This is a genomic window from Cellulosimicrobium cellulans, from assembly GCF_016907755.1.
Classification (GTDB): domain Bacteria; phylum Actinomycetota; class Actinomycetes; order Actinomycetales; family Cellulomonadaceae; genus Cellulosimicrobium; species Cellulosimicrobium cellulans_D.
Genome location: NZ_JAFBCN010000001.1, coordinates 2,179,328 through 2,236,998, shown reverse-complemented (window position 1 = coordinate 2,236,998; position 57,671 = coordinate 2,179,328). Strand labels below are relative to the sequence as shown.

Sequence of the window (57,671 nt, the reverse complement as noted above, 5' to 3'; positions counted from 1 at the left end):
TCGCCGGTGCCACGCAGTACGTCAACGAGTTCTGGTCCGCCAACGTCGCCGCCGCCGCCGACCGAGCCGGCGGCGATCTCGGGTCCCGCATGCGAGCCATCGCCGACGAGCCCACCGCGGTCTGGATGGACCGCATCAGCGCGATCGAGGGCAACGCCGACGGCCCGGGCCTGCGGCACCACCTCGACGCCGCGATCGCGCAGAAGCAGCCCGGCGTGCCGATGGTCTTCAACCTCGTGATCTACGACCTGCCCGGCCGCGACTGCTACGCGCTCGCGTCCAACGGCGAGCTCAAGCCGAACGCGACGGACATGGCGCGGTACGAGACCGAGTACATCGACGTCATCGCCGACATCCTCGACGACCCCGCCTACGAGGACCTGCGCGTCGTCGCGACCATCGAGCCGGACTCGCTGCCGAACCTCATCACGAACATCAGCACGCCCGACTGCCAGGCGTCGGCGCCGTACTACCGCGAGGGCGTGAAGTACGCGCTGGACGCGCTCCACGACGTCGGCAACGTGTACTCCTACATCGACGCGGCGCACGCCGGCTGGCTCGGCTGGCCGAGCAACGGCGGCCCGGCGGCGAAGCTCTTCAAGGAGGTCGTGCTGTCGACGGACGCGGGCTACGCGTCGGTCGCGGGGTTCGTCACGAACACGGCCAACTCCACGCCGCTGCACGAGCCGTTCCTCGAGGACGTCCAGCTCGGCAGCACGCCCGTGCGCTCGGCGAGCTTCTACGAGTGGAACGCCGACTTCGACGAGACCGACTGGACGGCGCACCTCTACGACCTGCTCGTGGCGGAGGGCTTCCCGACGTCGATCGGCATGCTCGTCGACACCTCGCGCAACGGCTGGGGCGGCGACGACCGCCCGACGGCGGTGAGCACGTCGACGACCCTCAACACCTACGTGGACGAGTCGCGCGTCGACCGGCGGATCCACCGCGGCGCGTGGTGCAACCCGGCCGGCGCCGGGATCGGCGAGCGCCCGCAGGCCTCGCCCGCGGGCTTCCCTGAGTCGCACCTGCACGCCTACGTGTGGGTCAAGCCTCCGGGCGAGTCCGACGGCGCGTCGTCCGACATCCCGAACGACCAGGGCAAGCGGTTCGACCGCATGTGCGACCCGACGTTCGTCTCGCCCAAGCTCGCCAACCAGCTGACCGGCGCCCTGCCTGACGCCCCGCTCGCGGGCCAGTGGTTCGAGTCCCAGTTCCGGATGCTCGTCGAGAACGCCTACCCGGCGATCGAGGGCGACGGGAGCGGCGGGCCGGCGGACACGACCCCGCCGTCGGTCCCGACGGGCCTCACGGCCGTCGCGACCACGACGACGTCGGCGAGCGTGAGCTGGACCGCGTCCACCGACGACCGCGGCGTCACGGGCTACACCGTGCTCGTCGACGGCGCGGCCGTGGGTACGACGGCCACGACCTCGTTCACGGTCACCGGCCTCGACGCGGGCACGTCCTACGCCGTGACCGTCCGCGCGCGCGACGCCGCGGGCAACGTCTCCGCCGCGTCCGCGCCGCTCACCGTGACCACGGACGAGGACGGCGGCCCCGGCGGCGACGACCAGGCGCCGTCCGCCCCGACCGGGCTGCGCGTCTCCGGCGTGACGACCTCCACGGTCGCGCTCGCGTGGAACGCGTCCACCGACGACACCGGCGTCACCGGCTACCGGGTCTTCCGGGACGGGACGCAGGTCGCGCAGGTGACCGCGACGTCGTACACGGACACCGGCCTCGCGGCGGGCACCGCGCACGTCTACGCGGTGCGGGCGTTCGACGCCGCGGGCAACGTGTCCGCCACGTCGGGCACCGTGACCGGCACGACGGCGCAGGACGGGGGCGGCACCCCCGGTGCGTGCACCGTCGCGTACACCGCGAGCTCGTGGAACACCGGCTTCACGGGGTCGCTGCGGATCACCAACGACTCCGCCGCCGCCCTGCAGAGCTGGACCCTGACGTTCTCCTTCGCGGACGGCCAGACGATCACCCAGGGCTGGTCCGCCCAGTACGCGCAGTCCGGCTCGACCGTCACCGTGACCCCCGCCGCGTGGAACACCACCCTCGGCGCGGGCGCGAGCGTCGAGGTCGGCTTCAACGGGTCCCACGCCGGGACCAACACCGAGCCCACGTCCTTCACCCTGAACGGCGCCGCCTGCACCGTCAGCTGACCTGAGACGACCGGCGGCCGGGGCTCTCACGCCCCGGCCGCCGGTCTTGCGACGTTCGATATCGATATCGACCCGGAGAGTGCACCCATGAGCAGCACCAGCTTCAGACGATCTCTCGCGACGACGCTCGCGACCACGGCGCTCGTCGCCGCGACCGTCCTCCCGGTCGCCACGACCGCGACCGCCGCCACCGAGCCGCTCGGCGACGCCGCGGCCAGGCACGGCAGGACCATCGGCTTCGCGCTCGACCCCGGCCGGCTCTCCGAGAGCAGCTACCAGGCGGTCGCCGACCGCGAGTTCTCGCTCGTCGTCGCGGAGAACGCGATGAAGTGGGACGCGACCGAACCCTCCCGGGGCTCGTTCTCCTGGGGGGCCGCGGACCAGGTCGCGAGCTACGCGGCCGCGCAGGGCGCGGACCTCTACGGGCACACGCTCGTGTGGCACCAACAGCTCCCCGGGTGGGTCCAGGGCCTGACGGGCGCGGACCTGCGTACCGCCATGACGGACCACGTCCGCGCCGTCGCCGGGCACTTCGCCGGCGACGTCGAGGCGTGGGACGTCGTCAACGAGGCCTTCGAGGACGACGGCTCCCGACGGCAGAGCGTCTTCCAGCAGCGGCTCGGAGACGGCTACATCGAGGACGCGTTCCGCGCCGCGCGGGCTGCCGACCCGGACGCCGACCTGTGCCTCAACGACTACAGCACCGACGGGATCAACGCGAAGAGCACGGCGATCTACGACCTCGTCGCCGACTTCACGTCTCGCGGTGTGCCGATCGACTGCGTCGGGTTCCAGGCGCACCTGATCGTCGGCCAGGTCCCGTCGACGCTGACCCAGAACCTCCAGCGGTTCGCCGACCTCGGCGTGGACGTGCGCATCACCGAGCTCGACATCCGCATGAACACCCCCGCCGACGCGTCGAGGCTCGCGCAGCAGGCGTCCGACTACGCGAAGGTCTTCCAGGCCTGCCTCGACGTCGACCGCTGCACGGGCGTGACGCTGTGGGGCATCACCGACAGGTACTCGTGGATCCCGGGCGTCTTCCCGGGTCAGGGCGCCGCGCTCGTCTGGGACGACGCGTACGCGCCCAAGCCCGCGTACGCGGCGATCGCCGAGGTCCTCGGCGCCCAGGACGACGGACCGGGCGGCGACGACCAGGCGCCGTCGGCCCCGACCGGCCTGCGAGTCTCCGGCACCACGACCTCCTCGATCTCGCTCGGGTGGAACGCCTCGAGCGACGACGTCGGCGTCGCGGGCTACCGCGTGTACCGCGACGGGACCCAGGTCGCCGAGGTCTCCGGGACGTCGTTCACCGACACCGGCCTCGCGGCGGGCGCCTCGCACGTCTACGCGGTGCGGGCGGTCGACGCGGCGGGCAACGCTTCCGCGACGTCCGGCACCGTGACCGGCGAGACCGCGGAGGTTGGCGGCGGACCCACCGGGGCCTGCACCGTCGCCTACGCGGCGAGCTCCTGGAACACCGGATTCACCGGGTCCCTCAGGATCACCAACGACTCGGCCGTCGCGCTGCACGGCTGGACCCTGACGTTCGCCTTCCCGGACGGGCAGACCGTCACCCAGGGCTGGTCCGCGCAGTACGCCCAGCAGGGCTCGAGCGTCACCGTCACGCCGGCGCCGTGGAACACCACGCTCGGCGCGGGTGCGAGCGTGGACGTCGGCTTCAACGGCTCCCACTCCGGGATCAACACCGAGCCGAGCTCCTTCACGCTCGACGGCGCCGCCTGCGACGTCGTCTGACCGACGAGCGACGTCCGGGGCGCGCAGGGGCCGCCCCGGGCGGCGTCCGCCCCTCGCCGCGGCGGAGGCTCCCACACCGTGGTGACCCGGCCGCGCCCCCGGCTCAGTCCGCGAGGACGGGGACGGGGGTGCCGTCGGCGGTGCGACCCACCACCACCACCGGCGGCAGGTCCGTCGAGCCGACCTGTGCGACGTCGGCCGCGTCGCGGGCCCAGGTCGACGGGTCCGGGCGCGGCCACGTGACCGTGGACCCCTCGACGCTCGTGCCGTCCACGGACGCGAGGACGTCGACCCGCACGACCTCGTTCCCGCCCGCCACCACGAGCTCGGGCCGCCGCTCGGCGTCGCCGCCGGGACCGCCGTCGAGCCACTGCGCGACGAGCGGCGGGACGCGTGTCGCCAGCGGCCACCCCGGCGCGACCTCGCCGCCCCCGAGCCGGTCCGTCCGCGGGTCGCCCGGCTCCTCGCCGTCGACGGCCTCCGGGGCCGGCCTCGAGGCGTAGACCTCCCACCACGCCCGGGGGTCCCCTGCGCTCGTCGTGACCGCGACGACCGCCAGGGGCGTGCCGTCGGAGAGCGCCGACCCGTCCCAGAGCGCCGCGACCGGCGGGTCGGCCCGGCGCCGCTCCTCCGTGCCGTGGTAGGCGCCCAGGAGCGCGCTCCAGGTCGGAGCCCCCGCGGCAGGATCGAGGAGCCGGCCCCACAGCGCGTCGAGGTCGGCCGTGGTCACCACGCCTCCGTCGGTGAACAGCAGACCCGGGCCGTCGCCGTCGGGGACGGCGCTCACCGAGGCCGCCCGGATCGCGCCACCGCGCTGGCCGACGAGGAGTCCGTCGTCGACGGGAACGGTCACGACGACCGGCACGTCGTCGTCCTCCCCCTCGGGATGCACGACCTCGAGGCCGTCCGGCTCCGCGCTGCGGGCGAGCGACTCGGCGAGCAGCAGCAGGCCGTCGTCGAGCTCGACGGTCGCGCGCGAGGGCCACCGCCGCTCGTCGCCGTCCGCGAGGATGCGGTAGGCGTCGGTGCGGTCTCCCTCGACGTCGACCGGCGCGAGGAAGCTCGCGACGTGGTCGCCCGAGCGGAGCGCGACGAGGCGGCCGGTGGGCGCGTCGCCGAGGCGGATCTCGTAGCGGCTCTCGAACGCGAGGTCGGCCGCGGGGACGTCCCCGGCCCACAGCACCTCGAGAGGCTCGTCGGCCGCGGGCGGCTCCTCCTGCCCGCCGACGTCCTCGCGCCGCCAGGCGTCGGCGGCCGCCTCGAGGTCCTCGGACGGCGCGCCGTCCTCGGTGAGACCGCCCCGGGTCGGGTAGCCCTCGAGCGTCGACGAGCTCACCGGCGCGTCGACGGGATCGGTGCCACCCCGCGCGACCAGCCAGAGGGTCAGCGCGCCGGCGAGCACGAGCACGACCGCTCCGCCGACCAGCACGCGTCCCCTGCGGCGCCGCCACCACGGGCTCTCCGACGTCGTCATGTCCCCTCCCTCGTCCGCGCCCGCCCACGCTAGCCGCGACAGGGCCCGGCCGGAGGCCCGGGCGATGGGGACCGCTCCCCATCCGCCGTGCGGCCTCGGCACCCCTGCCGCGCGAGCGGACGACGCGTCCCGCACCATGACCGGGTGCGACTGCGTCGGGTGTCCGTGTCCTCCCCCGGGTACTCGCGGCGCCCGAAGGGCGACTCCTGGGTGTTCCTCGACGTCGAGGGGCTCCCGCTCTCCGAGGAGGACGAGGTCGAGCGGTGCACGCGTCTCGCGGTCCCGCCGGCCTGGGCCGACGTCTGGATCTGCCGCTACCCCGACGGGCACATCCAGGCGTTCGGGCGCGACGTCGCCGGTCGGGGCCAGTACCTGTACCACGAGCAGTGGCAGGTGCGCCGTGCGCGGCGCAAGCACGACCACGTGCTCGACGTCGGCCGGCGCCTGCCCGCCGCCCGGCGCCGCGTCGCGCGCGAGCTCGCGCAGCCCGGCATGGGCCGCGAGAAGGTGCTCGCCCTCGCGTTCCGGCTGCTCGACCTCGCGTACTTCCGTGCCGGCGGCGAGATCTACGCCCAGCAGAACAAGAGCTACGGCCTGGCGACGATCCGCAAGGAGCACGCACGGGTCCGGCGCGACGGGAGCGTGCACTTCCACTACCCCGCGAAGTCGGGCCAGGTGCGCGACGTCGTCGTGGACGACCCGGTGGTCGCCGAGCTCGTCACGACGCTCAAGCGGCGCCGCGGCGGCGTCGAGCTGCTCGCGTGGCGCGAGGACGGCCCCGACGGGCGCGCCGCGTGGCACGACGTCACGAGCGCCGACGTCCAGGCGGGCATCAAGGAACGGCTCGGCGACGACGCGACGCCCAAGGACTTCCGCACCTGGCACGCGACGGTGCTCGCGGCGCGCGCGCTCGCGGACGCCGGGGCCGCGCCCGCCTCCGATCGGGCGCGGCGCAAGGTCGTCACGGGGATCGTCAAGGACGTCGCCGAGGAGCTGGGGAACACCCCCGCCGTCGCGCGGTCCTCGTACATCGACCCGCGACTGTTCGACCTGTGGGAGCGCGGCGAGACCATCGGCTCGACCCGCTCCCAGACGCGCGCCGAGCGCGAGCTCCTGGAGCTCCTCTCGTGAGGGCCGCGGTCACCGGCGTCACCGGCTACGTGGGCGGGCGGCTCGTGCCCGAGCTGCTGCGCGCGGGGTTCGAGGTGCGCGCGCTGGCACGGCACCCCGAGCGGCTCGCGGGGCGCGAGTGGGTGCACGACGTCGAGACGGTGGCCGCGGACGCCGCCGACCTCGAGCAGACCCGCGCGGCGCTCCAGGGCGCCGACGTCGCGTACTACCTCGTGCACTCGCTCGGCACCGGGAGCACGTTCGAGGCGCGCGACCGCCGCACCGCGCTCACGTTCGCGCGCGCGGCGCGCGAGGCGGGCGTCGGGCGGATCGTGTACCTCGGCGGGATGTTCCCGGACGTCCCGGAGGGCGGGCTCTCGCGCCACCTCGCCTCGCGCAAGGAGGTCGGCGAGATCCTGCTCGCCTCGGGCGTCCCGACGACGGTCCTCCAGGCGGCGGTGATCCTCGGTTCCGGGTCCGCGTCGTTCGAGATGATGCGCTACCTCACCGAGCGGCTCCCGGCCATGACGACGCCGAAGTGGGTCGACAACCGCATCCAGCCCATCGCGGTGCGGGACGTGCTGCGCTACCTCGTCGGGTCCGCGACGATGCCGCCCGACGTCTCGCGCGCGTTCGACGTCGGCGGGCCCGACGTCCTCACGTACCGCGACATGATGCAGCGCTACGCGCGGGTGGCCGGGCTCCCCCGGCGCGCGATCGTCAGCGTCCCGGTGCTCACGCCGAAGCTCTCGAGCCACTGGGTCGGGCTCGTCACGCCCGTGCCGTCAGGCATCGCGCGGCCGCTCGTCGAGTCGCTCCAGCACGAGGTCGTGTGCCGGGAGCACGACATCCGGCGGTACGTGCCCGACCCGCCCGAGGGCCTCCTCGGGTTCGACCGCGCCGTCGAGCTGGCCCTGGAACGCATCCACGACGGCGAGGTGGTGACGCGCTGGTCGTCCGCCTCGGTGCCGGGAGCGCCGTCGGACCCCCTGCCGAGCGACCCCGACTGGGCCGGCGGCTCGCTGTACGTCGACGAGCGGCGGACGGTCGTCGACGCGCCGCGCGACGTGCTCTGGCGCGTCGTCGAGGAGATCGGCGGGCAGGGCGGCTGGTACTCGTGGTCGCTCGCGTGGCGCGTGCGCGGGCTCCTGGACCGCGCCGTCGGCGGGCCCGGGCTGCGCCGCGGTCGACGCGACGAGCGGCACCTGCGCGTGGACGACGAGCTCGACTGGTGGCGGGTCGAGGCGATCGAGCCGGGCCGTCGTCTGCTGCTCCGGGCCGAGATGCGCCTGCCGGGGCTCGCCTGGCTCGAGCTGCGCGTCGACGAGGCGGCCGCGGAGCTCCCGGACGCCACCGACCCCGACGCACCCGGGCCGTCGCCCGACGACGCGAGCGGATCCGGCCGGACGTACTTCGCGCAGCGCGCGCTGTTCTACCCGCACGGCCTCGCGGGCCAGCTCTACTGGTGGGCGGTCAAGCCCTTCCACGGCGTCGTGTTCGGCGGGATGCAGCGCAACGTCGCCGCGGCGGCAGAGCGCGCCGCGCGCGACGGCGAAACGTTTCAGGGCCGCGCACGTCCTTGACCCCGGCTCCGCCGCCTCCGGACAGTGTCGACGACCTGCGTCGACGCGGACGCAGCCGGACCGAGAGGCAGCCATGCACCCACGACCCACCGCGGTCCTCGCCGCGGGCGCCCTGCTCGTCGCGAGCCTCGCGGCCACGACCCCGGCCTCGGCCGCGCCCGACCCGACGCCGGTCCCGGCAGCGGCCGCCGCTGCCGCCGCCGAGCCGAACTACGCCGAGGCACTCCAGAAGTCCCTCTTCTTCTACGACGCCCAGCGCTCGGGCGACCTCCCCGACGACTTCCGCGTGAGCTGGCGCGGCGACTCCGCGCTCGACGACGGCGCCGACGTCGGGCTCGACCTCACGGGCGGCTGGTACGACGCGGGCGACCACGTGAAGTTCGGGCTGCCCATGGCGTTCACCACGACGATGCTCGCGTGGGGCGCGATCGCGAGCCCCGACGGGTACGCGGCGTCGGGCCAGCGGGACGAGCTGCTCGACTCGCTGCGCTGGGTCAACGACTACTTCATCAAGGCCCACCCCGAGCCGGACGTGCTGTACGCGCAGGTCGGCGACGGCGACGCGGACCACAAGTGGTGGGGCCCCGCCGAGGCGATGCAGATGGCTCGGCCGGCGTACAAGGTCGACCGGTCCTGCCCCGGGAGCGACGTCGCGGGCGAGACCGCGGCGGCCATGGCCGCGTCGTCGATCGTCTTCGCGGACGACGACCCGGCGTACGCGGCCGAGCTCGTGGAGCACGCCGAGCAGCTCTACGCCTTCGCCGACACGTACCGCGGCAAGTACTCCGACTGCGTGCCCGTGGGCGCGTTCTACAACTCGTGGTCCGGCTACCAGGACGAGCTCGTCTGGGGCGCGGCCTGGCTCTACGAGGCGACGGGCGACCCGGCGTACCTCGCCAAGGCCGAGCAGGAGTACGCCGGTCTCTCCCGCGAGAACCAGACGAGCACGCCGTCGTACCGCTGGACGATCGCGTGGGACGACAAGACGTACGGCGCGTACGCGCTGCTGGCCCAGGCCACCGGCAAGCAGCAGTACGTCGACGACGCGAACCGGTGGCTCGACTACTGGACCACCGGGTACCAGGGGTCGCGCGTGCGGTACTCCCCCGGCGGGCAGGCGTTCCTCGACTCGTGGGGCTCGCTGCGCTACGCCGCGAACACGGCGTTCGTCGCGCTGACCTACGGCGAGTGGCTGCTGGGTCGCGGCGACACGACCCGCGCGCAGACGTACCAGGACTTCGGGGAGCGCCAGATCGGCTACGCGCTCGGCGACAACCCGCGGGGTGCGTCGTACGTCGTCGGGTACGGCGAGGACTCCCCGCAGAACCCGCACCACCGCACCGCGCACGGCTCGTGGCTCGACTCGCTCGCCGAGCCGGTCGCGACGCGGCACGTCCTGTACGGCGCGCTCGTCGGGGGCCCCGGCGCACCGGACGACGCCTACACGGACAGCCGCTCGGACTACGTCGCGAACGAGGTCGCCACGGACTACAACGCCGGCTTCACGTCGGCGCTCGCATTCCTCGTCGGCGAGCACGGGGGCGCCCCGCTCGCCGACTTCCCGCAGCCCGAGGCCCCGGACCAGGACGAGTTCTTCGTCGAGTCGCGCCTCAACCAGCCCGGCACCGCGTTCACGGAGATCAAGGCCGTCCTGCGCAACCGGTCGGCGTTCCCGGCGCGCGTGCTCGACGACGTCCGCCTGCGGTACTGGTTCACGCTCGACGACGGCGCCGACCCGGCGACCCTGCGCGCCACGACGAACTACTCCGAGTGCCCCGGCGCGACGGCGGACGTCGGCCACGCAGGCGGCGACCAGTACTTCGTCGAGATCGACTGCTCGGGCTCGGTCGTGTACCCCGGGGGCCAGTCCCAGCACCGCCGCGAGGTGCAGTTCCGCGTCACGGCGGACGTCTGGGACGCCTCCGACGACTGGTCCTTCGCGCAGGTCGCGACCGGCGACGCCCTGACGAAGAACGCGCGCATCACGCTGTACGAGGGCGACGAGCTGCTGTGGGGCGACGAGCCGTCGGCGGGGCCGGTCGAGCCGGACACCACGCCGCCGTCGAGTCCGGGGGTTCCGACGGTCTCCGGCGTCACCGCGACCGGAGCGTCCGTCGCGTGGGCGCCGTCCTCGGACGCGGGCAGCGGCGTCGCCGGGTACGACGTGCTGCTCGACGGCGTGCGGGTCGCGACCGCGTCGGGCACCACCCACACGCTGACGGGACTCGCGCCCGAGACGACCTACCGCGTCGCCCTCGTCGCGACCGACCGGGCCGGGAACGCCTCCGCGCCCGGGCCGGCGGCGGCGTTCACGACCCCGGCGACGCCGACGGGTCCCGCGACCGGCGCCTGCGCCGTCCGCTGGTCGTCGAGCGACTGGGGCTCCGGCGGGACGGTGACCCTCCGGCTCACGAACACGGGCACGACGGCGCTCGACGGGTGGGCGCTCGCGTTCACCTTCCCGTCCGGGCAGACCGTGACGAACGGCTGGAGCGCCACCTGGACGCAGTCCGGCCCCGACGTCACCGTGCGGTCCGCCGCCTGGAACGGGACGCTCGCCCCCGGTGCGTCCGTGGAGGTCGGCGCGAACGTCGCGCACGGCGGCGTGAGCACGCCGCCCTCGCGGTTCACGCTGGTCGACGGGTCGGGCGGGACGGAGTGCACCGTCGGGTGAGCCCTCGCCCACGAGCGTCGCTCGCGCCGGGACGCTGCTCCCCGGCGCGAGCGACGGTCACCTGCGGCGGCGGAAGGTCAGCGGCTCCTCGACGAACGGCTCCCACGCCGCACGCTCGGCCTCGGTGATGCGGCGGGGCGCCCCGGTCGCCGCGTCGACCACGACGATCGTCGTCACCGCCTTCGCGTAGGGGGCGCCGCCCGAGGTGGGGCCGGTGCGCTCGAAGCGCGCGGCGCCGTCGTGTACCTCGTAGCAGACCTGGAGGCTCGCGCCGCCGAGGTGCCCGATCCACAGCTCGACCCGCACGGGCGTGCGGGTGAAGCCGAGGGGGCGCAGGTACTCGATCTCCTGCCGCGCGACGAGCGTGTGGCTCGTCGCGGCCGGCCCGGTCTCCAGGACCGCCGTGGGCCAGGCGTCCTCGCCGGCGTCCGGGTGGGTCCAGAACGCCGTGATGCGCGCGTCCTCCAGCAGCCGGAACATCTCGACGTTGTTCACGTGCGCGTACGCGTCGAGGTCCGACCACCGCAAGGAGACGGGGACGTGCAGGCGGGTCATGGAGGGTCCTCTCGCTCGACGGCTGGCGCGACCATTCTCCTCCGACCGCCGACCACGACCTTCCGCGCCGTCGAGCACGACGTTGCTGTCGTTCTCGGCCCGATTTCGAGAGCAACCTCGTGTTCGGCGGGGAGGCGGGGCGTCAGGACGCGGCGACGAGGGCCGCGGCGCGGCAGCTCGCGAGCGCCGACAGCTCCTCGCCCACCGGGAGCCGCACGAGGCGGTCGGCGACCTGGCCGACGGCGTCGCGCAGCCGGCGTCGGGCCCGCGCGGCGCGGCGTCGCCCACCCACCGCCGCGGCCGCGCGCGAGAGGAGCGCGACGACGACGCCGACGACGACCCCTCCGAGCACGAGCAGCGTCGGCCACGGCATCTCGAGCGCACCGGGGCCCCCGAGCGTCAGGACCGGCGTCGGCGGCTCGGGCAGGCGCAGGTAGGTGAACCCCCACAGCGCGGCGAGCCACAGCAGCCCGACGACGAGCGCCGCGAGCACGAGCCACTGGAAGGCGCCGACGACGCGCCACCACACCGGTCGGCGCGACGCCTCGAGCTCCGTCCCGGCGACCGCCTGGTCGAGCGCGTCCGCGAGGTCCGCCGCCCCCTCGGAGGCCCGACGCCGCACGGCCAGCGCCCAGTCGTCCGGCACCCCCGCGGTCGCGTCGCTCGCGTAGTCGCGCACGGCCGTCTGCGCTCCCGCGCGGAGCGCGGCGGGGACCGCGGGCAGCGAGGTGCGCGCGAGCTCGGGACGGGCCTCGCCGTCCCCGGCGCCGAGGTCCTTCGTAGCACGGGCCCGGGCCGACCCGGGCGCGGGGCCGGTACGGAGCCCGATGCGGCGCAGCGGGTCGGGCCGGAACCGCCCGACCCAGCGCGTGACAGGCCAGCCCGTCGCGGCGCGCGCGTCCCGGACGGCCGAGCCCCGCACGGCCGCGACGACCGTCGGCACGCCCGCGGCGGCCTCGAGCGCGTCCACGAGACCGTCGCGCGCCCGGCGTGCGGCGCGCTCCGGGACGGGCTCGCCGCACGCGGCGGCGACGCGCCGGGCCACGGCACGCACGTCGGCCGCGAGCCGGTCGTTCGCGGCCCGCCGCCGGGCCGCGGCGTCCGCGAGCAGGCCGCGCAGCTCGTCGAGCCCCTGCCCCGTGCGCGCGGAGACCCCGAGGACGCGCGCGTCGCCGAGCCCGTCCTCCGCCGCGAGCCGGCGCAGGTCCGCGAGGCACGCGTCCGCGTCGGCGGGCGAGAGCCGGTCGACCTGGTTGAGCACGAGCACGACGACCGAGCCGTGTCCCGCGAGCGGGCGCAGGTAGCGCTCGTGCAGCGCGGCGTCCGCGTACTTCTGCGGGTCGACGACCCACACGAGCAGGTCCGCGCGCTCCACGAGGCGCTCCGCGCGCACGCGGTGCTCGACGACCACCGAGTCGTGGTCGGGCAGGTCGAGCAGCACGAGGCCGTTCGTGACCTCTCCCGCGCGCCGGCCCCGCAGCAGGCCGCGCAGCCCGCCGCCCGCCCGCGCGTCGTCCGGGTCCCCCGACGTGAGCGGCGTGCCCATCTCGTGCCGGCGCCGCACCTCGAGCCAGTCGAGGAGGGCCCCGGCGCCCGCCGCGCCGGGGGTGCCACCGGGTGCCGCGCCGCCCGCCGGGTGCGCCCCGCCCGTCCCCCACACGGCCGCCAGGGGGTGCGACGTGGTCGGGCGCTGGACCCCGACCGCCGCGAGCTCGTCCCCGGCGAGCGCGTTGAAGACCGACGACTTGCCCGAGCCCGTCGCACCGGCGAGCGCGACGACGGTGTGGTCGGCCGAGAGGCCCGCGCGCTCGCGGGCCCGGGCGACGACGGTGCGTGCGTCGGCGAGCAGGTCGGCGTCGAGGCGGCCCTCGCCGGCACGGACGGCGGTCTCGAGCGCGGTCGTGCGCGCCGCGAGGTCGATCGTCATGCGCGCTCACCGCCCAGCAGCCGTCGCCAGAACCCGGGCCGACGTCGCGGTTCGTCGTCGCCGTCGGGGACGCTCGCCGGAGCGTCGTCCGGCGACGTGCTCCAGCCCGCGCCCCGCAGGAGCCGCGCCGCGTGCCGCCCCGCGGCCGGTCGGCCCGCGTCCTGGTCGCGCCCGCGCGCGGTGCGCTCGACCCGCGCCGCCGCCTCGACCGCCCGGGCGGCCTCGCGCACGGTGCGCGCCGTCTCGTCCGCCTCCGCGGTGCCGAGCGCGTCGAGCTGGGCCGTGTAGCGCCGCGCCTCGTCGTCGAGCACGGCACGCACCCGCTCGGCGAGGCGGTCCCGCGCCGTCCGCGTGAGCCGCCGGACGGCGTCGTCGCCGAACACGGCCTCGAGGAGCTTCTGCGCGAGGATCGCCGTCCCGCCCGCGATGCCGACCTCCGCGCCGGTGAGGCCGCCCGTCGACGCGAACACCACGACCATGAGGCTCAGCCCGAGCCCGTTGATCCCGAACGACAGCGCCCGCGCCGCCCCGCGCTTGCCCGCGCCCTGCTCGCGCACCAGGTCGAGGACGTCGGACTGCCACCCCCGGATCTCCTCCGCGACCCGTGTCCGCACGCCCGCGGACGACCGCGAGAGGTCGAGCCCGTCCAGCAGCGCCGTGCCCGCCGGGTCGGCGCGCCACCCGCCGTACGCGCGCTCGGCGGCCGCGTCCGTCGCGTCGAGCACGACGGCCTCCAGCCCGTGCGCGATCGCCTGCTCGACCTGAGGCGCCTGCGCCGGGCGCCCGCGGAAGAACGCCGCGACGGCGTCGCGCACGCGCCCGACCCCCTGCTCCACGGACCGGAACAGCTCGCTCGTCCCGACGAAGTCCTGCCAGCGCGCGAGCACCTCGCCGCGCAGCAGCGCCCCGTCGCTCGTCGCGGCGTCCACGGTCGCCGCCGCCTCGTCGTACGCGCGCCCGACGACGGCCCGCAGGCGCGCGTCGGACGTCGCCTGGGCGTCGGCGGCCCCGGCCACGAGCACGGCCCGGCGCACGAGGTCGTCCACGACGCCGTCCCGCGTCGCGGTCGCGACCCGGTCGCGCGCGTCCCCGTCGGCGCCCAGCGCGGACAACCACGACGCGACCTCCGCGACCGAGGGCTCCGGGAGGAAGCCGTCGACCAGCTCGGACTCCCCCACCGCGAACAGCGGAGCGGCGTCCAGCCCGTTCTCGTCCATCATGCGGCGCAGGTCGTCGGCCACGGCCTCGGCGCCCGGGTCGACCCGGTCGAGCACGATCGCGACCTGCGCGCGCCGCTCGGCCGCACGGTGCAGCAGGTCCCACGGGACCGCGTCGGCGTAGCGCGCGGCCGTCGTGACGAAGAGCCACAGGTCCGCCGCGGCGAGGAGCTGGGCCGCGAGCTCGCGGTTCGCCGTCTCCACGGAGTCGACGTCGGGCGCGTCCACGAGCGCGAGGCCCTGCGGCAGCGCGTCGCTCGCGACGAGCCGCAGCGTGCGTGTCGGGTCGGGCTGCACCGCCACGGTCCCGCCCGGGGCCGCGTCGCCGCCAGGACGCGACCCGTGCTCGCTCACGCGCGCGAGACCCGGCAGGACGCGGTCGGTCGAGAACCAGCGCTCGTCGAGCGGGTGGTGGACGAGGACGGGCGCGCGCGTCGTCGGACGCAGCACGCCGGGCGCCGACACGTGCTCGCCGAGCAGGGAGTTCACGAGCGTGGACTTCCCCGCGCCGGTCGACCCGCCCACCACGACGAGCAGCGGCGCGGCGTGCGAGCGCAGGCGCGGCAGCAGGTAGTCGTCGAGCTGGTGCACCGCGAGGTCGAGGTCCTCGCGCGCGGTCGCCGCGCCCGGGAGATCCAGCGGCAGCCGCGCGGCGGCGAGCCGGCCGCGCAGGATCTCCAGGGACTCGACGAGCCCGGCCGTCGCCGCGGCGCCCGCGGCGACCGAGCCACCCGGGGCGGTGCCGTCCCGTGCCACGGCGTCCCCGGCGGACACGCCCGCGCGGACCGCGTCGTCTCCGGGGTCACCGCTGGCCGTCATCCCGCCAGTCTGCCGGAACGCCGCTGGTCAGGCCCGGTGTGACACGGTCGGACCCCTGCCACACCGCGCGAGGTTGACCCGCCCGGCAGCGGATCGGCCCTCCGAGGGTCGATCTGGAACGCACGGGCCGATCTCGCGGTCGTGGCTCACTCCCCGAGGCGGCGCCGGAGCCACGCGACCCCGACCTCGGCCTGCGCCCGCTGGAACGCCCGCACGTGCGGGATGCCCGGTGGCGCCGGGTCGAGCGAGGACGCGAGGAAGTACCCGGTGAGCGCCGCGAGGTAGCAGGTCACGGCGTCGGGGTCGACGTCGCGCGGCAGCGGGTGGCGGCGCAGCACCTCCTCCGGTGGCGGCCCGCCCTCGACCTGCACGGCCGGGAGCATGCCGACGACGTCGCAGAACGCGGCGCCGCGCGCGACGTACGGCCAGTCGACGGCGACGGCGACGGGCCCGTCCCCGGCGCGCTCGCCGCGGACCGAGATCCCGAGAGCCGCGCGGTCCACGAGCAGGGCGTTGTCGCCCCGGAGGTCGCCGTGGACGAGGTGGTCGCCCACGGTGGCCTCGGGCCACGGCTCGGCGAGCGCGGCGAGCCGGTCGAGCCGGGCCGCGACCCACGGGTCGTACGTGCCCAGGCCCAGCGGACGGCGGTCCGCCAGGTCCTCCCACTCGCGCCACTCGACGGTCTCGGCGAACCGCGGGATCGGCGCGTCCCCGGAGACCTCGACCTGCGCGACGCGGCGCGCGAGGTCCGCCACCGCGGCGAGCTCGTCGTCCCGCCACGGCGTGGCGACGGACCGGCCGGGCACGGCGTCGAACGCGAGCGCGACCCACTCGCCGGCCCCGTCGAGGTCGTCGTCGAGGACCCACCGGAGCTTGGGCGCCGGGGCTTGCGCGGGCAGCGCCGCGGCGACGCGCGCCTCGAGCCGGTACAGGTCGCGGGTGAACGCGTGCTCGGGTCCGACCGCCTTGACGAACACGTCCCCGCCGCTCGTCCGCAGCGTCGACGCGAGCCCCTGCGAGTAACCGCCGTCGTGGCTCGTCCACCCCGAGACGACGGCGCCCAGCCGTGCCTCGACGGCGGCGCGCACGGGCTGCGGGAGGTCGGGCCAGGTGGGGCGTACGCGTGCGGGCGCCAGGTCGAGGGTCATGCCGCGCGATCCTGCCGAGGGGCCGAGGGCGGCGTCAACGGGATTCCGCGCCCTGGAGCCGCACGGACGCGGAACCCGCGGACTTCCGGACCCCACGAGCACCCGGGTACGCCGACGCCGGGCGGGAACGAGTCCCGCCCGGCGTCGTGGACGACCGAGGTCGCGACGTCAGTCGCGCGTGAGCTTGCGGTACGTCACGCGGTGCGGACGGGCCGCGTCGGCGCCGAGACGCTCGACCTTGTTCTCCTCGTAGGACGCGAAGTTGCCCTCGAACCAGTACCAGTTCGCCGGGTCCTCCTCCGTGCCCTCGTACGCGAGGATGTGCGTCGCGACCCGGTCGAGGAACCACCGGTCGTGGGACACCACGACGGCGCAGCCGGGGAACTCGAGCAGCGCGTTCTCGAGCGAGCCCAGGGTCTCGACGTCGAGGTCGTTCGTCGGCTCGTCGAGCAGCAGGAGGTTGCCGCCCTGCTTGAGCGTGAGCGCGAGGTTCAGACGGTTGCGCTCACCGCCGGACAGCACGCCCGCGGGCTTCTGCTGGTCCGGGCCCTTGAACCCGAACGACGCGACGTACGCGCGCGACGGGATCTCGACGTTGCCGACCTTGATGAAGTCGAGCCCGTCGGACACGACCTCCCACAGCGTCTTCTTCGGGTCGATGCCGCCGCGGGACTGGTCGACGTACGAGATCGAGACGGTCTCGCCGACCTTGAGGTCCCCGCCGTCCAGCGGCTCGAGCCCGACGATCGTCTTGAAGAGCGTCGTCTTGCCGACGCCGTTGGGGCCGATGACGCCGACGATGCCGTTGCGCGGCAGCGTGAAGCTCAGGCCGTCGATGAGCTGGCGACCGTCGAAGCCCTTCTGCAGGCCCTTCGCCTCGAGGACCAGGTTGCCCAGGCGCGGGCCCGGCGGGATCTGGATCTCCTCGAAGTCGAGCTTCCTCGTGCGCTCCGCCTCGGCCGCCATCTCCTCGTACCGGGCGAGGCGAGCCTTCGACTTGGTCTGGCGGCCCTTCGCGTTGGACCGGACCCACTCGAGCTCCTCCTTGAGGCGCTTGGCGAGCTTCGCGTCCTTCTTGCCCTGGACCTGGAGGCGCTCGCCCTTCTTCTCGAGATAGGTCGAGTAGTTGCCCTCGTAGGGGTACAGGCGGCCGCGGTCGACCTCGCAGATCCACTCCGCGACGTGGTCGAGGAAGTACCGGTCGTGGGTGACGGCGAGGATCGCGCCCGGGTACGTCGCGAGGTGCTGCTCGAGCCACAGCACGGACTCGGCGTCCAGGTGGTTCGTGGGCTCGTCGAGCAGCAGGAGGTCCGGCTTCTCGAGCAGGAGCTTGCACAGCGCGACGCGGCGACGCTCACCACCGGAGAGCACCGACACGTCGGCGTCCGGCGGCGGGCAGCGCAGCGCGTCCATCGCCTGCTCGAGCTGGGAGTCGAGGTCCCACGCGTCCGCGGCGTCGATGGCCTCCTGCAGCGTGCCCATCTCCGCGAGGAGAGCGTCGAAGTCGGCGTCGGGCTCCGCCATGAGCGCGGAGATCTCGTCGAAGCGCTGCTTCTTGGCGAGGATGTCCGCGACGGCCTCCTGGACGTTGCCGAGGACCGTCTTCTCCTCGTTGAGCGGCGGCTCCTGGAGCAGGATGCCGACGGTGTAGCCCGGGGAGAGCCGCGCCTCGCCGTTCGACGGCGTGTCCAGGCCGGCCATGATCTTGAGGATCGTGGACTTCCCGGCACCGTTGGGGCCCACGACGCCGATCTTGGCGCCGGGCAGGAAGTTCAGGGAGACGTCGTCGAGGATGACCTTGTCTCCGTGCGCCTTGCGCGCCTTGTACATGGAGTAGATGAACTCAGCCACAGCCTGTCGTTCCACCGTTTCGGTCGGGAGAGGTACGGGATTCGTCGACCACTCAGCCTACGCGGTCGGACCGCCGGGCCGCGCCCGACGGTGCCGCGACCCGCCCGGGCCGCGGCACCGCCCGCGCGTCCCGGCTCAGGCGGACGCCAGCGCGCCGGACTCGACGTCGGCGTCGGCCGACTCCTCGGGGTCGACGTCGGAGCCGGCGTCGGGGCCGGCGTTGGACTCCCCGCGGGGCTCGCCCGCGAGCGCCGCGCCGGTGTCCGCGAGCGTCCACGGGTCGTCGAGCACAGGTCCGTCGGGCGCAGGCCCGTCGAGCGGCGCGTCGCCGAACGTGGTGCCATCGTGCGCCGTGGAGCCCGGTCCGCCGGACGACAGGTCCCCCCGGCCCGTCGCGCCCTCGCCACCGCCCGTCCCGGACGCGGCGACGACGGCCGTGTCGCCCCGGCGCGCGCCGTCGTCCTCGCGCCGGTGGACCGTGCGGGCGAACCGCGCCTCGCCGAGCGTGAGGTCGGGGCCGAGCGCGGTGGCCTCGACGACGAGGCTGGTGCGCGGTCCGTCGGGACCGTCCCACTCGTCGAGCGAGAGCCGCCCCGTGACGACCACGGGATCGCCCTTGTGCAGGGACAGCGCGACGTTCCGCGCGACGTGCTTCCACGCCTTCACCGTGAACCACAGCGTGCGGCCGTCGACCCACTCGCCGCGCTCGCGGTCGAGGTAGCGACGCGTCTGGGCGATGCGGAAGCTCGTGAAGTCGTTGCCGGACTGCGACCGGAACAGCGTGGGCGTGGTCGCGACGAAGCCGGACAGCGTGACCGTGACGTCACCGGGCATGGTTCCTCCTGAGGTCGGCGGCCGGGCTGGTCCCGGCCACCGCCTCAGGGTGCTGTCGGAGCGGCGGCGCCGTCCGTCGTCGTGCCCTCGCCTGTGGACGGGCCCGCGACATCCGGGACTGTGGGTAGCCGTAGCGCCCCGGTGAGCGGCGCCGCGGGCGCCTTGTCCCGCGCGGACTGCGCCAGCTCGCGCACCTGGCGGTGGGTGTCGAGGAGCGCCTGGGTCGGCTTGCCCATGGCGTCCTGCACGACCCGCTCGATCGCTCCCCGGCCGGACGCGAGCACCTGCTGCTCGCGCCGTCGCGCGAGCGTGCGGCGCACCTGGAGCGCGACGAGGAACGCGACCACCGCGCCGAGCACGGCGACCGCCGCGACGATCGCGCACACGGTCACGAGCGTCCGCCCGAGGTCGAGCACGCGCAGCGAGCCGAGCACGGCGAGCACGCCCGCCACGACCCCGACCGCGAGCGCGACCCACGCCCCGCGCCGCGTCGGGCGCGAGGACGACGGCCCGCGCGTGTCGAGGGGGATCTTCGCGAGCGCGGACCGCGTCGCCTCCGCGACCTTGCCGGACGGCGCGACCGCGTCGTCGAGCGCCTTCTGCCACCCCGGGCGCAGGGACCGCCCGGCGCGCGCGAGCCAGCGCGAGCGCGAGAGCGCGACGGCGTCGGGCTGCGGGGGTGAGAACTCGGGTCGGCCGTAGCCGTTGCGCACCGCCGCGCCGACCTGCCCGGCGACGGCGGCGAGGCCCGTCGCGTCGGCGAGCGCGTCGACCTCCTCCTCGACGGCCGTGCTCATGGTCCACGGCACGTCGCCCGGGAGCTGCTCCAGCAGGAGCGCGCCCGCCCGGTCGAGCTCGCCCGCGACGCGGCTCGCGGCGACGCTGCGCCGTGCGACGGCCTGCTCCAGCAGCGAGCGCAGCTCGTCCAGCCCCTCGCCCGTGCGTGCGGAGACGGTCGTGACGTAGACGCCGTCGAGCCCGTCCTCCTCGAGCAGCCGCCCCATGTCCTCGACGAGCGCGGCACGCCGCGCCTCGGGGACGGTGTCGATCTGGTTGAGCGCGACGACCATCGACCCCTCGAGCCCCGCCGACTTCTGCAGGTAGCCCGAGTGCAGCGCGTCGTCGGCGTACTTCTGCGGGTCCACGACCCACACGAGCAGGTCGACGAGCGGGAGCACCCGGTCGACGACGTCGCGGTGCGCGGGCTCGATCGAGTCGTGGTCCGGCAGGTCGAGCAGGACGAGGCCGCCGAGCGCCGCCTCGTCCTCGGCGTCGAGCTCGCCGTCGCGCGTGATGCGGCGCTCCGGGTCCACGTCGAGCCAGTCGAGCAGGGCCGTCGCCGCGCCGCTCCACGAGCACGCCGTGACGCGCGCCGTCGTCGGGCGCTTCACGCCGACGTCCGCGAAGTCGAGCCGGGACACGCGGTTGAACAGGCTCGACTTGCCCGACCCGGTGCCGCCCGCGAGCGCGACGACCGTGTGGTCGACGCCGAGCGCGAGGCGCTCGCGCACGCCCCCGATCGCGTCGCGCACCTGGGCCGCGACCGCGGGGTCGAGGCGGTCCCCCGCGAGGTCCACCGCGCGCGCGAGGTCGTCGACCCGGGCACGCAGCTGGGCGTCGTGGGACGTCACATGAGCCTCCTCAGCTCGGCGAGTCGTAGGCGCAGCCCGACGGCGGCGTCCGCGGCGAGCGCGGGGTCGGCGAGCGCGGTGAGGACGGGCTCGGCCTCACGCTCGACCATGGTCGCGGCCCGGTCGGCGAGGTCCTCGCGCAGCGCTGAGAGCGCGTCGTCACCGGTGTCGGCGAGGACGGTCCGCACGAGGCCGGCCGCGTCGTCGCTGCCCGCGGCGCCCGCGAGCAGCAGGGCGGCCAGGCCGGTCTCGCCGAACGCCTTCGCCGCCGCGCGGGCGGGCTCGCTCGCCGTCGGCGCGGCGAGCTCGGCCACGACGTGCTCCGCGCGCTTGGCCCACTGGAGCACCTGGGTCGTGGCCGAGGCCTCGCGCCGCGCCGCGGCGTCCTCCTCGGTCGGCAGGACGTCGGCGGCTCCCGGCAGCGGGCGGTCCCCGTCGAGCGCGGCACGCAGCGCCTCGTGGGCGAGGACGCCGTTCGCCGCGAGCGTGCGGTGCGCGGCGTCGCGCGTCTCGTCGAGGAGCGGGGCGAGCACGAGGTCGCGTGCGCGCCCACGGCGCTTGGACGACCGGACCACGCCGCCGCGGACCTTGACGCGGTCCACGCGCTCCGCGCCCGTCACCTGGGCCCACCGGGCCTCGAGCGACCCGTGTGCGACCGCGCCGTCCAGCGCTGCGTGTCGCGCGGCGTCGCGCACGGGCGGGACCGCCTTCTCCACCGCCGAGCGCAGGTCGGCCGCGGCCTCGACCTGCTGCTCCACCGCGTCCGAGACGCCCGTGACCCACGCGGGCAGCGCGCCGAGAGCCCCCTTGAGCGTGCGCACGATGACCGCGCGCGACCGGTCCGGTCCCGCGAGCATCGTCAGCCAGCGCGCGACCGGCGCCACGACCGCGCGGTCGAGCAGCCCCTCGTGCGGGCCGACGTCGGGCACGACGAACAGGGGGGTCCCGTCCATGCCGTGGTCGCGCAGGCGCTGCAGCAGGTCGCCGCGGATCGTCGTGAGGGTCTCGCGCGGGACGCGGTTGAGCACCATCGCGACGCTCGCGCCGCGCTCCTTCGCGCGCGACAGCGCCTGCCACGGCAGCGCGTCGCCGTAGCGCGAGGCGGTCGTGACGAACAGCCACAGGTCCGCCGCCTCGAGCAGCAGGCTCGCGGTGTCCCGGTTCTCGGACAGGAGCGAGTCGAGATCCGGGGCGTCGAGCAGGCCCGTCCCACGCGGGACGCCGTCGTGGTCGACGACGCGCGCGACACGCGTCACCGGGCCCTCGACGATCACGTCCGCGTCGAGCGGGTTGAACGCGAGGACCGGCTCGCGCGTCGTGGGCCGCAGCACGCCCGCCTGCGACACCTCCTCGCCGAGCAGCGAGTTGTACAGCGTCGACTTGCCCGCGCCCGTCGACCCCGCGATCACCACGATCGCCGGCGACGACAGCTCGCGCAGGCGCGGCAGCAGGTGCTCGTCGAGCTGGGTGAGGAGCCGGCGCCGCGAGGCGTCCGACTCCGCCGCGCCGTCGATCGCGAGCGGGAGGCGCACGTCCGCCACGTCGCGGCGCAGGTCGCGCGCGACGTCGTAGACGGTGACACCGAGCTCCTCGGTCGCCTGCGCGGGCCTCCACGAGCCCGGCGACCGGCCGGGCGCGGCGGGGCTCGCGTCGCTCGTGGCGGCGTCTGGGGTTCTCACTGGTTCATAGTGACGGCTGCCGGGGGCCCCGCCAAACGCACGCGCCGCACGACGCGCGACCGCGCCACCTGCACGTCCGCCACCACGGCCTCCACCTCCCGAGCACGCCTCGCGCCCACTACGATGGGCGCGCGCCTCGATAGCTCAATGGATAGAGCAACGGCCTTCTAATCCGTAGGTTGCAGGTTCGAGTCCTGCTCGGGGCACCACTCACGCGTCCGGTTCGACGGTGAAGCCGGCGCGCTCGACGGCGGCGAGGAACTCCGCGAGGTCGGGCGCCTCCCGCAGGAGCGACCCGAGCGTGCCCTCGTGCCGCGCGGCGGTGAACGTCGCCGTCGCGAAGGGGTGCGTGACCGGCGCGGTACCGGGCAGCGGGGGCGGCACGGAGACGCTCACGAGCACTCCCGGCTCGCCCCGCACGACGAGCACGACCTGCCCGTCCCGCAGGACGCGGTACCGCGGGACCGCCCCGTCCGATCTCTCGTCGCGCACGCCCCCACCGTACGGCCCGGCCGTCCGCGCTCAGCCGAACGACGGCGCCGTCGCGTGGTCGATCTCGACCAGGTAGGCGTGCCGCTCCTCCCCGCGCGGATAGGGGCCGCCGGTGTAGAGGACGGAGAGGCGGTCGACGACGGCCCAGCCCGCGTCGCCGTCGAGCACCTCGACGACGCGCCCGCGCAGGGTCGCCATGACGTACGGGTTCCCGGTCTCCGTCACGGACACCGCGACGCGCGGGTCGCGCGCGAGGTTGCGCGCCTTGCGCGAGCCGGGGCCGGTGAGGAACGCGAGGCGGTCCCCCTCCCAGCCGACCCAGAGCGGCACGACGTGCGGGCCGCCGTCGGGCAGGACGGTCGCGAGGTGCGCGACGTGCGGACCGGCGACGAGCGTGCGGGCGACCTCGGGGACATGGGCAGGCCCGGGGACGAAGCCGGCGCTCATACGATCGCCCCGCAGGACAGGTCGACGACGACCCCCGTCGTCGCGCCCGCGGCGTCGGACGCGAGGTAGACCGCCGTGCCGGCGACCTCGGACAGGCGGGGCAGGCGGCCGAGCAGCGTGTCCTTCACGAGCATGGGCAGGTCGTCGTCCGACGCGCCGACGGTCTCGGGCGTGAAGTTGGGCCGCAGCCCGACGACGCGCACGCCGTGGCGGCCGACCTCGCCGGCGAGGCTGCGCACGAGGGTCTCGATCGACGCGCACGCGAGGCTGAACCCGCCCATCTCGTGCCGCGACTCGCGCGCGGCCGTCGACGAGAGCATGACGATCGCCCCGGACCCTTGGGCCACCATGTGCCGGGCCGCGGCCGTCGCGGTGAGGAAGTGGGTCGTCGTCGCGGACACGATCGGCGCCACGAAGTCCTGGAGCGACATGTCGACGAGCGGGACGTTCTGGAGCACGTCGTAGGCGACGGCGTTGAACGACACGTCGAGGCTCCCCGCCTGCTCGACCACCGCGGCCGCGTGCGCGTCGACCGACTCCTTGTCCGTCGCGTCGACGACGGCGGCGTGCGCCTGCCCGCCGGCGGCGCGGATCTCCTCCGCGAGCGCGTCGAGCGTCGCGGCCGTGCGTCCGGCGAGGAAGACGCGCGCGCCCGCGGCGGCGAACGCGCGGCTCACCGCCGACCCCATCGACCCGGCGGCGCCGTAGACCACCGCGTTCTTCCCGGCGAGCTGCATCTGTCTTCCCTTCCCCGACGGCGGCGCGCACGTCGGCGGACGGCGTGCGCAGCGAACTCTCGCACACGGACGACGGCGCGGGCGGGCGGAACTCATCGGCCGCCCGGACGTTGGGTCTGGCATGGGGAGTTCTCACCCTCCCGATCCCCGGAAAGGGTAAAGATCAGGCCACCCGCCGTAGATATACTCGGCCGACCGGCGCAGGCCGGTTCCGCCCGGTTCGCCCGGGTCGAGGGGGAGCTCGCGAGAGCCGCCCCCACCCGCCACCGACGGCGTCCGACGGCACGCACGAGCGAAGGACAGACATGACCGAGGCAGCACCGCTCCAGCCCCCCGCTCCGACGGAGACGCTCACGCTCAGCGCCCCGGAGCCCGTCAAGCCCGTCGCCACCACGCAGGCGCCGTCGCTCGCGCCGCGCGTGGACGAGGCCGCGATCCCGGGACTTCAGTCGAAGGTCTCCTCGTACCTCGACCAGCTCCTCGCGACGGACACGCGCTCGCCCGAGTTCGCGGCGAAGGCCGACGACATCCGCAAGATGGGCGACAAGGACATCCGTGCGGCGTCCGACGTCTCGAACCGCATGCTCGAGATGCCGGTCCGGGAGCTGCGCGAGGGCGGCGTCTCCGAGAGCTCCAAGGTGAGCAAGTCGCTGCTCGAGCTGCGCCGCACGGTCGAGGACCTCGACCCGAGCGAGGCCAGCATGGGCAAGAAGTTCCTGGGCCTCATCCCGTTCGGCGGGAAGCTCCAGGACTACTTCCGCCGCTACGAGAGCTCGCAGAAGCAGCTCAACGCGATCGTCCAGTCGCTCTACAACGGTCAGGACGAGCTCCGCAAGGACAACGCCGCGCTCAACCTCGAGAAGCAGAACCTCTGGGACTCGATGGCGCGCCTCAACCAGTACATCTTCATCGCGGAGCGGCTCGACACCGAGCTCTCGACGAAGATCGCCGAGCTCGAGGCGAGCGACCCGGAGCGCGCCCAGGCGCTGCGCGAGGACGTGCTGTTCTACGTCCGCCAGAAGCACCAGGACCTGCTCACGCAGCTCGCGGTGTCCATCCAGGGCTACCTCGCGATGGACATCATCATGAAGAACAACGTCGAGCTCATCAAGGGCGTCGACCGCGCGACGACGACGACGGTCTCGGCGCTGCGCACGGCCGTCATCGTGGCGCAGGCGCTCGCGAACCAGAAGCTCGTGCTGGACCAGATCACGGCGCTCAACACGACGACGTCGAACATGATCGCCTCGACCTCGAAGATGCTGGCCGACCAGTCGGCGAGCATCCAGCAGCAGGCTGCGAGCGCGACGGTCGGCCTCCCCCAGCTCCAGCAGGCGTTCGCCAACATCTACGCGACGCTCGACTCGATCTCGACGTTCAAGACGCAGGCGCTCGACTCGATGGCGCAGACCATCGGCGTGCTGGAGACCGAGACGACGAAGGCGAACGAGTACCTCGACCGTGCGCGCCGCTCGGACCAGTCGCAGGTCGGCAACGGCTCGCTCGACATCGGGCGTCTGTGACCCCTGGCGAGGTACGCCCCCCGTCCTCCCGCGGCCTGACCGCCGCTCCCCGCACCACAGATCGGACCCCGAGCTAGATGGGCTGGTTCTCCGACGTGATCGGCCGCCTCGGCGGCCGGTCCCCCGCGCCCGAGCCCGCGCTCGAGCTGCCCGCTCCGCCGACGTCGACCGAGATCCTCGCGTCGGTCGAGCGCGTGGAGCAGCAGATCGAGGGGCGGGTACCGCCGGCCGTCACGGCGCGCGTGCACCGCATCACCGGCACGGTCGAGGAGATGGTGCCGCGCCTCGACCGCCTCGGCGGCGGGTCGCAGCAGGCGCACACCGTCGTCGCGACCGCCACGAGCTACCTGCCCGAGGCGGTCGGCGCCTACCTGCGCCTGCCGCGCGACTTCGCCGACCGGCGGGTCGTCGCGCAGGGCAAGACGTCGCTCATGCTGCTGTGCGACCAGCTCGACCTGCTCGGCGTGACGCTCGACAAGATCTCCGACGCGGTCTCGCGCGCCGACGCCGCGGCGCTCGTCGCGCACGGCGCGTTCCTGGCGGAGAAGTTCCGCGACTCGTCGATCGCGCTCGACCCCGGGGCCGGCCAGGGCACGCCCCAGCCGCCGAGCGGCTCGACGTCGGAGCCCGGACGACTGGAGGCACCGTGACCGGCCAGGTGACCCCGAGCCTCGCGGCGGCGCTCGACGCGCTGGACGCCGCGGCGCGCGCCGCGGGCGTGGACGAGGAGGCCGCGCGCGACGAGGGTGCCCGCCTCGCGGCGGCCGTCGCCGAGTCCTCCCCGGGGGCACCCGCCGCGTGGCTCGCCGCGCTCGGGCACGACCCCGCCGCGACGGGCGCGTTCTTCACGGCCGCGTCGAGCGCCCGGCGCTGGCGCACGTCGCCCTCGGACGTCCTCGCCGCGCTCGATGCGGCCCGCTCGAAGCACGCCGCCGCGTACGGGCAGGCGCTCGCCGACGTCGCGCGCGCAGCCGCGCACCTCGGCTCCCCCGGCCCGCACGTGGCCGGGGTCGCCGCGGCCACCGCCGCGGTGCAGCAGTCGGGCGGCGCCCCGGTGCCGGCCCCGGCAGCCTTCCCGGGTGCCGGTCGCGCGCCGTCGGGCCCGACGGCGCTGCCCGCCGCGGGCGGGCCGCTCGCCGCGCGCCCGTCGACCGGCGGGGCGGACCCGTTCGACCTCGGCGACCTGCTCGCCGCGCAGGGCTCGCTCGACGGCCTGCGCCGCCCCGCGCCCGAGGTCCCGTCGGTCGAGTCCATCCTCGACGCGCTCGGTGCGCGCCCGGCCGCGGCACCGTCCGACGCGCCCGCCGCGCCGGGCGGCGCGCCCACGGGCGGCGCCGACGCCACGGCCACGCGGTCCGAGGCGGCGACGACCACCGAGGCCGCGGCCGAGGAGGAGCCTCCGCGGTCGATCGAGGAGCTGCTGGCCGAGCTCGACGCGCTCACCGGGCTCACCCGCGTGAAGGACGAGATCCACCGCCAGACCGAGCTGCTGCGCGTCGAGAAGCTGCGCACGGAGGCCGGCCTGACCCGCCCGACGCTGACGCGCCACCTCGTGTTCCTCGGCAACCCCGGCACGGGCAAGACGACGGTCGCGCGCCTCGTCGCGGGGATCTACCGGGCGCTCGGGCTGCTCGAGAAGGGCCACCTCGTCGAGGTGGACCGCTCCGAGCTCGTCGCGGGCTACCTCGGGCAGACCGCCGTCAAGACGTCCGAGGTCGTCGCGACCGCGCTCGGCGGCGTGCTGTTCGTCGACGAGGCGTACGGGCTCGCGGAGGACCAGTACGGCGCCGAGGCGATCAACACGCTCGTCAAGGACATGGAGGACCACCGCGACGAGCTCGTCGTCATCGTGGCGGGCTACCCCGGGCCGATGGCCGACTTCCTCGCGACGAACCCCGGCCTCGAGTCGCGGTTCTCCACGACCATCACGTTCGAGGACTACGCCGACGCCGAGCTGCGCGACATCTTCGCCGGCATGGCGGCGAGGTCCGACTTCGAGCCCACGCCCGAGGCCCTCGACGTGTTCGCCCGCCTCGCCGCGGCGCAGCCGCGCACCGAGGGCTTCGGCAACGCGCGCTGGGCCCGCAACGTGCTCGACGGCGCGATCGCGCGCCACGCGTGGCGCCTCAAGGACACCGAGGCACCGACGATCGACGAGCTCCGCCTCCTGCTGCCGGTCGACGTCGTCGACGGTGAGGGCGCCCCCGCGCTCCTCGCCACCCTCGACCCGCCCGATCCCGACGACGCCCCGGACGACGCCCCCACCGCGGACGCGCCCACCGACGACGCGCCGTCCCCCGACGTCGCGTCCGACGACGCGCCCGAGACCGCCCCCTCCACCGCCGAGGAGAACGCATGACGACCACCCCGGTCCGCCCTGCGGGCCAGCAGATCGTCCCCGCGGGCGGCCCCGCGCCGGGCGGCGCGCCCGGCCCGGCCGGCGCCCCGGCCGGCGCCCCGAGCGCCGGCGTGTCCCGCGCCCGGGGCGCGCTGCGCCGCACGCCCGGCAAGCTGCGGCTCGTCATGGCGCTGTGCGTGCTCGCCGCCGTCGCGCTCGGCGTGCTCGGCTTCCAGGCGGGCAGCGTCCAGTCCCGGGCGCTCGAGGCCGCGAGCGAGGACACCGCGCAGCTCGTCGGCGTCCAGGAGGTCCGCAACGCGCTCGTCGCCGCGGACGCGACGGCCACCGGCGCGTTCCTGGTCGGCGGCCTGGAGCCGGCGGACCAGCGCGCCCGGTACGACGACCTCGTCGACCAGGCCGCGAGCGGCCTCGCCACGCTCTCCGGGAGCAACGAGGGCGACGCGGAGCTGCTCGGCCAGGTCGCGGCCGACCTCACGGTCTACACCGGGCTCGTCGAGCAGGCGCGCGCGAACAACCGGCAGGGCTTCCCCGTCGGATCGGCGTACCTCGACCAGGCGTCGACGATCCTGCGCGAGCAGATGCTCCCGGCGCTCGACGAGGTCGTGCTCGACGACGCGGACCGCGTCGCCGCCGACTTCTCGGGCGTCCGCAACGCGCTGTGGGTGCTCGCGGGCGGGCTCGTGGCGCTCGCGGTGCTCGTCGTGAGCCAGGTGTGGCTCGCGCGCCGCACGCACCGCGTGCTCAACGTCGGCCTCGCGGTCGCCACCGCCGTCGTGCTCGTCGTCGGCATCGTGTCGACGGTCCTGCTGGCCCAGGCGAGCTCGCGTGCGCAGGACGTGCGCACCGGCCCGTACGCCGCGACGCTCGCCGCGTCCCAGGCCTACTCGCTCGCGAACGACGCGAAGTCGATGGAGGCGTTCACGCTCATCAAGCGCGGGTCCGGGCAGGCGTACGAGGAGGCGTTCGTCACGGCGACCGACGACGCCACGGCGCGGCTCGACACCGCGGCGTCGGAGGGGATCCTCGACGGGTCGACGGCGCAGGCGCTCGACGCGTGGGTGACCCGGCACGCGGACATCCGCGCGCTGGACGACGCGGGCCAGTGGGACGACGCCGTGGCGCTCGCCACGACGACGGACCCCGAGAGCCCCAACGCCGCGTTCGACGCGTTCTCCGCGTCCGCGCGCGACGACATCGAGACGAACGCGGCCGCGACGAGCCAGCGGCTCGACGGCGCGGCGACGACCGCGACCGTCGCGGGCTGGCTCCTGCTGGCCGCGGGCCTGGTCGCCGCCCTGCTCGCGTGGCGCGGCGTGACCGCACGACTGGAGGAGTACCGGTGACCACGACGCTCGCGACCCCCGACCGGTCCGCCCGGAGCCGGCGTGCCGGGGCCTACCGGCGCCGCACCGGCGTCGTCGCCGGCGCGCTCGCCGCGGTGCTCGCGCTCGCCGCGTGCTCGGGGCCGTCCGGCGCGGACGACCTCCGGCTCACGGAGGCGCCGCAGGACGAGTCCGCGGAGGAGGCGCCCGCAGCGCCTGCCGCGCCCGCGGAGTGCGCGGACCCCCTGGCCTCGTACGCGCCCGAGGGCGCTCTGCCCGGTCCCGACGCCCTGCCCGGCGGGAGCACGATGGCCGCGATCCGCGACCGCGGCTCCCTCGTCGTCGGGGTCTCGGCCGACACGCTGCTCATGGGCGCGCGCAACTCGCTGTCGGGCCAGATCGAGGGCTTCGACATCGACGTGCTGCACGAGATCTCGCGCGCGATCTTCGGCGACCCCGACCGGCTCCAGTTCCGCGTCATCACCTCGGGCCAGCGCCTGGAGGTGCTCGAGAACGGCGAGGTCGACCTCGTCGCGCGCGCGTTCACCATCAACTGCGAGCGTTGGGAGTCCATCGCGTTCTCCGCGGAGTACTACCACGCGGGGCAGAAGGTGCTCGTCACGCGCGACTCGACCGCGAACGGGATCGCGGACCTCGAGGGCCAGCGCGTGTGCGCGCCCGAGGGCACCACGACGCTCACGCGCCTCGAGCAGTTCTCCGGCATCGAGCCCGTCCCGGCGACCACGCACACGCAGTGCCTCGTGCTGTTCCAGCAGGGCAAGGTCGACGCGATCACCGGCGACGACACGATCCTCGCGGGCTTCGCGGCCCAGGACCCGTACGCGAAGGTCGTCGGCGAGGCGATCAGCGACGAGCCCTACGGCATCGGCGTCCCCGCGCAGAACGTCGACATGGTGCGGTTCGTCAACGGCGTGCTGGAGCAGATGAAGTCCGACGGGCGCTGGGCCGCGATCTACGGCGAGTGGCTCGGCGGCCTCGGCCCGGCCCCGACCCCGCCGACCGCGGTGTACGGCCGCACGCCGTGACCCGCACGACCGCACCCGAGGCGCCGGGACGGCTCGGCGAGGCGATCCCCGCCGCCGACCTCCTGGCGTACCTCGCCGCGCTCGAGACCTGGCTCGACGAGCGCCGCACGGAGCTCGACCGGCTCGACGCCGCCGCGCAGTCCGCGGCGACGCCCGACGTCTACACGGCCGACCTCGTGCTCGCGCTGTCCCTCTGGCAGGCGATCCGCTCGCGCGCGGACGAGATCCGGCCCGTCTGGGACTCGGGCCGGGCCGACGCCGTCGCGCGCGAGAAGATCTCCCAGCTCGTCTGGGGCCGGCTCGACTCCGGCTCCGGCGCCGCCCTCGTCTCGCTGGTGGAGGCGGTGAAGCTGTGCGACGCGCTCGTCGTGCAGCTGCGCACGCGCCTGTCGTTCGACCCGCACACGGCCGACCAGGTCGCGCGGCTGCGCGGCGTGCGCGCCGAGCTCGTGCGCTGCGAGGACCTCGCCGGCGCGGACGCGGACGCGCGCGGGCGCGTCGAGACCCTGCGCGGACGCCTCGACCACCTCGTCGCGCAGGCCGCGCGCGGGGCCGACGTCTCGGGCCCGCTCGCGGAGCTCGAGACCGAGGTCGCGCGCGCCGAGCGCGACCTCATCGTCGCGTCGGCGCAGCGCCGCGAGCTGCGCCGCGACCGTGCCCGCACCGAGGAGCAGCGCGACGCGCTGGAGGCGCGCGAGCCCGCGCTGCGCGAGCTCGTCGCGCGGTGCCGGCGCGAGATCGCGCACCCGCCACGGCTCGCGGTCCCCGACGTCTCCCGCCTCGGCCCGGTCCCCGACTCCCGCTTCGAGCTCGACGCGTACACGGCGCGCCTGGCGACCGTCGCGCGCGCCGTCGAGACCGTCGAGGACGCCTACACCCGCCCCCTGCGCGCCCGCGCCGAGCTGCGCTACAGCCTGGAGCGGCTGGCCGCGAAGGCCGAGGCCAACGGGCGTTCCGCGTCACCCACCGTGCGCTCCGGCCACGCCGAGGCGCGCGACGCCGTCGAGGCCGTCCCGTGCGACGTGACGCTCGCCCGCTTCCTCGTCGAGCAGTACCAGTTCCTCACCCGCGACCTGCCCACCCCGGAAGGAGCGTCGTCGTGACCACCACCGCGACCGTCCCGTGCTCGGAGCCCGGCTGCCCGGGCAGCATCGAGGACGGCTACTGCAACGTCTGCGGCACGCCTGCGGGCGGCTCCGGCGGCACGCCGACGGGGACCTCGACCGGCACCACCGGCGCGCCGGCGCCGGGCACCGCCGCCGCCGCGTCGCCGTCCGCGATGCTCGGAACCGGGTTCGTCCAGGGCCGCCCCGGGACCGGGGCGACCGCGGGCCCGGACCCCGACGCCGAGCGCTCGACGCGCACGGGCCGCACGAGCTCGAGCCGTCTCGCGACGGCCGCGCTCGGCTCGGCGCGCACCGCCGCGACCGGCTCGAAGGCCACGCGTCGCGTCGGGACGTCGTCGACGCGCCTGCGCGGTCGCGGCCTCGGCGCGGGGCTGACGACCGTCCCGTCCGTCCCCGCGCGCGACCCGCTGCAGTCCGTCATGGCGGTGCCCGAGGTCGCGGAGCGCAAGCGCTACTGCCCCGCGTGCGGCGAGAAGGTCGGCCGCGGCCGCGACGGGCAGCCCGGCCGCACGTCCGGCTTCTGCCCCCACTGCGGCAACCGCTTCGACTTCACGCCCCAGCTCTCCCCGGGCGACCTGGTCGGCGGGCAGTACGAGGTGGTCGGCTGCCTCGCGCACGGCGGCCTCGGTTGGATCTACCTGGCCCGCGACCAGAACGTGTCGGGCCGGTGGGTCGTGCTCAAGGGCCTGCTCAACTCGGGCGACCCGGACGCCTACGCGGCCGCGATCTCCGAGCGGCAGTTCCTCGCGGAGGTCGAGCACCCGCTCATCGTCGAGATCTACAACTTCGCCATGCACGACGGCGCCGGCTACACCGTCATGGAGTACGTCGGCGGCGAGTCGCTCAAGGAGATCCTCCAGGACCGCCGGGACGCCAACAAGGGCGCGATCGACCCGATGCCGGTGGACCAGGCGCTCGCCTACGTGCTCGCGATCCTGCCCGCGTTCGCCTACCTGCACGACCACAACCTGCTGTTCTGCGACTTCAAGCCGGAGAACGTCATCCAGCAGGGCGACGGGGTCAAGCTCATCGACCTCGGCGGCGTGCGGCGCAGCGACGACCTCACGTCGGCGATCTTCGGGACCGTCGGGTACCAGGCGCCCGAGGTCGCCGAGGTCGGCCCGTCGATCGCCTCCGACATCTACACGATCGGCCGCACGCTCGCGACGCTCGTCCTCGACTTCCGCGGCAACACGACGACGTACGTCGCGTCGCTGCCCCCGGTCGCGGACACTCCCGTGTTCCAGCGGTACGACTCGTTCTACCGGCTGCTCGCCAAGGCGTGCGCGCTCGACCCGGCGGACCGCTTCGCGACGGCCGACGAGATGCGCACCCAGCTCCTCGGGGTGCTGCGCGAGGTCGTCGCCGCCGACGCGGGCCCGGGCAGCCCGGCGCTGCACTCGGCGGCGTCGGTGCTGTTCGAGGCCCCGGTCGCCGACGTGGCGGCCCGTCCGCTCGCGTGGGACGAGCTCCCCACGCTGCGCCGCGACGACCACGACCCGATGGCGAGCTGGCTCGCCGGCGTCAACGTCGTCGACCCGGACGCGCGCCTCGCCGCGCTCGCCGACGCGCCCGAGGACACGGTCGAGGTGCACCTCGCGCGCGCCCGCGCGGCGATCGAGGCGGGCCGCTTCGACGTGCTGCGCGGCACGATCGGCACGATCCTGGCCGACGACCCGTGGGAGTGGCGAGCCGCCTGGCTCGGCGGCCTGGGCGAGCTCGCCCAGGGCGACCCGGTCGCCGCGCGCGCGTCGTTCAACGCGGTCTATGGCCAGGTGCCCGGCGAGCTCGCGCCCAAGCTCGCGCTCGCCGCGGCCTGCGAGCTGAGCGCCGAGCCGGACATCGCCGAGTCGCTCTACGTGATCTGCGCACGCACGGACGCCAACTACACGGCGCCCGCCGCGTTCGGCCTCATGCGGATCCGCGAGGCGCGGGGCGACCTCGACGGCGCCCTGCACGCGCTCGACCTCGTCGGGCCGACCCGCGGGTCGTACGTCGAGTCCCGCACCCTGCGCGCGCACCTGCTCGCCGAGTCGGGGCGCGGCCTGCCCGCGCTCGCCGACGCGATGGCGAGCGTCGCCGCGGTGTCGATCGCGCCGCGCGAGCGCGCCGAGCTCTCCGTCGGCGTGCTGCGCTCCGCGCTCGAGACCGTCACGCGGTCCGGGCCCGAGCCGACGACGCGGATCGCGGGGGTCCCCGCCGACGAGCCCGCGCTGCGCGACGCGCTCGAGGGTGCGTACCGCGAGCTCGCGGCGCTCTCGGACTCGCGCGACGAGCGCATCACGCTCGTCGACCGCGCCAACGAGGTGCGGCGGTGGACGGTCCGATGAGCGACGCCCCCACCCCCTCACCCGTGCCTGACCAGGCCGTCCCGGACCAGGCGCTCCCGGCGTCGGCCGGGGTGCTCGCGTGCCCCGCGTGCGGCGAACCCTCGCCCGAGGGGGCGCGGTTCTGCGAGGCGTGCGGCACGCCGCTCGCCCCGCTCCCCCCGGCCGGCGACGCGACGGACGGCGCGGCGGTCGATCCCGTGGCGGCTCGGCTCACGCCGGCGGACGGCCCGGCCGCACCCACGGACGGCTCGCACCCGGACCCGGTGAGCGGCGGGACGGCTCCGGGCGACGGCGCGACCGACCCCGGTACCCGGCCGTGCGTGCGGTGCGGGGGCCGCGTCGCCGAGGACGGGTACTGCACCGAGTGCGGCGAGCCGGCCGCGTCCGAGCGGGACCACTGGGCCGAGCGGCCCGCGACGTGGGTCGCCGGCGTGTGCGACCGCGGCGTGCGGCACTCCCGCAACGAGGACGCGATGGCGCTCGCCGCGAGCCCGTCCGCGGCCGCGGACCGCGCGTTCGCCGCGCTCGTCGTGTGCGACGGGGTCTCCTCCGCACCCGACTCCGACGTCGCGAGCCTCGCGGCCGCGCGGGCGGCGCGCGACCTGCTCGCCGCGGGCGCCCCGGAGGGCACCTCCCCCGTCGTCGGCGAGCCGACGGCGCGGGTCGCCGCCTGGTCGGCGCTCGTCGCGAACGCGTCGCGGGCCGCGCAGGACGCGATCCTGACGACCGTCGGCGCGATGGCCGACCGGGAGAACCCGCCGTCGTGCACGTTCGTCGCGGCGGTCGTGGACGGCCCGCTCGTCGTCACGGGCTGGGTGGGCGACTCGCGTGCCTACTGGATCCCGGACACGGGCGAGGCGCACCAGCTCAGCGTCGACGACTCCTGGGCGCAGGAGATGATGGCGCAGGGCATCCCCCGTGCCCAGGCCGAGAGCTCGCCGCAGGCCCACGCGATCACGCGCTGGCTCGGCCCCGACGCCCCGGACCCCGTCGCCCGCACCGCCGCGACCTTCCCCGACCGGGACGGCTGGGTGCTGGTGTGCTCAGACGGGCTGTGGAACTACTGCTCCCCCGCCGGCGAGCTCGCGGCGCTGCTCCACTCCACCCAGGAGCGGGTCGGGCACGACCCGCAGACGGTGGCGGGCGCGCTCGTGGACTGGGCGAACGCCCAGGGCGGCCGGGACAACATCACGGCGACGCTCGCGCGGTTCGACCGGTCGTCGGCCCCGGCGTCCCCGGAGCTCGACCCGGACCTCGAGACGACGATCCCCACGACCTGACGGGGGCCGCGCGCCGCGGTGCGACCCCACCCACGCACGACCCGCCCACGACCCGATAGCCTGCACGAACACCCGCACCACCGAAGGAGCCCCCATGGCCGAGTTCGCCGCCGAGGTCTACCAGAACGAGTTCCTGTCCGAGGGCGCCACGGACGTCCACGCGATCGTCACCGTCACGTGCACGGGGGCCGGGAGCGCGGGGAGCGTCGGCGGCGCGGGCGGGGTCGCCGAGATCATCATGGTCGACACGTCAGGGTCGATGTCGGGCCGGAACATGGAGGCCGCGAAGCACGCCGCCCAGGTGGCCGTGGACCAGATCCTCGACGGCACGTGGTTCGCGATCGTCGGCGGCAGCCACGTCGCCAACCGCGTCTTCCCGTACCCGAACGCGCGCATGGCGATGGTCCAGATGGAGCCGGGCGCGCGCGCCGAGGCGAAGCGCGCGATCTCGATGCTCACGCCCGGCGGCGGCACGGCGATGAGCACGTGGCTGCGCCTCGCGGACCAGCTCTTCGCGACGGTCCCGCAGGCGGCGCAGCGGCACGCGATCCTCCTCACGGACGGCAAGAACGAGTCGGAGCCGCGCGCGAACCTCTCCGCCGCCGTCCGCGACGTCACCGGGCACTTCCAGTGCGACGCGCGCGGCGTCGGCTCGCGCTGGCAGGTCGACGAGCTGCGCGAGATCTCGACCGCGCTGCTCGGCTCGGTCGGCCTCATCGCGGACCCGGACGAGATCGCGGCCGACTTCGAGACGCTCATGCAGGCGTCCATGGCCCGCGGGGTGGCCTCGGCCGACCTGCGCGTGTGGGCCCCGCAGGGATCGCAGGTGCTGTTCGTGCGTCAGGTCGCGCCGACCGTCGAGGACCTCACGCACCGCCGTGCCGACGTCAACCCGCTCACCGGCTCCTACCCGACCGGCTCGTGGGGCGACGAGTCGCGCGACTACCACGTCGCCGTGCGCGTCGCCTCGAAGCCGGTCGGCTCCGAACAGCTCGCGGCGCGCGTCCAGCTCGCGGTGAACGGCGAGGTCGTCTCCTCCGGCCTGGTCAAGGCCAAGTGGTCCGACGACGAGTCGCTCACCACGCGCATCAACCCCGAGGTCGCGCACTACACGGGTCAGACCGAGCTCGCCGCGGCGATCCAGGAGGGCCTCGCGGCCAAGGCCTCGGGCGACGAGGCGACGGCGACCGTCAAGCTCGGACGCGCCGTGCAGCTCGCACAGCAGACGGGCAACGAGGAGGCGACGTCGCGGCTGCGCAAGGTCGTCGACATCGACAACGAGGAGCAGGGGACGGTGCGCCTCAAGCGGAACACCTCGACCCTCGACGAGATGGCCCTCGACACCGCCTCGACGAAGACGACCCGGGTCCGCCGGTGAGCGCCGTCGTCTGCCCCAACGGGCACCCGTCGGAGTCGACCGACTACTGCGACGTGTGCGGCGAGCCGATCGGCGCGGCGTCGTCCCCGCCCGCGCCCACGGCGAGCGGGGCGACACCCGCACCCGGCGCGGCCCCGGCGTCCGCCGCCGCGCAGCCGGTCCAGTGCCCGAACTGCGGGTCGCCGGCGCCCGGCGGGGCGCTGTTCTGCGAGAACTGCGGCTACGACTTCACGACGGGCGCGCTGCCCGACCCGGTCGACCCGCCGTCCGCGCTCTCGCTCGACCCGCCGTCGCGCCCGACGCCGCCCGCGCCCGTGACGTCTGCGCCGTCCGTGCCGTCCGCGGCGGGCACGCCCTCGGGGTCCACGCCGCCCCCGCTGCCGACCTCTGCGGCAGCCCCTGCGGCGTCGACCCCGTCGGCGTCGACCCCGCCCCCGCTGCCCGCCCCGGGCCCGGGCACCGCGGGCGAGCCTGCCGGGCCGGGCGAGCCGACGACGTCGGGCACCCACCTCCCGACGCCACCGGTCCCCGGGCCGGACCAGTGGGTCGTGGAGATCTGGATCGACCCCGACTGGTACACGGCGCAGCAGCCCGAGGACCCGATGCCCTCGGCGGGCCTGCCCGGCCTCGTCGTGCTGCGCGAGCGCAGCGTGCTGGTCGGGCGCCCGTCGGTCTCCCGCGGCATCCACCCGCAGGTCGACTGCGGCGCGGACACGGGCGTCTCCCGCCGGCACTGCCAGCTCAGCACGGACGGCCAGCGGTGGTGGGTCGAGGACCTGCAGTCGTCGAACGGGACGTACGTGAGCCCCGCGGGCGAGCCGCTCCCCACCGACCCGATCCCCGCCGGGCAGCGACGCGAGCTGTCCGACGGCGACCGCGTGTACCTCGGCGCGTGGACGCGCCTCGTCGTCCGCAAGGCGCTCCCGGGCGAGGTCTGACCCGCTCCCCCGCACGACCGACGCCCCGCTTGGAGGTTTCCTCCGGGCGGGGCGTCGTCGCGCGTCCCGCGGGTTGTGCGGAACCTCCAACGGGTTGTGCGAACCGGCAACGATCCGCGGACGGCGTGGTCGCGCCGCGCGTCGCCCTGCGGGCGGCGGGGACGGGAGAGTGGGGTCGGCGACAGGAGGTCACCCGCAGGGGGAGCCGGTCGCCGCAGCCCGACCCCGACCGAGGAGCCGCACGTGACCGACGCCCCGCACGACACCGTGACCACGACCCCGACGCCCGCCCGCACCACGAGCGCCGACGCGGGACCCGCCCACCGGAGCGGGTTCGCGCTCGACGCGGGCGACGCCGCGCGCGTCGCGACCTTCGCGGCGCTGATCGCCGCGCTCGGGATGCCCGGTTCGGTGGCGCTGTTCGGGAACGCCGTCCCGATCACCCTCCAGACGCTCGGCGTCATGCTCGCCGGCACGATCCTCGGTGCGTGGCGCGGCGCCCTCGCCGTCGCGACGTTCCTCGCGCTCGCGGCGGCGGGGCTCCCCGTCCTCGCGGGCGGGCGCGGCGGCCTCGGAGCGTTCGTCGGCCCGTCCGCCGGCTACCTGCTCGGCTTCCTCGTCGGGGCGGCGGTCGTGGGCTGGCTCGTCGACCGGCTGCGCCGGGTGACGTTCGTCGGTGTGCTCGTCGCGTGCCTCGTGGGCGGGATCGCGGTCGTGTACGCGTGCGGCGTGCCCGTCCAGTCGGCCGTCACGGGGGTGCCGCTCGCGACGACGGCACAGCTCTCCCTCGCGTTCCTCCCGGGCGACGTCCTCAAGGCGCTGGCCGCCGCGGCGATCACCGTCGGCGTGGTGCGGGCCTACCCGGCCGCGCGCCGGTCGGGCCGGTCCACGGGCCGTCCCGCGGTCGCCGACCGTACCGCCTCCTGACACCTGCGAGAGTGTGCGCGTGCCCGTCGCCCACCAGGTCCTGACGCACGCCGCCGACCCGGCGGTGCGCGACCGTCCCGCCCTGCGCACCCCTGAGCGGTCGCGCACCTACGCCGCGCTCGCCGCGGACGTGCGCGCCGGCGCGACCCACCTCAGCGCGACGGGCACGCGCCCTGGCGACCTCGTCGCCGTGTCCCTGCCCGACCCGCTGGACCAGCTGACCGCGGTGCTCGCCGCCGACCACGCCGGCGCGACACCGCTGGTGTGCGACCCGGCGTGGCCGCGCGCGCACCGCGCGGAGGTGCTGCGCACGCTCGCCCCGCGCACGTTCGTCGAGGTGCCGCTGCCGCGCGGGACCGGTGCCCTCCCCGACCTCGTGCCGGGGCTCGCCCCGCAGGGGGGTGCGAGCCCCGGCACGGGCCACGTGGCCGCCCCGGACGACCTCGCGTGGGCGGGGTTCTCGTCGGGCAGCACGGGCCGGCCGCGCGCCGTCGTGCGCACGCGCGCGTCGTGGGCGGGGTCGTTCGACGACGTCACGCGGCTCCTCGGCCTGAGCCCCGCCGACACCGTCCTCGTCCCGGGGCCGCTCGCGTCCTCGCTCTACTGCTTCGCCGCCGTGCACACGCTCGCGGTCGGCGCGTGCGCGTACCTCACGCGCACCCCGGCGGCCACGACCTCCGCGCTCGCGAGCAGCGACGTCGTGCACCTCGTGCCGCAGGTCCTCGACGACGTGCTCGACGCCGTCGCCGCAGGAGCGCCGTCCCGGCTGCGGCACGCGGTCGTCGGCGGCGCGTCGCTCGCCCCGGAAGCGCGGTCGCGCGCGGCGGCGCTCGGCATCGACGTGCTCGCGTACTACGGCGCCGTCGAGCTGTCCTTCGTCGCCTACGACCCGGACGGGTCGGGGCTGCGCGCGTTCCCCGGCGTCGACCTGGCCGTGCGACCCCTGCCCGCGGCGAGCGTCGGCGAGGTCTGGGTCCGCTCGCCCTGGGTCTCGCGGGGCTACCTCGCGCGCGCCACCGGCCCCCTGCGCCGCGACGGCGCGTGGAGCACCGTCGGCGACCTCGCCGACCCCGTGCCCGAACCCCCGGCTCCGGCCGGTCCCTCGTCGGCGTCCGGCGGGCTCGTGCTGCGCGGCCGCGGGGACGGGGCGATCCTCACCGGCGGGTCGACCGTCGTGCCCGAGGACGTCGAGGTCGTGCTGCGCGCCGTGCCGGGGGTCCGGGACGTCGTCGTGCTCGGGACCGCGCACCGTCGCCTCGGGGCGGTCGTGAGCGCGGTCGTGGAGTGCGACGACCGGCCGGGGCTGCGCGCCCACCTGGAGCGCGTCGCGCGCGCCGCCCTCGCCCCGGCGCAGCGGCCCCGGCGCTGGTACGGCACGCGCGCCCTCCCCCGGACCCCGTCGGGCAAGCCCGCGCGCGGTGCCGTGAGCGAGGCGCTGCGCGGGACCGAGCCCGCTCGGTCGGGCCTGGAGCCGCTGCGATGACCGCGCCCGGGGCGTGGGCGGACGCACCCGTGGTCGTGGCCGCGCGCCGCACGTGGGTCGGGACGGCCGGGCACGGGCACCGGTCGCTGGCCGAGGTCGACCTCGCGGCCGGGGCGCTCGGCGCGACCCTCGACGACGCGCGGTCCCTCGGGTTCGAGGCCGACGTCGCCGACGTCGTGCTGGGGTGCTGCACCGGGCCGGGCGGGAACGTCGCCCGCACCGCGGCGCTCGCCGCGGGCCTCGGCGTCGCCGTCCCCGGCCTCACGGTCGACCGCCAGTGCGGCTCCGGTCTCGCGGCCGTGCTCCTCGCCGCGCAGCAGGTCCGGGCCGGCGAGGCCCGTCTCGTGCTCGCGGGCGGGACGGAGAGCGCGTCGCGCGCCCCGGCCCGCGCCCACCGCACGCCGTGGGGCGACGTGCCGTACGCGCGCGCGGCGTTCGCTCCGACGCCGTGGGCCGACCCGGGCATGGGGGCGGCCGCCGACGCGCTCGCGCGCCGCCGCGGCGTGACCCGCGAGCGCCAGGAGGCGTACGCGGTGCGCAGCCACGCGCGCGCCCTCGCCGCGCACGCGGGCGGGCGGTTCAGCGCCGAGACCGTCCGGGTCGGCGCGCCGGGCCGGGCGCTCGCGCGCGACGAGCGGGCACGGCACCTCGACCCCGCGGTGCTCGTGAGGCTGTCGCCGGCCTTCACACCCGGCGGCACCGTCACGGCCGCGACCGCGAGCCCCGTGAGCGACGGCGCGGCGGCCGTCGCGGTCGTGCCCGAGCGCGTCCGCCGCGGCCTCGGGGTCCCTGGCCTGCGCGTGCTCGCGTCGGCGACGGTCGGCTGCGACCCGGCGCTGCCCGGGTGGGGTCCTGTCCCCGCGGTGCGCGCCGCGCTCGACCGCGCGGGCGCGCGGCTGGACGACGTCGCGGCGGTCGAGGTCGTCGAGGCGTTCGCCGCGCAGGTCCTCGCGGTGACCGACGCGCTCGGCCTCGACCCGCTCGGCGACCCCGACGACGACGCACGGGTCTGCGCCGACGGCGGCGCGCTCGCGCTCGGGCACCCGTGGGGCGCGAGCGGTGCGGTGTCGGTCGTGCGGCTGTTCTCCCGGCTCGTCCGCGCGGGTGCGCCGGCCGGGACGCTCGGCCTCGCGACGGCCGCCGTCGGCGGCGGGCTGGGTGTCGCGACCGTGCTGGAGGTCGTCCGGTGATCGCGCGAGCCCGGGCCCGGCTGCGACGACGAGACGCCGTCGGGGGTGCCCCGACCGCACCGGCGGAGACGCCCACGACCCCCGCGACCGGCGCCCCGGGCACGCCCGACCCGGAGGCCGCCGGGTCCGGCTGCACGCTCCGGCTCGAGGACGTGCACGTGCGCCTCGGCGAGCGGCACGTGCTGCGCGGGGTCGACCTCGAGCTGCGCGAGCGGCGCGTGGGGATCGTCGGGGCCAACGGCTCGGGCAAGAGCACGCTCGCGCGCCTGCTCGACGGGCTCGTCGTGCCCACGTCCGGCCGCGTCCTGGTCGACGGGCTCGACACCCGCCGCGACGGCGCGGCGGTCCGGCGGCGCGTGGGGTTCGTGTTCACCGACCCGGACGCCCAGATCGTCATGCCGACCGTCGCGGAGGACGTCGCGTACTCGCTGCGTCGCCACGCAACGGCCGAGCGCGACGCCCTCGTGCGGGCGGCTCTCGCCCGGCGCGGCCTGGCGGACCACGCGGACCACCCCGCGCACCTCCTCTCGGGCGGGCAGAAGCAGCTCCTCGCGCTCACGTCCGTGCTCGCCGCCGGTCCGCGGCTCGTCGTCGCCGACGAGCCCACGACGCTCCTCGACCTGCGCAACACGCGACGGTTCGCCGCCGAGCTCGCGGCGCTGCCCCAGCAGGTCGTGCTCGTCTCGCACGACCTGTCGCTCATGGACGCGATGGACCGCGTGCTCGTCGTCGAGGGCGGCCGGGTCGTCGCGGACGACGAGCCGGGCCCCGCCGTCGCGCACTACCTGCGCCTCGTCGACGGGGCGTCGTGACCCCGGGCACCTACCGGCCGGGGTCGTCGGTCCTGCACCGCGCCCCGGCCGGGGCCAAGCTCGCGGTGCTGGCGGCGGCGTCGGCCGTCGTGCTCCTCGTGTCGTCGCCGGCGGGGGTCTGCGCGGTGGTCCTCGTCGTCGGCGCGCTCTACGCGGTCGCGGGCGTGGGGTGGCGGGCGGCGTGGGAGCAGGTGCGCCCCCTGCGCCTCGTCGTGCCGGTGCTCCTCGCCGTCCAGTGGCTCGCCCTCGGGCCGGTGCCGGCGGTCGTGCTCACGACCCGGCTCGTCGCGCTCGTCGCGCTCGCGGGGCTCGTGCTGCTCACGACCCGGACGTCCGCCGTCCTCGCCGCGATCGAGCGCGGGCTGCGACCGCTGCGCCGCCTCGGCGTCGACGTCGACCGCGCGGCGCTCGTCCTGTCGCTCGCCGTGCGCTGCGTCCCCGTCGTCGCCGCGCTGGCGCAGCGCGTGCGCGACGCGTGCCGCGCCCGGGGCCGCGAGCACGACGTCCGCGCCTACGCCGTCCCGCTCGTCGTCGGCGCCCTGCGCCAGGCCGACGCGCTCGGCGACGCGCTGCGCGCCCGCGGCCTCGACGACTGACACGTCCACGCGCCGTCGTGCCGAGGTAGAGCCCTGCTCTCGCGAGGTAGCGCCGTGGTCAGGACCGGACCTCTGCCTCGCCATCCCAGGCCTCTCCCTCGCGGAGAGGGCGCTCTCATCGGGCCGCAGGTTCGCCGGTGGCGCGGCGGCCGCGGAGCGAGACGACCGCCGCGACGAGGATGCCGACCACGGTCACGACGAGCAGGGCGCGGTAGTCGACGGCGCCCACGAGGGCCGCGCCCACCACGGTCAGCACGAGCTGCGGGACGTTGACCAGCAGCAGGCTGGCGGCGGCGACGCGCCCCTGGAGACCCGGGGGCGTGCGGAGCTGCCGCTCGGTGACGAAGCCGACGATGGACCACGTCGCGCCGAGCCCGACCGCGCCCAGCCCGAGCACGATCGCCACGACGTTCGTCCCCGTCGCGGGCACGATGCCGAGCGCGAGCACCAGCAGCCCGAGGGCGACGAGCCGCTGCGCGCCCCAGCGGGCGACGAGACGGGCGGCCGTGAGCCCCGCGACGATCGCCGTGAGCGCCTGGACCGAGGAGATGGGACCCAGCAGCTCCGGGGCCAGACCGAGCCCGTCCTCGACGATCGCGAGGCTGACCGCGTTGAGCAGCCCGACCCCGGCGAACGCCACGAGCATGGCCAGGGTGAGCACGCCGAGCGGCGCGGTCCGCACGAGGTGGCGGAAGCCCGCCGTCAGCTCCGCCAGGTAGGGCTCGCGCTCGGCGGCCGGGGTCGGGGGCGTCTCGACGAGCCGGATCCGGCCGATGACCGTGCCCGCGACGGCGAACGCGACCGAGGCGGCGATCACGAGCGGCCAGGCGCCCGCGAGCGCGTAGGCGCCCGCGCCGACGACCGGCATGAGGAGGCGGAAGACCTGGTCGATCGTCGTGAGCCGGCCGTTCGCGGGGGCGATCGCCTCGTCCGGCAGCATGTCCCGCACGAGGCCCGCCTGGGCCGCCGCGGTCGCGAACCCGACGCCCGAGTAGACCACCGTCACGACGAACACGAGCCAGACCTGCTCCGGCCCACGGACGGCGAGGAGGGCGAGGAGGCTCACGGCACCGACGAGGTACGTGACGACGAGCATCCGTCGCCGCGACACCCGGTCGGCGAGCTGCCCGAGGAGCGGGGACGCCAGCGCCGGCAGGCCGAGCGCCGCGAACACGAGCCCCGCGGCGCCGTTCGACCCGGTGAGGTCCTTCACCCACACGGCGAGGATGATCGCGAGGACCGAGTCGGCGAAGTTCGTGAACCCCCACGCGACCGACAGGAGCCGGAACGGGCGGGACCGCAGCGCGGCGCGGGGGTCCGGGGCCTCGTCACGGACGGCGCCGGGAACGGTCTCGGTGCCGGGCTCCGGCGCCGCCCCGGGTGCGTCCTCGGGGGCGGGCTGGGCGGTGACGGCGCTCGGCTCGGGGGTCGCGCTCATCGGGGTGCCTCCGGGAGATCGGCGTTGACGACGGAGAAGAGGCGCGCACGGCGCGCACCCTCGGGACGGAGCGACGGGTCGTCCCAGCGCCCCCGGAACCGGTCGGTGAGCGCCTCGACCTCGCGGGCGAGGGCGTCGAGCTCCTCGCGGGTCGCGTAGAAGGACGCGCCGGTCATGGTGGAGGCGAGGAGCCACTGCGGGTCGTCGGAGACGGCGCCGGCGAGCCACGTCCGCACGCGCGCGGCCTCCTGGTCGATCATGAGGCTCGCGACCGCGCCGGCCGCGTGCAGCGTCTCCGGGACGTCGGGGTCGAACGTGGTCTGGCGCCCCCGCCCGACCGAGCGCCAGGGCCGCTCCTTGCCACGCCGCCCCGCCGGCTCCACGTACCCGTACTTGGCGAGCATCCGCAGGTGGAAGGAGCAGCTCGCGACGGACTCGCCCGTGACCTCGGCGCACCGCGTCGCGGTCACCTCGCCCTCGTCGTCGAGCAGCGCGAGGATCCGCAGGCGGAGCGGGTGGGCGAGCGCCCGGATGGTCGCCGGGTCGCGGGCGACGACCTGCCCGGGCTCGGGCCGCGGGCCGCGCGGGAGGGGTCCCGACGACGCGGCCGCGGCCGGGTCGTCCGGCGCCGCCTGGTCGTCCGGCGAGCTGGCGGGAGGGTCGGCTGGCGTGCTCATGCCGCCACCCTATTTCACGAAAGACTTCTTGCGCAATAGTTCTTTAGCGACGATCGGTCGCCTCTCCCGGAACCTCTCGGCGCGCGACCACGAGGTCGTGGGCACGGCTCACCACGACCACGACGCCGAGCACGGCCACGGCGAGCGACAACCCCGCCAGGACGTCGGTGAGGAAGTGGTACCCGAGGTAGAGCCTGCTCACCGCGACGGCGCCGATCACGAGCACGGAAGCGGTCGCCCAGACCGCGAGGACCCCCGCGTCGTGGTGGCGGTGCCACACGAGGTAGCCGCCGACGAGGACGAGCGTCGCCGCACCGATCGTGTGACCGGACGGGAACGAGAACGAGCGCTCGACCCCGGCGACGACCATCGACACGTCGGGGGGCCTCGGCCGGGCGATCACGGCCTTGAGCACGGTCGAGACGAGCGTCGCGAGCAGCATGGCCCCCGCGAGCAGACCGGGTTCCCACCACGTCCCCGTGCGCCGCGCCCACACCACGCAGCCGACCGCGACGAGGACGGGCAGCACGAACGGGCCGGACACGGTCGTGACCACCGTGAGGACACCCGTCACGACCGGGGTGCGGTGCGCGACCATCCACGCGAGCAGCGGCTCGTCGAGCCGCCACAGGTCGTCCTGCTCGCGGACCGCGTCGAGGAGGAGGACGAACCCCGCGACCCCGGCGAGCACCAGGAGCACGCCCGGCCACACGGCCGCGAGGACCTCGCGCACGGACGTGCCGCCCGACGTCCCGCCCGCCCGCCTCTCCCCCGCGCTCATCCCCGGAGGCTACGCACGGCGGGCCGACGACGCAGCGCGACCGTCCGCCGTCGGGCACCGGGGCACGACCCGACGCTCGTGGCGAAAAAGGGATGCACCGCCCACGACGACCGTGGTCGTATGTACCCACACCGCGGTGACGTCCGTCCGGTCCGTACCGGGCGGTGGAGGGTCCGGCCAGACCCACGAACCCAGCGTCACGAGAGCAGAACCATGCATCCCTTGATCACGTACGACGTGGCGGCCCTCAGCCGTCGCGAGCAGCTGCAGGAGCAGACCCTGCGCCGGTCGCAGCTGCGCCGCACCACGACCCGCGTCCCGGCGAACACCCGGCAGGCCCGCCTGCCGCGCCGGACCGCATGACGCGCACCGACCGCTCGCCGGGCCGGGGACCCTCCCCGACAGGCGGCGGCGCACCTCGTCGAAGGCCCCGACCGTCCGGACCCTGGTGGACCGGACAGCCGGGGCCTTCGTCGTGCGCACCCCGGTTAGGCTGTGGGCCGTGAGTCCTGTGAACGCGAACGAACGCATCGTCTGGATCGACTGCGAGATGACCGGGCTGGACCTGGGCGCCGACGCCCTCGTCGAGGTCGCCGCCGTGGTCACCGACTCCGAGCTCAACGTGCTCGGTGACGGGGTCGACGTCCTCGTCCGGCCCCCGGCCGCGGCGCTCGAGCAGATGGGCGACTTCGTCCGCCAGATGCACACGACCTCCGGGCTGCTCGACGAGCTCGACGGGGGCCTGACGCTCGCCGAGGCCGAGCAGCGCGTCCTCGACTACGTCCGCGCGTGGGTCCCCGAACCGGGCAAGGCACCGCTGGCCGGCAACTCCGTCGGGACCGACAAGGGCTTCCTCGACCGCGACATGCCCGCGCTCATGAGCCACCTGCACTACCGGATCATCGACGTGTCCTCCGTCAAGGAGCTCTCGCGCCGCTGGTACCCGCGGGCGTACTTCTCGTCGCCGGAGAAGCACGGCGGTCACCGCGCGCTCGCGGACATCCTCGAGAGCATCGACGAGCTGCGCTACTACCGCGCCGCCGTGTTCGTCCCGCAGCCCGGCCCCGACTCCGCGACGGCGCGCAAGGTCGCCGAGCAGGTCGTGGCGACGAGCGTCACGCGCGGCCGGACCCGACCGGCGGACGCCGACACGGGGACCTCCGTGGCCACGGTCACAGGGTCCGCCGACTCCTGACCTCGAAAAGCGGTCCGGGAGGCCCTCCCGGACCAGGTACACTTTTCGACGGCCGGTGCTTCACGCCCCGGTCATGGTGGGTATAGCTCAGCTGGTAGAGCACCTGGTTGTGGTCCAGGGGGTCGCGGGTTCAAGTCCCGTTACTCACCCCAGACGGCGAGGGCCGGTCTCCGAGACGGAGACCGGCCCTCGTCGCGTCTCCCGGCGCCCGGTGTCCGTGTCAGGCGGTCCGGTGCGAGGCGACGGCGAGGACGCCGCCGAGGCCGATCATCATGCCGCCGCCCGTCGCGCGGACCGCGCTCAGCCGCCTCGGCGAGGAGGCGAACCACGACCGGGCCGCGCCGGCGGCGAGCGCCCACGCGCTGTCGCACACGAACGCGATCACCGTGAAGACCAGCCCGAGCACCATCATCTGGGCCGGTACGCGTCCCGCGTGGAAGTCCGTGAACTGCGGCAGGACCGCGACGAAGAACACGATGGTCTTCGGGTTCGTCACCCCGACGACGTAGCCCTGCCGCACGACGCGCCACCAGGGCTCCCGGAGCGGCGCGACCGCGACGTCGACCGTCCCCTCCCGCCGGTGCCGGATCGCCTGGACGCCGAGGTAGACGAGGTAGGCCGCGCCGACGAGCTTGACGACCGTGAACACCGCGACGGACGTCGCGACGACCGTGCCGACCCCGAGCGCCACCGCGGCGACGAGCGTCAGCGCGCCGAGCTCGTTCCCGAGGACGCTCAGCACCCCGCCCCGGTGACCGAGCGCGAGCGAACGGCCGACGACGAAGAGCACGCTCGGCCCGGGGATCACGACGAGCACCAGCGAGGCGAGCGAGAAGGCGAGGAGCGAGTCGAGGTGCGGCACAGCGTCACGATAGGCCTCCGCGTGACGGACGTCACGGGAGAACCCCGCACCGGGCCCGCGGTGGGCCCTGGTGGCGTCCGCCAGCCCGCGACCGCCCGCGACGGCGCGAAGCCGACGTACCGGTGCGAGTGCGACGTGTCGGTGGTTCGACGTACGGTCTGTGAGACGCGAGGCATTGCGCTTGACTGGCCGAACCGCGGTCGTGGTTGGGTGGAGGCCGTTCACCGACTGTCGGGAGGCAGCGCCCCATGATCGAGTTCCGATCGGTCACCAAGACGTACCCGGACGGCACGGCGGCGGTCGCAGACTTCGACCTGGTGATCCCGCCCCACCTCACGACGGTGCTCGTCGGGTCGTCCGGGAGCGGCAAGACGACGCTCCTGCGCATGATCAACCGCATGGTGGAGCCCACGTCGGGCACGATCGAGATCGACGGCGCCTCCATCCTCGACCGGGACCCCGTGAAGCTGCGCCGCAGCATCGGGTACGTCCTGCAGAACGGCGGGCTCCTCCCCCACCACAAGGTCGTCGACAACGTGACCACGGTGCTGCGCCTCGAGGGCACGCCGCGCCGGCAGGCGCGCGACCGTGCCCTCGAGCTGCTCGACACCGTGGGCCTCGACCGCGGGCTCGCGGACCGCTACCCGAGCCAGCTCTCGGGGGGCCAGCAGCAGCGCGTCGGCGTGGCGCGCGCGCTCGCCGCGGACCCGAACATCCTGCTCATGGACGAGCCGTTCGGTGCGGTCGACCCGATCGTGCGCGCCGAGCTCCAGACGGAGACCATCCGGCTGCAGCGCGAGCTGGAGAAGACCGTCGTCTTCGTCACACACGACATCGACGAGGCCTTCCTGCTCGGCGACCAGGTCGTCATCCTCGAGAAGGGGGCGCAGGTGGCCCAGATCGGGTCGCCCAGCGAGATCATCGAGAACCCGGCGAGCGAGTTCGTCGCGAGCTTCATCGGGGCGGAGCGTGGCGCCCGGGCGCTGCACACGAAGCGCACGGCGCACGGGACCGTGCTCGTGGACGGCACCGGCCGCACGCAGGGCGTCCTGGTCGACGACCACGTCGAGGGCAGCGCATGACCTGGGTCCTGGACAACCTCGACCTCATCGGCCGCCTCACGGTCGAGCACCTGAGCCAGTGCGTCCTGCCCATCGTGCTCGGGTTCCTCGTCTCGATCCCGCTGGGCTGGCTCGCGTTCCGGTTCCGCCTCACGCGGGGCCTCGTGCTCACCTTCGTCGGCCTGCTCTACACGATCCCGTCGCTCGCGCTGTTCGCGCTGCTCCCGCCGCTCCTCGGCATCAGCTTCCTGTCCGAGCTGAACCTGGTCGTCGCGCTGACGATCTACGCCGTCGCGATCATGACCCGGTTCGTCGCGGACGCCCTCGCCTCGGTCGACCCGACGGTGCGGCAGGCGGCCCTCGCGGTCGGGTACGGGCCGTGGCGGCGCTTCTGGCAGGTCGACCTCCCGCTCGCGGGACCGGTCGTGCTCGCCGGGCTGCGCGTCACCGCCGTGTCGACCATCTCGCTCGCGACGGTCGGCATCCTCATCGGGATCGACAACCTCGGCTACCTCTTCACCAACGGCTACCAGCGGCAGATCGTCGCCGAGATCCTCTCGGGCGTCGTCGCGGTCGTCGTCATCGCCCTGCTCGTCGACCTGCTGCTCGTGCTCGCCGGGCGCGCGGTCATGCCCTGGTCCCGGACGGTGCGCGCATGAACCTGTTCTCCGACGCGATCGCCTGGATCTTCTCCCCCGACCGCCTCACGGGCGCGCTCCCTCTCCCGGAGGCGATCTGGACCCACCTCGCGTTCACGTTCGTCTCGGTGCTCATCGCCGCGGCGATCGCGATCCCGGCGGGCTGGGCCATCGGCCACACCGGACGCGGGCGGGAGCTCGCGGTCGCCCTCTCGGGCGCGGCCCGTGCTGTCCCGTCCTTCGGGCTCGTCCTCCTCCTCGTCCTCGTCCTCGGCGTGACCCACAAGATCGCGGCGTCCACGACGGCGTTCGTCCTGCTGGCGATCCCACCCATCCTCGCCGGCGCCTACGCGGGCGTGGAGGCCGTCGAGCGGCGCGTCGTCGACGGCGCCCGGTCCGTCGGCATGACGGGGTGGCAGGTGCTGTTCCGGGCCGAGGTGCCGCTCGGGCTCCCGCTGCTCATCGGCGGCCTGCGCTCCGCGACGCTCCAGGTCGTCGCGACGGTGACCCTCGCGGGGTACGTCGGCAACTGGGGCCTCGGCTTCTACATCGTGCAGGGCATCCAGATCCGCGACTTCTCCCAGATCCTCGGCGCCGCCCTCGTCATCGTCGTCCTGGCCGTCGTGCTCGACGCGCTGTTCGCGATCCTCCAGCGGGTCGTCGTGCCGCGCGGCGTGACCGCGGGCCGCTCCTCGGACGACGAACCTGCCCGGCGGCGGCGCCGCCGGGTCCCCGCACCGACCACCGCCTGACGCGCGGGCCCCGACCGCCCGTCGCACCGCCCGCCGCCCGACCGACCTCTCCCAGTCCCTCCCGGTCCCCGGGACGGCTCTCAGAAAGGCAGACACATGCGCACCACCCGACGCACCGCCGCCCTCGTCGCCGCCGCGGCGACCGCCGTCCTCACGCTCACCGCCTGCGGCGGCGGGTCCGATCCGCTCGATGCCGACACCGGGGCCTCCGATGGTGGGAGCGCGGCGTCCGACACCATCGTCGTCGGCTCCCAGGCGTACTACTCGAACGAGATCATCGCCGAGATCTACGCCCAGGCGCTCGAGGCGAAGGGCTTCACCGTCGAGCGCAACTTCTCGATCGGCCAGCGCGACGCCTACATGCCGGCGCTCGAGAGCGGCGAGGTCCAGCTCTTCCCGGAGTACACGGGCAACCTGCTGCAGTTCTTCGACCCGGAGACCACGGCGACGTCCCCCGACGACGTGTACGCCGCGCTCCAGGAGGCGCTGCCCGACGGGCTCACCGTCCTCGACCAGTCGAGCGCGACCGACCAGGACTCGTACAACGTCACCGAGGCGTTCGCCACGGAGCACGACCTGACGAGCATCGCCGACCTCGCGGGCCTCGACGTGCCGCTGACGCTCGGCGGTCCCGCGGAGCTCGAGCAGCGTCCCTACGGTCCGCAGGGGCTCAAGGACGTGTACGGCGTCGACGTCTCGTTCGTCGCGACGGGTGACACGACGGTGCAGGACCTCGTCGCCGGGACGGTGAACGTCGCGAACGTGTTCAGCGCCGACCCGCGCATCCAGACCGAGAAGCTCGTGACGCTCGAGGACCCCGAGGGCCTGTTCCTCGCCTCGAACGTCGTACCGCTCGTCAACGCGGACATCGCCGACGAGATCGCGGACGTCATCAACCCCGTCAGCGCGGCGCTCACGCCCGAGGGCCTGATCGCCCTGAACGTGGAGTCCACCGAGGACCAGCGCTCGCCCGAGGACATCGCGGCGGACTGGCTGTCGGAGAACGGCCTGTCCTGACGAGGATCGGTCTCTCCGGTGCGCGGCCCGGGGGCGACGGTCTCGTCGGCTCCCGGGCTGCGCTCGTGGACGGTGACGACCGCGGGTCAGAACGCTGCGAGGTTCTCCCGGAGCGACGCCCCGTGATCGGTGCGGAGGATCCCGCGGCGGCGCAGGACCGGGACGAGCTCGTCGAGCGTGCGGTGCACGGTGACCGGGTGCAGGTCGCCCCACAGCAGGAACCCGTCGTTGTCGGCGTCGTCACCGAGCTCCTCGAACACGTCGGCGAGCTCGTCGGCCGTGCCGACGAACCCGCAACGGTCCGACAGCCGCCCGAGCCGCGCCTGGGCGCCGAGCAGCGTGCGCAGCGGCGTCGTGGCGACGTCGTGCGTCCCGACCAGACGAGCGATGCTCCCGTGCGAGACGTGGTCGCCGAAGACCCCGAGGTCGAGCGGCCGGTCGAGGTCGAGCGCCGTCAGGTCGGTCTCGAGATCGCTCGACTGACGCTCAGCGACCCGGCGCAGGGTGCCGTCGTCCGGGTGGGCTGACGCGGCGACGAGCCGGTCGGCCTCCTCCCGGCTCGACACCAGCACCGGCTGGACCGCGAAGAGGATCTTCACGTCGGACGGCGAGCGCCCGGCGGCCACCGCGGCCGCGTGGACCCGTCCCCGGTACGCGCGCACGCTCTCGACGTCGAGCGGCGCGAGCGCGAGCTGCACGTCGGACCGCGCACCCGCGAAGGCGAGTCCCCGGCCCGAGCCGCCCGGCGACACGACGACCGGCTCACCGTCGGTGAAGGGCACGAAGTTGAGGGGACCGTCGAACGCGTAGTGCTCGCCACGGTGGCGGACCGCGTCCATCCGGCTCCCGTCGGCGTACCGGCCGCTGGCCGGGTCCGCGACGAGCGCCCCCTCGTCCCAGCTCCGCCAGAGCGACCGCACGCCGTCGAGCCACTCCTCCGCACGGTCGTACGCGGCGTCGTGACCGAGGGGTGCGCGGTCCCCGAAGTGCCGGGCGGAGCCCGTGTCGGTCACGACGTTGAGCCCGAGCCGGTGGCCGCTGAGGTGCTGCAGCGTCGCGAGCTGGCGCGCCGCCGTGTACGGGCCGACCGCGGCGGGGTTGACGGTCGGCACGACGCCGAGGTGCCGTGTCACCTGGAAGAGGTAGGGCGCGAGCAGCAGCGGGTCCAGCTTGGGCCCGCCGAACGCGTGCCGCACGCGCAGGTCGATCGTCGCGGCCGAGCCCAGCGACGGCGCGTCCTCGATGACCAGGAGGTCGAGCCCGGCCTGGTCGAGCTCGCGGGCGGACTGCTGGTAGAGGTCGGGAGACGTCCAGCGGTAGCCCCAGTCGAGATACGGATGTCCCCAGCCGTGGGGGCCGAAGCCGCGCGCGAGGAACCACCCCAGGTGCTGCGGGCGGCTCATGACGCCCTCCTCGGAGCGGCCGGGACGGTCGCCAGGGCCTGCTCGAGGTCGGCGACCAGGTCGAGCGGGTCCTCGATGCCGATCGAGACGCGCAGCGTGCCCGGCCAGATGCCCGCGGCCGCCTGCTCCTCCGGCGAGCGCAGCACGTGGCTCGTGCTCGCGGGGTGCAGGACCAGCGAGCGCACGTCTCCCAGGTGCGTCATGTGCGTGAAGAGGCGCACGCTCTCGACCACGTGCCGCGCGGCACGCTCCCCGTCGCGCAGCGTGAAGGAGAAGACCGACCCCTGGCCGTCGGGCAGGTAGCGCCGCGCGAGGTCGTGCGACGGGCTCGACGGGAGTCCCGAGTAGTCGACCGAGAGCACCTCGGGACGTCCCGCGAGCCACTCGGCCACCTCGAGCGCGACGGCGCTCTGCCGCGCCACGCGCAACGAGAGCGTCTCGACCCCCTGCGCGACGAGGAACGCCGTGAACGGCGACGGTGTCGGTCCGAGCCGCGGCGCCACGACCTCGCGCGCGTAGGCGCTGCGGGCGCTCCCCCCGAAGCGCTCGGCGTAGCCGGGTCCGCCGAGTCGAGTCCGCTCCACGAGGTGCGGGAACAGCGCGCCGGACCGTTCGGCGTCGAACGTCCCCGCGTCGACCACGACGCCGCCGAGCACCGCGCCCTGCCCGGCGAGGAACTTGCTCGCCGAGTGCACGACGACGTCCGCCCCGTGCTCGATCGGGCGCAGCAGGTACGGGGTGGCGAGCGTGTTGTCGACGACCAGCGGCAGCCCGTGCGCGTGCGCGACCCGCGCGACGGCGGCGAGGTCGACCAGGTCGTTGAGGGGGTTGGGGACCGACTCGCAGAACAGCACGCGCGTGTCGGGCGTGATCCGCCGGGCCCACTCGTCGGGATCGTTGGCGTCCTCGACGAAGTCGGTCTCGATCCCCAGTCGCGGCAGGTTCTCCAGGAACAGCCCGCGCGTCCCCTCGTAGACGCTCGTCGCGGACAGGACGCGCTGCCCCGCGGCGACGAGGGCGAGCACCGCCACCGTGACCGCCGCCTGCCCGCTCGCCACGAGCAGCGCCTCCGCGCCCCCTTCGAGGTCCGCCACCTTGCGTTCGGCGGCATCCGTCGTCGGGTTGCCGTGCCGGGTGTACGCGTACCCCTCCCCGGTGCCGAAGTGCGCCCCCGCCTGCTCGAAGTCGTCGAACCGGAACCCCGCCGTGAGGTAGACGGGCGTCGCGCGCGGGCGCACGCCGCCGGTGTCGCGCGCGGCGTCGCCCGCGTGGACCTGGCGCGTGGTGAAACCCCGCGCGGAGCCGGGGCCGGCCACGGTCGGCGCGTCGGTACGGATCGGCAGCATGGTCGGCCTCTCGGTGTCGCGGGACGGGGCGACACCGTACGGTCGGGCGGGCCCGACGCCACCCCCGAGCCGCGACCTTCTCACCGCACGAGACGATGTGAACGGCTCACGGCCGACGGCTCCGCGCCGGTGCGGCCGAGCGGCGTCAGTGCCCGACGCGCGCGGCGATCGCGTCGGCGAACCGGTCGAGCGACCCCGGGGCGAGGGCCAGGAACAGCGACGGCTCGGTGAGCTCGAGCTCGATGACCACGACGCCGCCGTCGTTGCCCGTCACGACGTCGACGCGCGCGTAGAGGAAGCTCGCCACGTCTCCGCCGCCGACCGCGTCGGCCGCCGTCGCGAGCGCCCGGCGCGCGACGTCGAGCTGCTCCTCGGTGGCGGTGAACGGGCTCATCTCCTCCTGCTGGTAGAGGCCGCGGGTCGGGCGGTGCGGGCCGGTGAGGAGCGCGTTCTTGCGCACGGCGTGGGAGAACTCGCCGTCGACGAAGACGAGTCCCGTCTCGCCGGCGGTGTCGACGCTCGTGACGTACGGCTGCACCATGACCTCGCGGCCCGAGACCAGCAGGTTCTTCGCGTGCTGGATCGCGAGCCCGCGCGAGTGCGCCTCGCCGGCCTGGTAGCGGCCCGTGTCCTTGGCCCCCGCGCTGACGACCGGCTTGATGACGAAGTCGCCCTGAGCCGGCAGGCGCGTGTGGATCGCGCGCGAGGACAGGTTGCGTGCCGGGTCGAGCCACAGCGTCGGGATCACGGGGATGCCCGCGCCCTCCAGCTCGCGCAGGTAGCCCTTGTCGGTGTTCCAGCGCAGCACCGCCTCTGCGTTGAGGATGCGCGGGACGCGTGCCGCCCACGCGACGAACTCGTCGCGCCGGGCCGAGTAGTCCCACGTCGAGCGGACGACGACGGCGTCGAACGCGGCCCAGTCGACGTCCGGGTCGTCCCAGACGGCGGGCTGGGCGGCGACGCCGCGCGCGTCGAGCGCGCGCACGAGCGGCGCGTCGTCAGGGTCGAGGTGCGGCAGGACGGAGCACGTCGCGAGGGCGACGCGGGGGGCTGAGGTCTCGGTCGTCACGCCCCCGAGCCTAGGGGACGGGGCCGCCGCGCGGGCGCCCGACCCCTGTGACGTGCCCGGCCCGGGCGGCGTGGCTCCTGCGGCGGCTCCGCGTGCGCCTACAGCCCGTACTCCTCGAGGAAGCGCAGCCAGACCTCGCTCACCGTCGGGTACGACGGCACCGCGTGCCACAGGCGCCGCAGCGGGACCTCGCCCACGACGGCGATCGTCGCGGCGTGCAGCATCTCCGCCGCGTCGGGGCCGACGAAGGTGGCACCGACCACGACCTCGCGCGCGGCGTCGACGACGAGCTGGGCGCTGCCGGCGTAGTCCTCGGCCCGCACGGCGGCGCCGGACACGTTGGCGAGGTCGTACCGCACGACCCGCACGTCGATCCCGGCCTCCCGGGCGGACGCCTCGGTGTGCCCGACGGCCGCGACCTCGGGACGCGTGAACACGACCTGCGGGGACGCCACGCCGTCGGCCGTGGCCGCGAACCGCGACCACGGCTCGGGCGCGGTGCCGACGGCGGGTGCCCGCTCCCCGGCGGTCGGCGCCCCGTCGGCGTCCGGGTCGCCGAAGCGGGCCGCGACGACGTCGCCCACGACCCGGCCCTGGTACTTGCCCTGGTGCGTCGTCGCGACCCGCCCGGTGACGTCGCCCGCGGCGTACAGCCAGCCGCCCTCGGCCCCCTCGGCGGCGTCCTGCGGCAACCCCTGCACGAGCATCGTGTCGTCGACGTCGAGCGCGCGCCCCGGTACGAGCCCGACCGCGTCGACGCCGAGGTCCTGGGTCCGCGGGACGCGGCCGGTCGCGACGAGGACCCGCTCCGCGGTCACGGGCGACAGGTCCGGCGCCCCGTCGGCGCCGCCCTCGCCCTGCCGAGACCCGACGGCCGAGAGCGTGAGCCGCGCCCCGCCGTCGGGCAGCGCCTCGACCGACTCGGTGGCGACCCCGAGGCGCACGTCCACGCCCAGCTCACGCAGCGACGCCGCGACCGCCTCGCCCGCCCACGGCTCGGTCCGGCCGAGCAGCCCCCCGCGCGAGAGGACCGTGACGCGCGCGCCGAGGTCGGCGAACGCGACGGCCATCTCGGTCGCGACCACTCCCCCGCCCACGATCGCGAGCGACTCGGGGACGTCCTCGACCGCCGTCGCCTCGCGGCTCGTCCAGGTGTTCGCGTCGGCGAGGCCGGGCACGTCGGGGAGCACGGGGACGCTCCCCGTCGCCACGATCACCGCGTGCCGCGCCGCGAGCCGCCGCGTCCGCGGGAGGTCGTCCGGGTCGGCGTCGGGCTCCTCCGCGACGACCTCCACGAGGCGCGGCGCGACGATCCGGCCCAGCCCGCGCACGAGCGCGATCCCCGCGCCCTCGACCCACGAGACCTGGCCGCCGTCGTCCCAGTCCGCGACCATCGCGTCGCGGCGCGCGAGAACGGCGGGGACGTCGAGCGCGTCGTCGACGCCCACCCCGGGGACGCCCCGCGCCTCGGCGCGCGCCGCCCCGGGCCGCAGGAGCGTCTTCGAGGGGATGCACGCCCAGTACGAGCACTCGCCGCCGACCAGCTCGGCCTCGACGAGCGCGACGCTCAGGCCCGTGCGTCCGGCGCGGTCGGCGGCGTTCTCCCCGACGGGCCCTCCGCCGATCACGATCACGTCGTAGGTGTCGTCGGGCGCGGTCTCCTGCTGCGGGTCGCTCGTCATGGGCCCATCCTCACGCGGTGTCGGGCTCGTCGCTCAGCGGGACGTCGGTGGGCTCGTCGGCGGGTTCACGCGACGCGCGCCTCGTCGAGCCGGTCGAGGACCTGCCGGACGGTCTCGGCGACGGACCACCCCGTGGTGTCGAGGTGCAGTCCGCCCGGCGTCGACCGGGCCGCCGCGGCGAACTCGTCCGGCGTCCAGTCCCCGTACCCCTGCTTGTGCCGGGCGGCGTCGCGCGCGGCGAGCGTCGCGCCGTCCGGGGTGAGCACGACGGCGTAGCACGGCCGGGTGCGCACGCGCGCCGTGAACCGCTCCAGGTCGGGCCCGAGCAGGATGTCCTGGACGACGGCGACCACGCCGGCCGCGGCGTAGGTGTCCGCGACCTGCGCCGCGAGCACCTGCCGCAGGTCGAGCTGGGCGCGGGCCGCGCCCGACAGCGGCGGCGCCATCGACGCCTGCCCGCTCACGACGAACCGGCGGAACATGTCGCCGCGCACGTGCGCGGCGAGGGGAAAGGTCCGGGCGAGCGCGTCGGCGACGGTCGACTTGCCCGAGGCCATCGCCCCGGTGACCACGAGGACGGGTGCCGGGCCGGCCTCGGGGGCGACGGTGTCGGGCTGGGACGGGGAGGCCATGGCCGGACGGTACGGCACGGCCGAGCGCCCGGGCCACGGGATTCCCGGGACGGGGACGTGCAGGAGGCCCCGGTCCGACGCTCGGACCGGGGCCTCCTCGCGAAGTGAGCGAGACGGCGTCGCGCGCTAGTGCACGACCGCCTTCTCGGCGCCCGCGCCGGTGAGCGAGCGGACCTCCATCTCGGCGAACTTCTCCGGGTGCGGCTTCTCCTTGCTGAGCAGCGTCCCGAGGATCCCGAGCAGGAACGCGAGCGGGATGGAGATGATGCCGGGGTTGCTCAGCGGGAAGATCGCGAAGTCGATGTCCGTGTTCTTGATCATCGACAGGCTCGCGCCCGTCACCGGGTCGACCTTGCCGGACACGACGGGCGAGAACGCGATGAGCACGACGCACGAGACGAGCCCGCCGTACATGCTCCACAGCGCCCCGGACGTGTTGAACCGCTTCCAGAACAGCGAGTAGAGGATGGTCGGCAGGTTCGCGCTCGCCGCGACGGCGAACGCGAGCGCCACGAGGAACGCCACGTTCTGGCCCTGGGCGAAGATGCCGCCGAGGATCGCGAGGATCCCGATGACGACGACGGTGATGCGCGCGACCTTGACCTCCCCGTCGGGCTTCACCTCGCCCCGCTTGATGACGTTGGCGTAGATGTCGTGCGCGAAGCTCGCCGCCGCGGTGATCGTCAGGCCCGCC

48 protein-coding genes and 2 tRNA genes (2 of these 50 running past the window's edge) are annotated in these 57,671 nt (G+C 75.4%); 28 read left to right on the top strand and 22 right to left on the bottom strand.

Going from position 1 to position 57,671, the window contains the following annotated elements:
- Both JOE63_RS09595 and JOE63_RS20995 read left to right on the top strand, forming a co-directional pair.
- Positions 1 to 2,177: the 3' portion of a glycoside hydrolase family 6 protein gene (locus JOE63_RS09595; RefSeq protein ID WP_204540952.1), read on the top strand. It extends 127 nt beyond the left edge of the window; the window shows 2,177 of its 2,304 coding nt (coding positions 128–2,304); its start codon lies beyond the left edge, outside the window; the stop codon is at positions 2,175 to 2,177.
- Between the two features lie 87 nt (positions 2,178 to 2,264).
- On the top strand, positions 2,265 to 3,935 hold the full coding sequence (locus tag JOE63_RS20995) for an endo-1,4-beta-xylanase (RefSeq protein ID WP_239576676.1): 1,671 nt from the start codon (positions 2,265 to 2,267) through the stop codon (positions 3,933 to 3,935).
- Positions 3,936 to 4,038: 103 nt separating this feature from the next.
- Here JOE63_RS20995 and JOE63_RS09585 read toward each other — a convergent pair whose 3' ends face one another.
- A complete protein-coding gene (locus JOE63_RS09585) occupies positions 4,039 to 5,409 on the bottom strand; it encodes a hypothetical protein (RefSeq protein WP_204540949.1) in 1,371 nt (456 codons plus the stop codon).
- A gap of 144 nt (positions 5,410 to 5,553) precedes the next feature.
- On the opposite strand from JOE63_RS09585, the gene JOE63_RS09580 reads away from it, so the two are divergent.
- The 3 genes from JOE63_RS09580 to JOE63_RS09570 all read left to right on the top strand — a co-directional run bounded on the left by JOE63_RS09580 (position 5,554) and on the right by JOE63_RS09570 (position 10,776).
- Positions 5,554 to 6,540: a DNA topoisomerase IB gene (locus tag JOE63_RS09580; protein ID WP_204540946.1), complete on the top strand. Its 987-nt coding sequence runs from the start codon at positions 5,554 to 5,556 to the stop codon at positions 6,538 to 6,540.
- The gene (locus JOE63_RS09575; protein WP_307840017.1) at positions 6,537 to 8,102 is read left to right on the top strand and encodes an SDR family oxidoreductase; all 1,566 of its coding nucleotides are present in this window, start codon (positions 6,537 to 6,539) and stop codon (positions 8,100 to 8,102) included. The genes JOE63_RS09580 and JOE63_RS09575 overlap by 4 nt, the downstream gene beginning before the upstream one ends.
- 73 nt (positions 8,103 to 8,175) lie before the next feature.
- Positions 8,176 to 10,776: a glycoside hydrolase family 9 protein gene (locus JOE63_RS09570; protein WP_204540940.1), complete on the top strand. Its 2,601-nt coding sequence runs from the start codon at positions 8,176 to 8,178 to the stop codon at positions 10,774 to 10,776.
- A gap of 57 nt (positions 10,777 to 10,833) precedes the next feature.
- Here the strand turns inward: JOE63_RS09570 and JOE63_RS09565 are convergent, their stop codons facing one another.
- The 8 genes from JOE63_RS09565 to JOE63_RS09530 form a co-directional block, all read right to left on the bottom strand.
- Entirely contained in the window at positions 10,834 to 11,331 is a 498-nt protein-coding gene (locus JOE63_RS09565) for an acyl-CoA thioesterase (RefSeq protein WP_087471661.1), read from the bottom strand.
- Between the two features lie 142 nt (positions 11,332 to 11,473).
- A complete protein-coding gene (locus tag JOE63_RS09560; RefSeq protein WP_204540937.1) occupies positions 11,474 to 13,258 on the bottom strand; it encodes a GTPase in 1,785 nt (594 codons plus the stop codon).
- Positions 13,255 to 15,294: a dynamin family protein gene (locus JOE63_RS09555; protein ID WP_204540934.1), complete on the bottom strand. Its 2,040-nt coding sequence runs from the start codon at positions 15,292 to 15,294 to the stop codon at positions 13,255 to 13,257. The genes JOE63_RS09560 and JOE63_RS09555 overlap by 4 nt, the downstream gene beginning before the upstream one ends.
- Before the next feature lie 146 nt (positions 15,295 to 15,440).
- The gene (locus JOE63_RS09550) at positions 15,441 to 16,442 is read right to left on the bottom strand and encodes a phosphotransferase (protein WP_204540931.1); all 1,002 of its coding nucleotides are present in this window, start codon (positions 16,440 to 16,442) and stop codon (positions 15,441 to 15,443) included.
- A gap of 168 nt (positions 16,443 to 16,610) precedes the next feature.
- The gene (ettA, locus tag JOE63_RS09545) at positions 16,611 to 18,293 is read right to left on the bottom strand and encodes an energy-dependent translational throttle protein EttA (protein ID WP_087471658.1); all 1,683 of its coding nucleotides are present in this window, start codon (positions 18,291 to 18,293) and stop codon (positions 16,611 to 16,613) included.
- A gap of 135 nt (positions 18,294 to 18,428) precedes the next feature.
- Entirely contained in the window at positions 18,429 to 19,127 is a 699-nt protein-coding gene (locus JOE63_RS09540; RefSeq protein WP_204540928.1) for a single-stranded DNA-binding protein, read from the bottom strand.
- Between the two features lie 44 nt (positions 19,128 to 19,171).
- Positions 19,172 to 20,758 (bottom strand): ABC transporter, encoded by a 1,587-nt coding sequence (locus tag JOE63_RS09535; RefSeq protein WP_087471656.1) that lies wholly within the window; start codon positions 20,756 to 20,758, stop codon positions 19,172 to 19,174.
- On the bottom strand, positions 20,755 to 22,437 hold the full coding sequence (locus JOE63_RS09530) for a GTPase (RefSeq protein WP_087471655.1): 1,683 nt from the start codon (positions 22,435 to 22,437) through the stop codon (positions 20,755 to 20,757). Before JOE63_RS09530 ends, JOE63_RS09535 begins: the two co-directional genes overlap by 4 nt.
- A gap of 133 nt (positions 22,438 to 22,570) precedes the next feature.
- Here JOE63_RS09530 and JOE63_RS09525 point away from each other — a divergent pair.
- Positions 22,571 to 22,646, top strand: a tRNA-Arg gene (locus JOE63_RS09525).
- Between the two features lies 1 nt (position 22,647).
- Here JOE63_RS09525 and JOE63_RS09520 read toward each other — a convergent pair.
- The 3 genes from JOE63_RS09520 to JOE63_RS09510 are packed head-to-tail and all read right to left on the bottom strand — an operon-like array spanning position 22,648 to position 24,113.
- The gene (locus JOE63_RS09520) at positions 22,648 to 22,929 is read right to left on the bottom strand and encodes a hypothetical protein (RefSeq protein WP_204540925.1); all 282 of its coding nucleotides are present in this window, start codon (positions 22,927 to 22,929) and stop codon (positions 22,648 to 22,650) included.
- 30 nt (positions 22,930 to 22,959) lie between these two features.
- Entirely contained in the window at positions 22,960 to 23,376 is a 417-nt protein-coding gene (locus JOE63_RS09515) for a PPOX class F420-dependent oxidoreductase (protein WP_204540922.1), read from the bottom strand.
- Positions 23,373 to 24,113, bottom strand: a complete 741-nt coding sequence (locus JOE63_RS09510; protein ID WP_204540919.1) for an SDR family NAD(P)-dependent oxidoreductase — start codon at positions 24,111 to 24,113, stop codon at positions 23,373 to 23,375. The genes JOE63_RS09515 and JOE63_RS09510 overlap by 4 nt, the downstream gene beginning before the upstream one ends.
- A 305-nt stretch (positions 24,114 to 24,418) precedes the next feature.
- Here JOE63_RS09510 and JOE63_RS09505 point away from each other — a divergent pair, with 305 nt between their 5' ends.
- The 15 genes from JOE63_RS09505 to JOE63_RS09435 all read left to right on the top strand — a co-directional run bounded on the left by JOE63_RS09505 (position 24,419) and on the right by JOE63_RS09435 (position 42,424).
- Entirely contained in the window at positions 24,419 to 25,636 is a 1,218-nt protein-coding gene (locus tag JOE63_RS09505; RefSeq protein ID WP_087471651.1) for a toxic anion resistance protein, read from the top strand.
- A 77-nt stretch (positions 25,637 to 25,713) separates the two neighbouring features.
- Positions 25,714 to 26,286 carry a hypothetical protein gene (locus JOE63_RS09500; RefSeq protein WP_239576675.1) on the top strand — a complete coding sequence of 191 codons (573 nt, stop codon included), beginning with the start codon at positions 25,714 to 25,716 and terminating at the stop codon, positions 26,284 to 26,286.
- On the top strand, positions 26,283 to 27,995 hold the full coding sequence (locus tag JOE63_RS09495) for an AAA family ATPase (RefSeq protein WP_307840016.1): 1,713 nt from the start codon (positions 26,283 to 26,285) through the stop codon (positions 27,993 to 27,995). Before JOE63_RS09500 ends, JOE63_RS09495 begins: the two co-directional genes overlap by 4 nt.
- Entirely contained in the window at positions 27,992 to 29,338 is a 1,347-nt protein-coding gene (locus JOE63_RS09490) for a hypothetical protein (RefSeq protein ID WP_204540916.1), read from the top strand. The genes JOE63_RS09495 and JOE63_RS09490 overlap by 4 nt, the downstream gene beginning before the upstream one ends.
- Positions 29,335 to 30,363, top strand: a complete 1,029-nt coding sequence (locus JOE63_RS09485) for a glutamate ABC transporter substrate-binding protein (RefSeq protein ID WP_204540913.1) — start codon at positions 29,335 to 29,337, stop codon at positions 30,361 to 30,363. The genes JOE63_RS09490 and JOE63_RS09485 overlap by 4 nt, the downstream gene beginning before the upstream one ends.
- Positions 30,360 to 31,466: a hypothetical protein gene (locus tag JOE63_RS09480; protein ID WP_204540910.1), complete on the top strand. Its 1,107-nt coding sequence runs from the start codon at positions 30,360 to 30,362 to the stop codon at positions 31,464 to 31,466. Before JOE63_RS09485 ends, JOE63_RS09480 begins: the two co-directional genes overlap by 4 nt.
- Positions 31,463 to 33,820 (top strand): serine/threonine-protein kinase, encoded by a 2,358-nt coding sequence (locus tag JOE63_RS09475; RefSeq protein WP_204540907.1) that lies wholly within the window; start codon positions 31,463 to 31,465, stop codon positions 33,818 to 33,820. Before JOE63_RS09480 ends, JOE63_RS09475 begins: the two co-directional genes overlap by 4 nt.
- Entirely contained in the window at positions 33,817 to 35,100 is a 1,284-nt protein-coding gene (locus JOE63_RS09470; protein WP_204540904.1) for a PP2C family serine/threonine-protein phosphatase, read from the top strand. The genes JOE63_RS09475 and JOE63_RS09470 overlap by 4 nt, the downstream gene beginning before the upstream one ends.
- A 94-nt stretch (positions 35,101 to 35,194) precedes the next feature.
- Entirely contained in the window at positions 35,195 to 36,478 is a 1,284-nt protein-coding gene (locus JOE63_RS09465) for a VWA domain-containing protein (protein WP_087471648.1), read from the top strand.
- Positions 36,475 to 37,416, top strand: a complete 942-nt coding sequence (locus tag JOE63_RS09460) for an FHA domain-containing protein (RefSeq protein ID WP_204540901.1) — start codon at positions 36,475 to 36,477, stop codon at positions 37,414 to 37,416. Before JOE63_RS09465 ends, JOE63_RS09460 begins: the two co-directional genes overlap by 4 nt.
- A gap of 243 nt (positions 37,417 to 37,659) precedes the next feature.
- Positions 37,660 to 38,343, top strand: a complete 684-nt coding sequence (locus JOE63_RS09455; protein WP_374059015.1) for a biotin transporter BioY — start codon at positions 37,660 to 37,662, stop codon at positions 38,341 to 38,343.
- A 19-nt stretch (positions 38,344 to 38,362) separates the two neighbouring features.
- Positions 38,363 to 39,826, top strand: coding sequence for a class I adenylate-forming enzyme family protein (locus tag JOE63_RS09450; RefSeq protein WP_204540898.1), 1,464 nt, complete (start codon positions 38,363 to 38,365; stop codon positions 39,824 to 39,826).
- Positions 39,823 to 41,016, top strand: coding sequence for a thiolase family protein (locus tag JOE63_RS09445; protein ID WP_204540895.1), 1,194 nt, complete (start codon positions 39,823 to 39,825; stop codon positions 41,014 to 41,016). Before JOE63_RS09450 ends, JOE63_RS09445 begins: the two co-directional genes overlap by 4 nt.
- 152 nt (positions 41,017 to 41,168) lie before the next feature.
- Complete coding sequence (locus JOE63_RS09440) at positions 41,169 to 41,828, top strand: energy-coupling factor ABC transporter ATP-binding protein (protein ID WP_204543602.1); 660 nt, start codon at positions 41,169 to 41,171, stop codon at positions 41,826 to 41,828.
- Positions 41,825 to 42,424, top strand: coding sequence for an energy-coupling factor transporter transmembrane component T family protein (locus tag JOE63_RS09435; RefSeq protein WP_204540892.1), 600 nt, complete (start codon positions 41,825 to 41,827; stop codon positions 42,422 to 42,424). Before JOE63_RS09440 ends, JOE63_RS09435 begins: the two co-directional genes overlap by 4 nt.
- A 115-nt stretch (positions 42,425 to 42,539) precedes the next feature.
- Here JOE63_RS09435 and JOE63_RS09430 read toward each other — a convergent pair whose 3' ends face one another.
- Genes JOE63_RS09430 through JOE63_RS09420 form a run of 3 tightly spaced genes read right to left on the bottom strand, consistent with a single transcriptional unit; the run spans position 42,540 to position 45,320 of the window.
- Complete coding sequence (locus tag JOE63_RS09430) at positions 42,540 to 43,862, bottom strand: MFS transporter (RefSeq protein WP_087471644.1); 1,323 nt, start codon at positions 43,860 to 43,862, stop codon at positions 42,540 to 42,542.
- Positions 43,859 to 44,539 (bottom strand): ArsR/SmtB family transcription factor, encoded by a 681-nt coding sequence (locus JOE63_RS09425; protein WP_204540889.1) that lies wholly within the window; start codon positions 44,537 to 44,539, stop codon positions 43,859 to 43,861. Before JOE63_RS09425 ends, JOE63_RS09430 begins: the two co-directional genes overlap by 4 nt.
- A gap of 43 nt (positions 44,540 to 44,582) precedes the next feature.
- Entirely contained in the window at positions 44,583 to 45,320 is a 738-nt protein-coding gene (locus JOE63_RS09420; protein ID WP_087471643.1) for a phosphatase PAP2 family protein, read from the bottom strand.
- A gap of 213 nt (positions 45,321 to 45,533) precedes the next feature.
- On the opposite strand from JOE63_RS09420, the gene JOE63_RS09415 reads away from it, so the two are divergent.
- From JOE63_RS09415 to JOE63_RS09405, 3 genes are all read left to right on the top strand, one after another.
- Positions 45,534 to 45,683 carry a hypothetical protein gene (locus tag JOE63_RS09415; RefSeq protein WP_156533217.1) on the top strand — a complete coding sequence of 50 codons (150 nt, stop codon included), beginning with the start codon at positions 45,534 to 45,536 and terminating at the stop codon, positions 45,681 to 45,683.
- A 139-nt stretch (positions 45,684 to 45,822) separates the two neighbouring features.
- Entirely contained in the window at positions 45,823 to 46,515 is a 693-nt protein-coding gene (gene orn / locus JOE63_RS09410) for an oligoribonuclease (protein WP_087471642.1), read from the top strand.
- Between the two features lie 76 nt (positions 46,516 to 46,591).
- Positions 46,592 to 46,667 (top strand) — tRNA-His (locus tag JOE63_RS09405).
- A 68-nt stretch (positions 46,668 to 46,735) separates the two neighbouring features.
- Here JOE63_RS09405 and JOE63_RS09400 read toward each other — a convergent pair.
- Positions 46,736 to 47,377 carry a LysE family translocator gene (locus tag JOE63_RS09400; protein WP_204540886.1) on the bottom strand — a complete coding sequence of 214 codons (642 nt, stop codon included), beginning with the start codon at positions 47,375 to 47,377 and terminating at the stop codon, positions 46,736 to 46,738.
- Between the two features lie 248 nt (positions 47,378 to 47,625).
- On the opposite strand from JOE63_RS09400, the gene JOE63_RS09395 reads away from it, so the two are divergent.
- The 4 genes from JOE63_RS09395 to JOE63_RS09380 all read left to right on the top strand — a co-directional run bounded on the left by JOE63_RS09395 (position 47,626) and on the right by JOE63_RS09380 (position 50,845).
- Positions 47,626 to 48,459, top strand: a complete 834-nt coding sequence (locus tag JOE63_RS09395) for an ABC transporter ATP-binding protein (RefSeq protein WP_204540883.1) — start codon at positions 47,626 to 47,628, stop codon at positions 48,457 to 48,459.
- Entirely contained in the window at positions 48,456 to 49,097 is a 642-nt protein-coding gene (locus tag JOE63_RS09390; RefSeq protein ID WP_087471639.1) for an ABC transporter permease, read from the top strand. The genes JOE63_RS09395 and JOE63_RS09390 overlap by 4 nt, the downstream gene beginning before the upstream one ends.
- Positions 49,094 to 49,828 carry an ABC transporter permease gene (locus JOE63_RS09385; protein ID WP_087471638.1) on the top strand — a complete coding sequence of 245 codons (735 nt, stop codon included), beginning with the start codon at positions 49,094 to 49,096 and terminating at the stop codon, positions 49,826 to 49,828. The genes JOE63_RS09390 and JOE63_RS09385 overlap by 4 nt, the downstream gene beginning before the upstream one ends.
- A 96-nt stretch (positions 49,829 to 49,924) precedes the next feature.
- Entirely contained in the window at positions 49,925 to 50,845 is a 921-nt protein-coding gene (locus JOE63_RS09380) for an ABC transporter substrate-binding protein (protein WP_087471637.1), read from the top strand.
- Between the two features lie 86 nt (positions 50,846 to 50,931).
- On the opposite strand, the gene JOE63_RS09375 is transcribed toward JOE63_RS09380, so the two are convergent.
- The 6 genes from JOE63_RS09375 to JOE63_RS09350 form a co-directional block, all read right to left on the bottom strand.
- Entirely contained in the window at positions 50,932 to 52,248 is a 1,317-nt protein-coding gene (locus JOE63_RS09375) for an LLM class flavin-dependent oxidoreductase (RefSeq protein WP_204540880.1), read from the bottom strand.
- Positions 52,245 to 53,594 (bottom strand): O-acetylhomoserine aminocarboxypropyltransferase/cysteine synthase family protein, encoded by a 1,350-nt coding sequence (locus tag JOE63_RS09370; RefSeq protein ID WP_204540877.1) that lies wholly within the window; start codon positions 53,592 to 53,594, stop codon positions 52,245 to 52,247. The genes JOE63_RS09375 and JOE63_RS09370 overlap by 4 nt, the downstream gene beginning before the upstream one ends.
- A 145-nt stretch (positions 53,595 to 53,739) precedes the next feature.
- Positions 53,740 to 54,663: an ATP-grasp domain-containing protein gene (locus JOE63_RS09365; protein ID WP_087471634.1), complete on the bottom strand. Its 924-nt coding sequence runs from the start codon at positions 54,661 to 54,663 to the stop codon at positions 53,740 to 53,742.
- Between the two features lie 98 nt (positions 54,664 to 54,761).
- Entirely contained in the window at positions 54,762 to 56,345 is a 1,584-nt protein-coding gene (locus JOE63_RS09360; protein ID WP_204540873.1) for a dihydrolipoyl dehydrogenase family protein, read from the bottom strand.
- 65 nt (positions 56,346 to 56,410) lie between these two features.
- Positions 56,411 to 56,977, bottom strand: a complete 567-nt coding sequence (locus JOE63_RS09355) for an AAA family ATPase (RefSeq protein ID WP_204540870.1) — start codon at positions 56,975 to 56,977, stop codon at positions 56,411 to 56,413.
- Between the two features lie 126 nt (positions 56,978 to 57,103).
- Positions 57,104 to 57,671, bottom strand: partial view of a solute symporter family protein gene (locus tag JOE63_RS09350; RefSeq protein ID WP_204540867.1) — the 3' portion only. It continues 1,079 nt past the right edge of the window; only the last 568 of its 1,647 coding nucleotides appear in the window; its start codon lies beyond the right edge, outside the window — the gene reads right to left on this strand; the stop codon is at positions 57,104 to 57,106.

Bases quoted from the DNA above. Each gene is read 5' to 3' on its own strand.
- JOE63_RS20995 (WP_239576676.1), top strand. From the start codon at position 2,265: ATGAGCAGCACCAGCTTCAGACGATCTCTCGCGACGACGCTCGCGACC.
- JOE63_RS09585 (WP_204540949.1), bottom strand. From the start codon at position 5,409: ATGACGACGTCGGAGAGCCCGTGGTGGCGGCGCCGCAGGGGACGCGTG.
- JOE63_RS09570 (WP_204540940.1), top strand. From the start codon at position 8,176: ATGCACCCACGACCCACCGCGGTCCTCGCCGCGGGCGCCCTGCTCGTC.
- JOE63_RS09565 (WP_087471661.1), bottom strand. From the start codon at position 11,331: ATGACCCGCCTGCACGTCCCCGTCTCCTTGCGGTGGTCGGACCTCGAC.
- JOE63_RS09560 (WP_204540937.1), bottom strand. From the start codon at position 13,258: ATGACGATCGACCTCGCGGCGCGCACGACCGCGCTCGAGACCGCCGTC.
- JOE63_RS09555 (WP_204540934.1), bottom strand. From the start codon at position 15,294: ATGACGGCCAGCGGTGACCCCGGAGACGACGCGGTCCGCGCGGGCGTG.
- JOE63_RS09550 (WP_204540931.1), bottom strand. From the start codon at position 16,442: ATGACCCTCGACCTGGCGCCCGCACGCGTACGCCCCACCTGGCCCGAC.
- JOE63_RS09540 (WP_204540928.1), bottom strand. From the start codon at position 19,127: ATGCCCGGTGACGTCACGGTCACGCTGTCCGGCTTCGTCGCGACCACG.
- JOE63_RS09515 (WP_204540922.1), bottom strand. From the start codon at position 23,376: ATGAGCGCCGGCTTCGTCCCCGGGCCTGCCCATGTCCCCGAGGTCGCC.
- JOE63_RS09510 (WP_204540919.1), bottom strand. From the start codon at position 24,113: ATGCAGCTCGCCGGGAAGAACGCGGTGGTCTACGGCGCCGCCGGGTCG.
- JOE63_RS09505 (WP_087471651.1), top strand. From the start codon at position 24,419: ATGACCGAGGCAGCACCGCTCCAGCCCCCCGCTCCGACGGAGACGCTC.
- JOE63_RS09500 (WP_239576675.1), top strand. From the start codon at position 25,714: ATGGGCTGGTTCTCCGACGTGATCGGCCGCCTCGGCGGCCGGTCCCCC.
- JOE63_RS09490 (WP_204540916.1), top strand. From the start codon at position 27,992: ATGACGACCACCCCGGTCCGCCCTGCGGGCCAGCAGATCGTCCCCGCG.
- JOE63_RS09470 (WP_204540904.1), top strand. From the start codon at position 33,817: ATGAGCGACGCCCCCACCCCCTCACCCGTGCCTGACCAGGCCGTCCCG.
- JOE63_RS09465 (WP_087471648.1), top strand. From the start codon at position 35,195: ATGGCCGAGTTCGCCGCCGAGGTCTACCAGAACGAGTTCCTGTCCGAG.
- JOE63_RS09445 (WP_204540895.1), top strand. From the start codon at position 39,823: ATGACCGCGCCCGGGGCGTGGGCGGACGCACCCGTGGTCGTGGCCGCG.
- JOE63_RS09430 (WP_087471644.1), bottom strand. From the start codon at position 43,862: ATGAGCGCGACCCCCGAGCCGAGCGCCGTCACCGCCCAGCCCGCCCCC.
- JOE63_RS09425 (WP_204540889.1), bottom strand. From the start codon at position 44,539: ATGAGCACGCCAGCCGACCCTCCCGCCAGCTCGCCGGACGACCAGGCG.
- JOE63_RS09420 (WP_087471643.1), bottom strand. From the start codon at position 45,320: ATGAGCGCGGGGGAGAGGCGGGCGGGCGGGACGTCGGGCGGCACGTCC.
- JOE63_RS09415 (WP_156533217.1), top strand. From the start codon at position 45,534: ATGCATCCCTTGATCACGTACGACGTGGCGGCCCTCAGCCGTCGCGAG.
- JOE63_RS09395 (WP_204540883.1), top strand. From the start codon at position 47,626: ATGATCGAGTTCCGATCGGTCACCAAGACGTACCCGGACGGCACGGCG.
- JOE63_RS09390 (WP_087471639.1), top strand. From the start codon at position 48,456: ATGACCTGGGTCCTGGACAACCTCGACCTCATCGGCCGCCTCACGGTC.
- JOE63_RS09385 (WP_087471638.1), top strand. From the start codon at position 49,094: ATGAACCTGTTCTCCGACGCGATCGCCTGGATCTTCTCCCCCGACCGC.
- JOE63_RS09380 (WP_087471637.1), top strand. From the start codon at position 49,925: ATGCGCACCACCCGACGCACCGCCGCCCTCGTCGCCGCCGCGGCGACC.
- JOE63_RS09375 (WP_204540880.1), bottom strand. From the start codon at position 52,248: ATGAGCCGCCCGCAGCACCTGGGGTGGTTCCTCGCGCGCGGCTTCGGC.
- JOE63_RS09370 (WP_204540877.1), bottom strand. From the start codon at position 53,594: ATGCTGCCGATCCGTACCGACGCGCCGACCGTGGCCGGCCCCGGCTCC.
- JOE63_RS09360 (WP_204540873.1), bottom strand. From the start codon at position 56,345: ATGACGAGCGACCCGCAGCAGGAGACCGCGCCCGACGACACCTACGAC.
- JOE63_RS09355 (WP_204540870.1), bottom strand. From the start codon at position 56,977: ATGGCCTCCCCGTCCCAGCCCGACACCGTCGCCCCCGAGGCCGGCCCG.